Genomic DNA, 57,671 nt, shown 5'->3' with positions numbered 1-57,671 from the left:
GAGCATTACCGCCCCATAGCGGAACTGATGATCCTGACGGGAATGATCCCTTCGGAGATGGCCGGGATACGGAAAGAGGATATTGAAGGGGAATTCATCAGCCTCAACAAGTCCTATGTCCTGGGCGAAGAGAAGAAGAGCATGAAGACGGCTTTCAGAAAGCGGCAAATCTTCATTACCAAGGCAATCAGAACAAGGCTCGACATTCTCAAAGACCGGACAAGCTCCCCGTACCTGGTCACGACACCGAGGGGAACCAGGCTGAACAGCACCGACTTTGCCAAGGTCTGGAAAAAGGGAGTGGAGCAAGCCGGAATAGCTCCCATGACGTCCTATTCAGCACGGCATTCCTTCGCCGCCTGGAGTCTGACCATTGGGATCAATCCGCTGCGGCTGTTCGGTCTTATGGGGCATGCGTCAAAGCAGATGGTGTTTGAGGTCTACGGAAACTACGTGGAGGGATTGGAGGATGATGCGGAGGATATCTTCCATTACTTCGGCCAGGACTTCATCACGCCCCGGAAAAGCAAATCCCCGGTTCCGTTTAGGGACAGTACCGGGGACAGTTTTAAAGTTTCAGCTGCATCCTACTGAAACTACTTAGCTTTTTTGGAGCGGGAAACGGGATTCGAACCCGCGACCTTCAGCTTGGGAAGCTGACACTCTACCACTGAGTTATTCCCGCTCAATGGAATGTTACTTTTAGCCCATCGACGCAGGGTTTGTCAACTGATTTTTCCGGAGAAATTCCTCCGCCTCTCCCTTGCTGTTGACCACCCCGCGGCTCTCCGCATCCCGCAGACGGGCCACGGCGGCACCGACGTGCGGACCCGGGCCGGTGCCGAGGAGGATCATGATAGCGGCACCGGTGAGGTAGAGGTCATCCCCTTCCGCGTCATAGTCGTGGCAGTAATACCCCACGAACCGGCGAGCGACATCATGCGTAACGACACCGTCAGCAAGGGCGAGGAGCACCAACTCCAGCCCCACCGGGCTCTCGTCACGAAACAGGCGGTACATGGCACGGGAAGTCTGCAATTCCGACGGCAACAGCAGGCCGACAGGAAATTCGGCACGACAAAGTTGCTGGAGCACGAGCCGGGAGCGATTGCCGAGCCGCAACTTCTCCGCTAGGACCGCCACCTCCTCCGCCTCGACTGGACCAATGAACGCGGACATCTTGAGGAGGGCGCGCAAGGTTATGCCATCCTCAGCCTGACGTTCCAAATGTGCCACTACCCGGTCGTGCTCGGCGGGGAAACACCGCTCCACTTCCCCCTCCAGCTGCTCTATCTTCCCCACCCGGCCAAAGGAGGTCTCGATCCCTCCCGAGCAATAGCCAGCGCCCACAATCCGGGAGAGCAGTCCGGTCGCGGCCAGCTGGCGGATAAAGGGAAGACTCGACGACACGTCCAGGATACGGAACAGTTCGTCCCGCACCCGTTCCGCTGCCACATTCCCGAGAAGGGGAACATTGGCAGGAATTTCGTCCCAGGTAGATTCGGCCAGGGTGAAGCCAAGGGTGGCCGCAAACCGGAACGCCCGCACGAGCCTCACCGGGTCGTCGGCAAAGGCGCGCGGTGAACAGGTCCGGACGATCCCCCGTTGCAGGTCGTCCCTCCCCCCCAGCGGGTCGACGATCCCATTCCCGGCAGACGTCAGCGACACCGCCAGGGCGTTGATAGTGAAATCGCGCAGTAGCAGGTCCTTCTCGATTGACCCTCCCTGGAGCGGCACGAAGTCGTAGCTCACCCGATCCCCACCCCGCCCCAGCACCACCCGCCCGTGCCGGCGCTCCTGGTCCAGCCAGAAAAAAGTTCCGCCGGCTGCGGCGGCAAAGCGGCGCGGCAGTTCGACACATTCGCCGTCGAGGGCAAAATCCAGGTCCTGGCTGGGCCGACCCAGCAGGAGGTCCCGCACCCCTCCCCCGACCAGATAGATTCCCATCCGGCAATCTGTCGCCAACCGGGCCAACAGGCGGATGTCGTCACGGCTAAGCAGCGTAATGAGTTTGCCTTCTTCCATGGTGCAAGCTTACCCCGCACGGTATCGTCAGGCAACAAAAAAGCCCGCGATAGCGGGCTGTGATTAGTGGATAAAGCATTTTTAGGGCCGGATCAATTAAAGAACGGCAGTTTCAACAGCTGGGGCAACTCGTCAATCCGATAATCGGCATCCCGCAACTCCGCAAGGTCGCCATAACCATAGGTACAGCCGACAGTGACCACCCCGGCACCCCGGCCGGCCGCCACGTCGTTGATGCTGTCACCCACCATGATCGCAGTAGCGGGCGAAGTTCTGAAATCACGGAGCAGTTTGAGGAGCGGTTCCGGTGACGGCTTGCGGAAGGGGAGGGAATCGGCGCCGAGCACCGCGGCAAAATAGCCCTCGAGACCCAGAACCTTGAGGAGGCCTCGACAGAGAGCAACGTTCTTGTTGGAGATGACCGTGAGAGGAAGTCCTATTCCGTGCAGCACCTCCAGCGTCTCCCGCACGCCGGGATAGAGACGACTCCGGTCCGACAGGTGCTCCCCGTTATACGTCAGGAAAGCGTCAATCCCCCGCTCCACCTCGGCCTCCGTCCCGTTTACCAGTGCTCGCTCTACCAGCCGGCGCGCCCCCTGCCCCACCAGCTGCCGCACCGATTCAGACGTCAACGTGGGTCGCCCCAGCAAACTGAGCATGTGGTTGGTAGCATCGGTCAGGTCATCGAGGGAATCCACCAGCGTCCCGTCCAGGTCGAAGATTATGAGTTTGATTGTCATTGTTATGGACTCAATGAGTATTCTAGGAGCTTCGATGTGTGAGGGTGTCGATTTTTCGCCAGGTCAAGAAAAACAAACGACCGCGCGGAGGCGTAGCATCGCTACGTCGCACAAGCGGTCGTGAAGTTTGACGCAGAGATGGCGGAAAAGCGGCGCCCGAACTACTCCCACTCGATGGTTGCTGGGGGTTTGCTGGATATATCATACACCACCCGGTTAACTCCCTTCACCTCGTTGATGATCCGGCCGCTGATGCGGGCCATGTCTTCATAGGGGAGCGGGTACCAACCGGCGGTCATGAAATCCTTCGTCTCCACCGCCCGGAGGGCGATGACGTATTCGTAGGTGCGGCCGTCACCCATCACGCCAACGCTCTTCACCGGCAGGAAGACGGCAAATGCCTGGCTGATCTTTTCATAGTGATCGGCGGCGTAGAGCTCCTCGATGTAGATGGCATCGGCCCGGCGCAGGATGTCGGCGTACTCCTTCTTCACCTCGCCGAGGATCCGCACCCCCAGCCCGGGACCGGGGAAAGGATGGCGCCAGACCATCTGGTGCGGCAGCCCCAGTTCCTCGCCGATGGCGCGCACCTCGTCCTTGAACAGCTCCCGCAGGGGCTCCAGGAGCTTGAGCTTCATGTGGTCGGGAAGCCCTCCCACGTTATGGTGGCTTTTTATGTTGTGCGCCTTGCCGGTCTTGGCGCCGGCCGACTCGATAACGTCGGGGTAGATGGTCCCCTGGGCGAGCCACCGGGCATCCTCGATCCGGTTCGACTCCTCCTCGAATATTTCGACGAACAGGTTGCCGATGATCTTCCGCTTTTTCTCCGGATCGGGCTCACCAGCAAGGGCCGTCAGGAAGCGGTCCTCGGCATCAACCCGGATTACCTTGACCCCCAGGTTCTGGGCGAAGGTTGCCATCACCTGGTCCCCCTCAGAGAGGCGGAGCAGGCCGTTGTCCACGAAGACGCAGGTAAGCTGGTCGCCGATGGCACGGTGAATGAGGGCAGCCGCCACTGAGGAGTCCACCCCGCCGGAAAGGCCGAGAATCACCCGTTCAGTTCCGACCTGGGAGCGAATCCGCTCGACGGCGTCCTCGATGATCTGGCCGGGGGTCCAGCGACCGGTGCAGCCGCAGACCTTCCGGACGAAGGTGTCGATAAGAATCTCGCCGCGGGGGGTGTGATTGACCTCGGGATGGAACTGCACCCCATAGAGATTACGGGCAACATCCTGGATAGCGCAGACCGGTGCGTTGGCCGTCTCCGCTACAATCTGGAAACCGGCCGGGACTTTGGCCACGTGGTCGCCATGGCTCATCCAGACCGGGCTTTTTCCCTCGACGAAAAAACGCTCGAAGAGCGGCCCCGGCTGGCCCGATGCGAGCAGGTCGGCATGGCCGAACTCACGCTTGCCGGCGGGGACCACCTCGCCGCCGAAATGACGGCTCATCAGCTGCATCCCATAGCAGATCCCGAGCACCGGTACCCCCAGCTCGAAAAGCTCCTCGGCCACCGCCGGTGCCCCCGGCTCGTAGACCGACTTGGGCCCGCCGGAGAGGATGATCCCCTTGGGGGCAAAAGTTCGGATCGCCGCCAGGTCCATGTCGAAGGGGTGCAACTCGCAGTAGACATGGGCCTCCCGCACCCGCCGGGCAATGAGCTGGGTGTACTGGGAACCGAAGTCGAGGATGAGTATCTTTTCGCTATGGATGTCCATGCCTACTTCTCTCCCCCGACCTGGTAGTTGGGGGATTCCTTGGTGATGGTGACGTCATGGACGTGGGATTCCTTGAGGCCGGCGCCGGTAATCTTGATGAAGCGCCCCTTCTTTTGCAGATCCACAAGGCTGTGGCTGCCGGTGTACCCCATGCCAGCCCGGAGCCCACCGATCAGCTGGTGGATATTGGCCGACAACGGGCCGCGCAGCGGCACCATCCCCTCAACCCCTTCCGGAACCAGCTTGACATCGCTCTCCACGTCGCTCTGGAAATAGCGGTCCTTGCTTCCCTCTTTCATGGCGCCGATGGAGCCCATGCCGCGGTAGCTCTTGTAGGCGCGCCCCTGGTAAAGGATGGTGTCGCCGGGAGACTCCTCCGTGCCGGCAAAGAGTGAGCCGATCATGATCACGTCGGCACCGGCAGCGATCGCCTTGGGAAGATCGCCGGAAAACTTAATACCGCCATCGGCGATGATCGAGACATCGTACTTGCGGGCGATCCGGGCACAGTCCATGATGGCGGTGATCTGGGGAACGCCTACCCCCGCGACGACGCGGGTGGTGCAGATGGAGCCCGGGCCGATGCCGACCTTGATGGCATCGGCACCTGCCTTGATGAGCGCCTCGGCAGCCGCCGCGGTTGCGATATTGCCGGCAATAAGTTCGACTCCCGGGAAGTTCTGCTTAATGGTGCGGACCCCGTCGATGACCCCCTGGGAATGGCCATGGGCGGTGTCGATAACGATCACGTCGACCCCCGCCTTTATCAGGGCATCGACCCGTGCCTCCATGTCCACCGTCGGCCCGACCGCACCACCGACCCGCAGACGCCCCAGGGAGTCCTTGCAGGCATTGGGATATTTGCGGACCTTCTCGATATCCTTGATGGTGATCAGCCCCTTGAGAAACTTGTCATTGTCCACAACGAGGAGTTTTTCCACCCGGGTGTGCTTGAGATGCTCCTTTGCCTCCTCCAGGGTGGTCCCTACCGGCACGGTAACCAGGTTGCGCTTGGTCATGCATGCGGAGATGAGTTGTTCCAGATCGGTTTCGAAGCGGAGGTCCCGGTTGGTCAGGATGCCGACCAGCTTGCCGTTGCTCTTCGTGATAGGGACGCCGGAGATCCGGTACTTGGCCATCATGTCGAGGGCTTCATGGATCTTCTGGTTGGGACGCATGGTGATGGGATCGACGATCATCCCTGACTCGCTCTTCTTGACCTTGTCCACCTCAAGTGCCTGGTCGGCGATTGAGAGGTTCTTGTGGATGATGCCAAGCCCTCCCTCCCGGGCCATGGAGATGGCGGTGCGGGCTTCGGTAACCGTATCCATGGCAGCGCTGATGAGGGGAATGTTGAGGGGAATGTTGCGGGTGAGGCGGGTGGAAAGATCGACATCGCGGGGCAATATCTGGGAATGGGCGGGAACGAGGAGGACGTCGTCAAACGTCAGGCCTTCCAGGATACGTTCATCCAGCATCGCAGACTCCTTTGTTATGGTTCGAATTTAACCTTAGAGGCTAATACAGGCAGTTGGGCAAGTCAAGTTAAATGGGGCTAAAGCTGGGATACGGGAACCCGGAATCCGAGACCGGTAAAAACAGCATCTGAACCGGCACAGAACCGACTACGAAGGGACGAAGGCGGCCTTGTCCTTGATCCGGTAAAGGGTGGCGGTGATCAGTTTCACCGCATGCTCCAGGTCGGTGAGGGAAAGGACCTCCACCGGCGTGTGCATGTAGCGGAGGGGGATCTTCACCAAGGCGGTGGCCACCCCGCCGCGGGATATCTGCATGACATTGGCATCAGTGCCGGTTGCCCGGGGGATGCCGGTGAACTGCACCGGTATCTTCTCCCGTGCAGCGGTATCTGCCAGGAGTTCGAACAGGGCCGGATTGATGTTGGCTCCCCGGGGGAGGATCGGTCCCTTCCCCAGCGCCACGTCACCGTTGTGCTTCCGGTCCACGTCCGGTTGATCGGTACAGAAATCCACCTCGACGCAAATTCCGAGATCGGGTTTGACGTTGTAGGCGCTCGTGGTACCACCGCGTAGCCCCACTTCCTCCTGCACCGACGATACCCCCACCAGTTCCACCGGCAGTTTTTTCGTAGCGGCCGCCACCTGACGTAGCACCTCCGCCACGACGAAACTTCCCGCCTTGTCGTCGAAGCCGCGGGAGGTCACCCGGTCGCCGTGCAACCGCTCCAGCCCGCCGGCAAAGGTCACCGGGTCGCCGACCCGGACCAGCGCCTCGGCTTCCTTGCGGGAAGCGGCTCCGATATCGATGTACTGGCTCTCCAGCTTCACCACCGTCTCCCGGTCCTTGGGGTCCATGAGATGGATCGGCTTCTTGCCGATCACCCCCGGCACCATCCCCTTCGCCGTATGGATGTTGACTCGTTGTCCCGGCGTAAGGTGGGCATCCACCCCGCCGATGGCGCCGAAATAGAGAAAGCCGTTGTCGTCCAGATACTTCACCTGCAGGCCTATCTCGTCCGAATGGCCGACCAGCATCACCCTGGGGCGCTCCGTGCCGCTCGCCGCAATGGTGCCATAGACGTTGCCGAGCACATCCTGGGTCACCGCGGCGAAACTGCTCACATAGGCCCGGAACACCCGCTGGGCAGGCTGTTCGTAACCGGAGGGGCTGGGGGCGGCCAGCAGGTCCTGAAGAAAGGTGTAGGATTCTTTGCGCATGGGGACTCCTGTGAACTGCGAGGTAAAGGAAACAAGTAGAGATAAAGGTGGATGCACCTTCTGCCCTGTTGCCTACATGGGATATTTCCCCATTACCGCGGGGTCGAGGTTTTCCAGGAAATCCGCGAAACGGCTGGCGGCGGTTTCCTGTGCCATCTCGTCCTCGCCATCGGTGAGACGGGATGCCTGCTGCACGACTTCATCGGCAACATGCACCGGCAGCTTGTACTTGAGGGAGGTCAGGAGCGCCTCGCTGGGGCGCACCTCAACCCGGACCTCCTCACCGTCACACTGGAAACAGACCGACGCGCGGTAGATGTGGTCCTGCACCCCTTCAATTGTCACCTGGCATACCTGCATGCCGAGTTTTTCCAACAGCCCCGCGAGCAAATCGCCACCACTCCGCTGACTGACCAGATCACGACCGACAAGCTCGGCGGCCATGGCAACCGCCTCATTGGAGTTGAGCCAGATGGGGACCGTGTTCCGGTCGCGGCTGTCCTTCAGGATGACCACAGGCCGGTGGGCCAGGGAATCGAGGGTGAAACCGTGGATCGTCATTTCATGGTACATGGGAACCTCTAAAATCTGGAATCCTGGACTCGGGACTTGGGACCCGAAAAAGCAAACCCGTAATAATGGTCAATGATGCAGTAGTTCCCCTAAAAGGGAGTTCTGGTATGCCCGGGTTATGGTAACCGGGACAAGGGAGCCGATCAGATTCTCGCCACCGGCAAAGTTGACAATCCGGTTACCGGAACTGCGCCCGTACAGCTGGTCCCCCCGCTTGCTGACCCCCTCCACGAGAACCTCCTGGTCGCTCCCCACCAGGCTGCGGTTCAGTTCCAGGGTCATGGTCCGCTGGAGGTTCTGGAGTCGTTGCAAACGCTCCTGTTTGACTTCGCGGGGTACTTCGTCGGCAAATTCGGCCGCCTTGGTGCCGGGGCGAACCGAATAGAGGAAAGAGAAGAGGTCGGCATAGCGCACCTCCTCCATGAGCGAGAGGGTCTGCTCGAAATCGGCGTCAGTTTCACCGGGAAAGCCAACGATCATATCGCCGGTGATATGAATGTCGGGACGGGCGTTCCGCAGGGCTGCAATTTTTGCGAGGTACTCCGCACGGCTGTATCCACGATCCATTCGGGCCAGAACCCCGTCGCTCCCCGCTTGGGCCGGCAGGTGAATATGACTGCAGAGCGTTGGGAGTTCGGCAAAACAGGCGATGAGAGTGGGTGAAATGTCCTTGGGATGGGAGGTGGTGAAGCGGATCCGCTCGATGCCGTCGATGACGGCCACTCTCCGGAGCAGTCCGGCGAAATCCAGCTCCCCTTGGCTTTTCAGACCATAGGAATTAACGTTCTGGCCGAGGAGGGTCACCTCCTTCACTCCCCTGTCGGCCATGGCGGCTATCTCGCCCAGAATGTCCGTAGAGCGACGGCTGATCTCCCGTCCCCGGACATGGGGGACGATGCAGTAAGCGCAGAAGTTGTCACACCCCTGCATGACCGTGACGAAGCGGGTGACACCCCCTTCCGTCTCGTCCGCCGGAAAGAGGTTGAGGCGGGTCTCCGTGTCGATGAACGCTACCTCAGCCTGGCGCTGTCCCGCTTCGGCACCCCGTACCAGGGCGGGAAGCTGATGGAGGTTGTGCGTCCCGAACACGAGGTCGAGATGGGGAACTTTCGCCAGCAGCCGTTCCCCTTCCTGCTGGGCGACACAGCCACCGACCCCGAGGATGAGGCGGCGGTTCTGCCGTTTCAACCCCTTGTAGTTATTGAGGATGTTATAGACCTTCTGTTCCGCCTTGGCCCTGACGCTGCAGGTATTGAGGATGATAAGGTCCGCCTGGGAAGATTCGGTGGTGGGATTATAGCCGAGCCCCTTTAGAAGCGTGACGATCTTTTCCGAATCGCTCACGTTCATCTGACAGCCGAAGGTTTCCACGTATACCAGCTTGCCTTGTTTCACACTGCTCCCTAGCTGCATAATCGGTGAATTCTACGCAATTACCCCCTCCGCCGTCAACTGATTTCCCATAATGTATACGTGCGTCATCCTGCCAAATAGCTACATCAAATGCGCCAAATAGCTGGAATCACAAGATAACATTGTTTTAAAACCATTTGTTTGACATTAACACACTGATTTCAAACAAACTATGCTTCTTGGGCGCGACATTTGCATATTCGCATTTCTGTATATGTTGGTAATCCAGCCTGAGGACTTTCTAAATTTAGTCATTAATTTAGGCTTACAACATACACAACATCATTCCACCAAAGGGGGTCGATAAAAACTAGCTGTATCGTATTAACAACATCTAATACCACAAAGCACCACATATTCTGGAAAAGGAGACCGTATGCGTAAATTTGTGCGAACGATTGTAACGGGCGCTACCATGGCAAGCCTTGTGCTTCCCCTTGCCGCCCACGCAGCAGACCAGGACGTACAGCAAAAGCTCGACGCCCTGACCAAGGAAGTTGAAGCACTGAAGCAGCAGACCAAAAGAACCGAAGATAAGTCCCTTGGCAAATGGCTTTCCATCGGCGGCGACTACCGCTTCCGACTCGACAGCATCCGTGGCGAAACCAAGGCATACACCGACGTGAACAAGACCTTTTCCTTCGCCCAGGCCCAGATGAATACGGGATTTCTGAACAACCCGGTGGCTTTCGGTCCCCAGGTAGCAGCATTTTCCCAGTTTGCCAGCAGCATGGGCCAGGTAACCAGCTATAATGCTGCACGGCAGTTCCTGGCGAACAACCAGGCAATGCTGATGGGGCTGCAAAATTTCGCCCAGCAGGTACCAGCCTATAAACCGAAGAATGACACCCTCTACACCAACCGGCTCGGCCTCGACCTCCATGCCAAGGCAACCAAGGACGTGACGGTTAACGTCCGGCTCGTCGCCTACAAGACCTTCGGTTCCCAGGATGACTCGGCCGTCACCAACGGCGGCAACACCCCGTTCTTCGCCGACCGGGTCGGCGTATTCGACGGGACCTTGGGGCATATCCCCTCCAGCAGCCTCCTCGATGTGGACCGCGCCTATGCGACATGGTCTAACATCGCCGACCAGCCGATCTGGTTCTCCGTCGGCCGCCGCCCCTCCACCAACGGAGCTCCCTCCAACCTGCGGCTGAACAACGAGCGTCCCGGCAACGGTGGCACCCCGGCCCTCCTCGTCGACTACGCCTTTGACGGCATGACCCTCGGTTATGCTCCCGACATCGAGGCTCTTCCCGGCGCCTACGCCAAGGTCTGCTACGGCCGTGCCTTCGACAGCGGCTTTTCTTCCCCTACCAACAGCCTGCGCGACACGGACATGCTCGGCGTGGCCGTTATTCCGGTCGACACCGACCCCCTCCGCGTCTGGATGCAGTGGAACCATGCCTTCAACGTCTTTGATTTCCCGGTCATGAACAATACCGCCTTCGGTAACACCAATGTCAAGGCCAACCTGGGCGCAATCGACTGGTACGGCATCGGCGCCATGAGCACCCTGAAAAATGTCGGCCCCGGCAGCATGAACTTCTTCGGCGACATCGGCTACAACGTCATCAAGCCAAATGACAACGTATCGGCTCAAGCAGGTTTCCAGGGTCTCATGACCGGTGGATTCCTCAACCCTGAAGCTCCCCATCGGAAAGACGGCTGGGCCGTCTACGTCGGCACCCGCTACGACTTCGCCCCCACCGCCACCAAGCTCGGCTTCGAGTTCAACCATGGCTCGAAAAACTGGATGCCCTTCGATCCGGCCGCCGATGACATCCTGACGTCCAAGCTGGGAACCCGCGGCAACGTCTACGAAGGGTACCTGATCCAGGAACTGAAGCTGAAGCCGATCTCCTCCTACCTGAGCAAGGTGTTCTTCCGCCTTGGCTACCAGTACTACGACTTCGAGTACACCGGCAGCAACAACTGGGTTGGCGCACCGGTCAAGATGTCGGAAGTTACTGCGAACAGCATGATGCTTTTGACCCCGCTGAAAAACGCACAGAATGTCTATGCAACCTTTGAAGTGAAGTTTTAATCCCAGCAGCGAGGGGGCTTAATGCCCCCTCGCATTAAAACCAGTAGTAAATAATTGTTTCCGTCAAAACAACGGGTAAACTTATACGAAGACGGAACGTCACTGCAAACAAGGAGATCAGCAATGAAAAAGTCAGTCGCCGTATTGCTTGTCGTCGCATTCGTAGCCCTCAGCGTCCTGTCGCTCAGCAGAGTCGCCAGTGCCGAAGAAATCAAGATGGTAGGTGTCATCACCAAGATCGACATCGCCGGCAAGGACGCCAAGACTGCAACCGCCACCCTCAAAGACAACAAAACCGAAAAACTGGTGGTGATTACCATCAACGACGACTTGACCCTCGACAAGTTCAAGGACCACCGCATCGTCGAAGGGGATGAGATCAGGTGCAAGTACGAAGTCATCGATGGCAAGAACGTCAGCAAACTGTTCCGAAAAACAGCCGGGTGCTAATGCCCAACACGCATTAAATTCGATCCGTTGAATTGCAGTGACCTTTAAGCGCTGCAATTTTTTTCCGACCATTAATTCGTTTATATGAATATATTATATACAATGATTTTACGAATTATTAACAAAGCTTAACTACCGTAAAAAAGGAGCAGACATCATGAAACAGATGGTGACGATCACCTCGACGCTGCTGGCACTCCTCTGTGCAGCCGGCGTATGGGGAGCGGAACATCCGGGCAAGAGCGAGATCGAGAAAAACGGTTACAAAGGGCCGGCTACCTGCGAAGAGTGTCATCCCGGCACGGCCAAGACATTCCTCGACACGGTGCACTGGAAACATGCCTCCAAGGTGGACAATGTGTCTAACCTGGATTCCAAAAAGGAATACGGCATGAAGAACCGTATCTATACCATGTGCAACGGTAACGACATCGTCAACAACCTGAAGGAGATCCCCAAGAACGCCGAGGGGAAATCCAAGTTTACCGGCTGCAACACCTGCCACCCGGGCAACCATGTGAGCGATGTGGGGAGCACCGGTCCCGAGGCGCAAAACGCTATTGACTGCCTGGTCTGCCATTCAACCGATTACGACTTCCGGCAACGAAAACCGTTCAAGAACGCGCAGGGGCAGGTAGTCATGGGTCAGGACCGGAGCACCAAGGCGGCGCTTGCCATCGCCAAGCCGACGGTAAAAAACTGCATGGTTTGCCATGAGGCAGCCGGCGGCGGCGTACTGGTGAAACGTGGCTTTGTCTTCACCAAGGAAACAGACGCCCATGCCGCAAAGGGGATGGTCTGCGTGGACTGTCACAAGGCTAAAAACCACAAAATCCCGACCGGCTTCGACCCGAACAACTGGGCCAATGACGGAGTTCGCGTTGCCTGTACCGACTGCCATGGTGACAAACCGCACAAAGGCCTTTCTGCTGTCTACAACAACCATACTGCCAAGATCGCCTGCCAGACCTGCCATATCCCGCGGACAGGTGGAGCCGTAGCGAAGGACTTCACCGTATGGGAGAAAGGCGGCGACGGTTTCTACGAACCTACCACGCTGAAGCAAGAGGCAAACGCAACCGTACCGGTATACGCCTGGTACAACAAGACCGTTCGCAACGACCAGCATTTTATCGGACCCAACGGAAGCCGCAAGGACGGCAAGAGCAAGATATATCCGTTCAAGATCTTTCTTGGGAAAGCATTTTACGACCAGAAGACCGGCAAGCTCCTCTCCATGGACTTTGCCCCTCCCATGGCAAACGGCAATACCCGTGCCGGGGTTGAATCCGCTGCGCGGACCCTCGGCATGAAAGATCCCGCTGCCGTTGCGAAAAATGCAGTTCCCGGCTGGCAGACCATCTATTTCGGCAGCAACCACCTGGTCACCAAATCAAAGGCCCTGAACTGCGTCAACTGCCACGGCGTCAACGGTGTATTCAATTTCAGGGATCTGGGGTATTCGGACGCTGAAATCAAAAAACTTACCAACCCGGAGCTATACTTCAAACAATTGATAGAGAAGCAAAAAGAAGAGTGGTAACAAGCACCTTCGTTGGATGCAATGTGGGCGAACCTCCGGTTCGCCCTTTTTTTTGTCTCGTGACACAAATCCATGGCAGAAGATACTGTGTATCCGGTTAATTACATCAGTGCATTCTCCGGCGAAATGTGCGTAAACCCGTCTCGATTGTACACCACAACTTTAAGTCACAATTCCCTCTTTATTTCCTATCAATAAGGGATTAGACTTAATGAGTTGAATTGTTACAGCATCAAGCAACTTCAAGAAGGGGAAGACATGCTGAAAAACCTTTCACTCGGAACAAAACTCATCGGGGCGTTCTTCCTGATGGCCGCAATTGTTGCTTTCACCGGTAGTTTCGGGATCCGGACCATTGACAGGGTCGGCACCGAGGTAAACGCCATCATGAAGAGCTCTGCCGCCCAGGAAAAGCAGGTTCTGCAGATGGAGATGAACCAGAAAGCCTGCCGGGTAAACCTGGTGGAAGCGGCCCTGGTTCGGACGGAAAGAGCCGATTTTGACAAATATGCGGAGAATTACCGAAAGAAGAATGATCTATTCAAAAAGAACGTAGCCGTAATCCTGAACGGGGACAAGAAACTGGGGGTTCCTCCGGCAAAGAAGGGAAGCATGATCGAGAAGCAGGCCCAGGGGGTACTGACGAGCTGGGCCGAGTTTGAAAAAGTTGCAGAGCAGACCCTGGCGCATAAGGCATCTCTCTTGAAAGGACTTACCCCGGGAGTGGTGGACCAGGCAGCAAAGAATGCCCTGGCGGACGACAAACTTAACAACCTGGCCCGAAAACAAATAATGGAATCGAGTGAAAATGCCAAACTCGACATCGACGACTTGGCAGATACTGTTGACAGCCAGAGAATACAGACCGACAAGGAATCCGCAAAAATCAAGCGAAACGCCACCATGACCTTCGTGGCAGTCATCGCCCTTTCGATGGGGATAGCAATCCTGCTCGGCATGCTGATTACACGGAGTATCACAAGGCGAATCAGTCTGATCGTCAACGCCCTACATCGCGGGGCGGAGGGGGATCTTACCGCCCGGGTGTTGGTCGATTCCGGCGACGAGATGGCAAAACTGTGCATCGACTACAACACCATGGCGGACCGGTTGTCGGCCATAGTGGCACAGACAATGACTACCCTTCGAAAGTTGAGCCAGATAGCAGCCGATATGCGATCCGCTTCCCAGCAAGTCGTTGGCGCGGCTGAAATGCAGTCCGGCGGTGTCACGCAGACTTCCTCCGCTGTGATTGAAATAAGTGCCACCATCAAAGAAGTAGGAACCAATGTAGACAATCTCTCTCTTTCGGCATCGGCAATGTCGTCATCAACCCTGGAAATGGCGGCAAGCGTCGAAGAGGTGGCACTTAACGCTGAAATCCTGGATGCAGCAGTGGAAGAGGTTAGCTCCTCCATCACACAGATGACGGCATCTATTCGGCAGATCGGTGCCAATACAGCCGTCCTGATGGATGAAGCCACAAGTACAGCCTGCTCCATCGAGCAGATGAACGTTTCCATTCGTGAAGTAGAAAAGAACGCCATGGAAACCGCCTCCATCTCCCAGGCCGTACGCAAAGACGCTGAACGCGGTCAGGTCGCGGTGGACGCAACTATTGCCGGCATCACGGATATCCGACGGGCCTCCCGCATCACGACGGATGCCATCGAGTCGCTATCAACCCGTGCCCGGGACATCGGCGCCATCCTCTCCGTAATAGATTCCGTCGCCGACCAGACCAACCTGCTGGCTCTCAATGCCGCTATCATCGCCGCACAGGCAGGCGAGCACGGCAAAGGGTTCGCGGTGGTAGCCGACGAGATTAAAGAACTGGCTGAGCAGACAAGCAACTCCACCCGTGAAATATCCCAGGTCATCAAGGCCGTCCAGGAAGAAAGCCAGCGGGCCGTCTCCGCCATCAAGGACGCGGAACAGAGCATCAGCAAGGGAGAGCAGCTTTCACTGAAATCCGGCGAGGCATTGGGCCAGATTGTCAGCGGCGTTGAACGAACGTCAGATCAGATGGACTCCATAGCTCGCGCTACCGAAGAGCAGGCGAAAGGGAGCCAGATGATACGGGAGGCTATGGAACGGATTTCGGAAATGGTCGGCCAGATAGCCGTTGCAACACGGCAGCAGTCAACGGCGAGCGACATGATATCGGGGGCATCGGAACGAATGAAAGTGCTCACCGGTCAGGTACGGCTGTCCACCAGGGAACAGAGCAAGGGAGGTAATTTCATCGCCCACTCCGCCGAAGACATAACCGACATGGTCCAGCAGATCAAGAATGCCACCGAAGAACAGAGTCGGGGGAGCGCACAGATCGTCGAAGCGGTGGGAAATATTCAGCAATCGGCAGCCATCAACCTTCAGGCCAGCAAGGTAATGGATGAAGCGGTGGCAAGCCTGACGGGGCAGATGGAGCTCATGCAGAAAGAAATGGGGAAATTCAAGGTAACGACATCAAATGAACAGCAGTGAAAGCACCCGCAGAGACGAAATGTGGGCGGACCGTCCGCCCTTTTTTTCTACTCCCCCCCATTGATTTTACCTTGACAGCACTCTGGCATAGTGCTATAAGTTTTCTTTCTAAAAAACATTAACTCATGACGACATAGCAAATGGAGGTGCAGTTTGGCAAACCACAAGTCGGCCATCAAGAGAAACAAGCAGAACGAGAAGAAAAACGAGAGAAACAAGCATGTCCGCTCCACCCTGCGGACTTTCATAAAGCGGGTACGCGAAGCCGCCGAACTCAAGGACACTGCCGCCGCCAAGGAAGCACTGACCGCCGCCATTCCGGTAATCGATTCGGCTGTCACCAAAGGGGTTATCCAGCGCAATACCGCTTCCCGCAACGTTTCGCGCCTCACAAAACTCGTCAATACACTCGGTTGATCGGCGTACCGAGCAACCGCATTATGGCATAAAAAAAGGCCTCCGTATCGGAGGCCTTTTTTTATCTTCCCGCCACCCTTCGAGCCTCCCGCTTCGGGACGCCGTACGCCATGCAGACCTGCAACACCAGGCGCTCCATCAGTAGTGCCGGCTTCCCGCCGCTCGATTTCAACGCCAGGTCGGTCTCCAGCAGCAGCCCGAAAATTTCCCGCAGTTCCTTCCCGGAAAAGTTACGCGCTTGCGCCAAAATCCCCTTGAGAAAGTAGGGATTGATCCCCGCTACCCGGCTGATCTCCTGCTGCGGAGTATTACGGTTGACGAGTTCCAGTACTTTCCAGAGCTGGCGAAAATGGCGACTGATCATGCCGAGCAGGCGTATCGGCTCTTCGCCGTCCCGCAGGATGGTGTTGAGATTACGCAGCGCCCGCTCCAGGTTTTTCTCTCCCAGTGCATCGGTCAGCTCGAATACGCTGTCCACCCGCGTGTCGGAAACCACCCCCTTGACGTCGGCAAGGGATATGGTAGGTCGGTCACCAACATAGGTGGCAACCTTGTCCAACTGCATGGAGAGTTCCTGGAGATTCGCACCGGTAAGGTAGACGAGAAACTCCGCGGCCGCTGGCTCGACTCTCTTGCCGTGCTGAGCCGCCTCCTCCCGGACAAATGGCGACAGCTGGTTTTCATAGGGGCGCTTGAACTCCACCAGAGCCCCATGCTTCTTCAATTCGACAGAGAGCTTCTTCCGCTGGTCAATCTTCTCCCCCTGCAGGATGAGACAGGTGGAAGGAGATGGATTCTGCACATAGCCGGCCAGTATCTCCTGGGCGACTGCGGGGAGATCCTGGGCACGTTTGACCAACACCACCCGCCGCTCGGCAAACATGGGGAGAGTCTGGGCATTTTCCACGACTTCCCCTCCTTTGCACTCGTTACCGTAGAGAACGGTCAGGTTGAAGTCCCGGAAACCGGGGTCTACTACCAGTGCCAGCAGGTGCTTCACCGCTCGCTCCACCAGAAACGGCTCATCACCGTACAGGTAATAGAGGGGAGCTATTTCCCCCTTATCCAGTGCCCTGGAAAATTCATCCGGTTTCATCTGTGAAATAGAGTACTCCTCAATCCCGCCTAAAATGCCCCATTCATCTGCTGATAGAACTCTTCGGCAAGACGTCTGCAGGTTGCCCTGAGGGCTTCTTCCTGGGCGCTCTGCTGCAGTGCAAGATCGGCAACGGCCGGATAATCCTGGAAGAGGGAAAGACTCCCTTTCCAGATAATCCGCTGGCTTTTCCGTTCCCTCAACGTTGCTTCCGCGGTGAGAGTTAGCCTCTTCAGAGCGGCAGTATCCGTTGCTGAATATGCTACCTGTCCCGTTGTGTACCCGATTACCGCCCCTTCCACCACCAGTTCGGCCTTCTCTTCAGCGGAGACGACCAGTCCCCCGCTTCGTTGGGCAAACTCCTCCATCATCTGTCGGGTCAGGACCGCCTCCACCTGGGGGCGGTAAATCCTGTTGGCAAACAGGGGTATGAAAACGGTTTTCCCCACAAGGGGAGACGAACTCCCCGGCCGGTTGGACAGTTGGTAGCCACAGCCGACCATGGGCAAACAGCCCGCTAACAGCAGCAGACAAATGACGTAACGAACCATGACGACCTCTGACCGACGCTCAAGCAAACGCCAGATTCACGAAACACCCCTGCATCTGAGTGCTGGAAGATAGGTTTCATCCAACGACGATATTGATAAGCTTGCCGGGAACGTAGATCGCCTTGCGCACCTGCTTCCCCTCGAGCCATGACTTCACCCTTTCGTCGGCGAAGGCGGCCTCTTTGACCACATCCTCGGCGGCGCCGGCAGGCACGGTGACCTTGCCGCGGAGTTTGCCGTTCACCTGGATGACGATGAGAAGCTCCTCGTCCACGGTGGCGGTCTCGTCCCACGTGGGCCAACCGGTCGCCTCGACCCCACCCTCGTGGCCGATGGCCTCCCAGAGTTCCTCCGTCACATGGGGGACGAAGGGAGAAAGCAGGAGCACGACACTTTCTATCCCCTCCCTGAGGACGGCAGCATTCTCCGGGGCATTCTTCGGCTCGAAGGCATAGATGGCATTCACCAGTTCCATGACCGCTGCAATGGCAGTATTGAAGTGGAACCGCTCATCCAGATCGTCGGTTACCTTCCTGATGGTCTTGTGTACCGTTCGACGCAGACTCCGGGCATCATCGGAGAGCGCAGTCGAATCGACGGCGCCGCTGTTTTTAATGAAGGGAAGCGCCTCGACCACAAGCTTCCAGACACGGTTGATGAACCGGTAGCTCCCGTCAACTCCCTGGTCGCTCCAGTCCAGATCCTTCTCAGGCGGCGCAGCAAAGAGGGAAAAGAGCCGGGCGGTGTCGGCACCGTACCGGTCGATGAGCGCGTTGGGATCGACCACGTTCCCCTTGGACTTGCTCATCTTGGCACCGTCCTTGATCACCATCCCCTGGGTGAGGAGATTGGTAAACGGTTCGTCAACGTCGACGTATCCCAGGTCGCGCAGGACCTTGGTGAAGAAACGGGCGTACAGCAGGTGCAACACCGCATGCTCGATCCCGCCTATGTACTGGTCGACGGACATCCAGTACTGGGCACGGGACTTGTCTATTGGACCGGCGTTGAAATCGGGACAACAATAGCGCAGAAAATACCAGGATGACTGGACAAAGGTATCCATAGTATCGGTCTCACGGCGGGCCGGCTTGCCACAGAGGGGACAGGCCACGTTGGCGAACGAGTCGATCTTCGCCAAAGGGCTCCCCCCCTCCCCGGTGAACGCGACGTCCATGGGAAGGACTACCGGCAGGTCCTTCTCCGGGACGGGTACCACTCCGCAGGAATCGCAGTAGATCACCGGAATCGGGTTCCCCCAGTAACGCTGACGGGATATCCCCCAGTCCCGCAAGCGGAAGTTGACGGTCTTCGTGCCAACCCCTTCACGGTCGAGATGTTCCGCGATCTTTTCCTTCGCCTCGTCGCTGCGCATTCCATCGAAGGGGCCGGAATTGACCATGGTCCCAACCTCTGTGTAGGCGCACGCCATGGTGGCGGGATCAAGCGCCTCCCCGTCAGGCTGGATCACGATCCGAAGCGGTAGATCGTACTTTTTCGCAAACTCGAAATCGCGCTGGTCGTGTGTCGGCACCGCCATGACCGCGCCGGTACCGTACTCCTGAAGGACGAAGTTGGCGAGATAGATGGGCATCTTTGCTTTGGTGACCGGGTTAATGCAGTAGGAGCCGGTAAAGACCCCCTCCTTCTCCAGGTCGTCGGCGGTTCGCCGTATCTTGTCGGTCTTTTTCACCTTGTCGACAAACGCCTCAACCTCGGCCCTGCGATCGGGGGTGGTGAGTTCCAGGGCCATGGGGTGCTCGGGGGCCAGGGACATGAAGGTGGCACCGTAGAGGGTGTCCTGGCGGGTGGTATAGACCCTGATCTTACCGGTCTTCCCTTCGAGGGGAAAATCGATCTCGCAGCCGTAGCTCTTGCCGATCCAGTTGCGCTGCATGACCAGCACCCGCTCCGGCCACCCGGGAAGCTTGTCGGTATACTCCAGCAGTTCCTCCGCATAGTCGGTTATCCGGAAGAACCACTGCTCCAGTTCTTTCTGCACGACGCTGCTGTCGCAACGCCAGCACCCCCCATCCTCCACCTGCTCGTTGGCGAGCACAGTCTCGCATTTCGGACACCAGTTGACGTACGACGTCTTCTTGTAGGCAAGTCCCCGCTCAAACATCTGGAGGAAAATTCGCTGTTCCCACGCGTAATATTCCACGTCACAGGTTGCCAACTCACGGTCCCAGTCGTAAGAGAGCCCCATCTTCTTCAGCTGGCCGCGCATGTACGCGATATTTTCGTAGGTCCAGGTTGCGGGATGGCTACGGTTCTGGATGGCGGCGTTTTCAGCCGGCATGCCGAAGGCGTCCCAACCCATGGGATGGAGAACATTGAACCCCTTCATCCTCTTGAAACGGGCAACCACGTCACCGATGGAGTAATTGCGTACGTGCCCCATATGGATGCGACCGGAGGGATAGGGAAACATCTCGAGCAGGTAATACTTCTGCTTGCCCTCGTCTTCCGTTACCTTGAAACTTTTTCTGGTTTCCCAGTGCTGTTGCCACGTTTCCTCGACATTTTTTGGAACATATTTCTCTTCCACGTATACCCTCCCGATAAATCAGCAGGGCGGCCTGTGGGCCGCCCTGTTTCCGAAATTACGTCCTGTTTTCCCAGCCCTTAGTTCTCGGGTACAAACCGCCGTTGGTGGCACCGGTCGCAGCTGCTCTGGTCCTTGACGCTGAAAGCCATGCTGAAACCGTGACAGGACCCGCACGATTTGCCCTCTTCCATCTGTTTCATGGTGACGGGCCGGCGCTCAACCCCCGTCGGGATAAGTTTCTTGTGGCAGTCTGCACAGGTGTACCCACGGCTCATGTGGACCTTGTGGCTGAAAAGGGCATTGCCGACCGTGCCTGGTATTTCGTAGCGTACCGCCTTGGTCACCGTATGGCACTTTGCGCAGTTTTCGCTGGAGACAAACGCCGATTTCCCGTCGTGACAGGCTCCGCACGACTTCCCCTTCTCCATGTCAGGCATGGTTGCACGGCGAGTCGCCAATCCCGGACTGAAAATCTTGTCGTGACAGTCATTGCAGCGGTACGCGGCAATATGGAACTTGTGGCTGAAGAGCGCTCCCGACTCCTTGAACCTGACCTCCTTTACCGGGTGGCATTTCTCACAGTTTTCCTTGACGCTGAAGGCGGTCTTGGCATCATGACAGGCCCCGCACGACCTTCCCTGCTCCATGTCGACCATCTTGTATCGTTTCGCAGCCTTGCCGGTTGCGAAGATACTGTTGTGGCAGTCGGTGCATTTGTACATTCCGGTATGGAACTTGTGGCTGAAAAGAGTCGCTCCCGTCTCCGGCACCTTGAAGGTCACCTCGATGGTGGTCTTGTGGCACCTGTTACAGTCCCCCTTGACGGAAAAGCCGGTATTCCCGTCATGGCAGGCCCCGCAGGACGTCCCCTTCTCCATTTCCCCCATGGTATGGCGCGTGTTGTCCGGGCCCGCCTTGAACAGCTTATTGTGGCAGTCGGCGCACCTGTACATTTCCAGGTGCTTGGTGTGGCTGAAAACGGCATCGTCAGTGAACGTGATCTCCTTCACCGGGTGGCACTTGCCGCAGTTGCCCGCGACCGTAAAGGCGGTCTTTCCGTCATGGCATGCGCCGCACGACTGCCCTTTTTCCATCTCCGCCATGGAATAGTGCCGGCTCTCGCTGCCGGTGCGGAATACCTTGTTGTGGCAGTCGCCACATGCGTACATACCCTTATGAAAGTCGTGACTGAAAGTCACCTTGCCCGCATCCTTGATGTCGAACGTTATCTCCTTGGTCGAGGTGTGGCACTTGTTGCAGCTTCCCGCCACGGAAAAGGCGATATTGCTGTCGTGACAGGCACCGCATGACCGGGATTTTTCCATATCAGCCATGGTGAAGCGTTTCGAACCGGCGCCTCCGACGAAAATACCGCTGTGGCAGTCCGCGCAGCGATAGATGGTCAGATGGAATTTGTGACTGAAGAGGGCGTCCGACGCCTTGAAGGAAACCTCCTTCACCCCCTGGTGGCACTTTCCGCAGTCCCCCTGCACCGAGAAACCGGTCTTGCCGTCATGACAGGCGCCGCACGACCGCCCGTTCGCCATCTCCTGCATGGTGTACCGCTTGCTGTTGGGACCGGCAACGAACAGCTTGCTGTGGCAGTCGCCGCATCCGTACATTGCCAAGTGGACCTTGTGGCTGAACTGGGCATCGGCCGAGAACGGGATATCCTTTACCGCATGGCATTTCGTGCAGTTTTCCTTGACCGTAAACGCGGACTTTCCGTCGTGGCAAGTACCACAGGAGGCACCCCGCTCCATCTGGGCCATGGAAACATGGGGATTGCCGGGGCCAGGTTTGAACAGCTTGTTATGGCACTCCCCGCAACTGTACATCCCCAGGTGGAAATTGTGACTGAATACCACCGCCCCGAAATCGGGAATCTCGATGGGAACGTCCTTTACCCGATGACAACGTATGCAGTCGGCCAAGGCAAAGGCCTTCTTTTTGTCATGGCATGCGCCGCATGACTTTCCCTTTTCCATTTCAGCCATGGTGACGGATGGATTTTTCTTCACCACGTTGTAGAGGGTATTATGACAGGCCGTACAACTTTTCCCCAGCCGGGCCAGATGCACATCGTGGTTGAACTCCACCGTGCCGGCGGTTTCGGTCTTGAACGTGACGACCTTGTATTCCTTGGCGTAGAGGAACACGGGGAGAGCGCAGAGCAGTACCAGCAGAATGAATAAACGCCTCACAAAATTCTCCTTCATCCTTCTCAGGCGATCTTGAGCAACGCCTTGGCCACATCCAGAATGCGGGTGGGCTGTATCGGCTTGGTAATATAATCATTGGCTCCCAGTGCCAGTGCCCGCTCCCGGTCCTCCTGTGCACCTTCCGTGGTAATTACCACGATGGGAGTCTCCCTGTAGCCGGCATCATTGCGGACCAGGCTGACCAGTTTGAGGCCATCCATGATCGGCATATTGATATCGGTGAAGATCAGGTCGAATTTCTCGGCGGAAAGCTTTTTCAGCCCGTCCACCCCGTCGCTGGCCTCAACGATGCGGATTCCCCGCAAACGCTTCAGGGCAAAGGAAATCAGCTGCCGCATGGTGGGCGAATCCTCGACGATCAAGACATTATATTCTGACATAGGTTATCCCCTCCAAAAAATAAATGGCGCTATCTGGTCAGGAGATCAAGAAATCCCTGGATTGTCGACAGCTTGCGTTCTGAATCGGAGTAGAGTCGGGAGCTGAAGATCGCCGTGGCGGCGTGCCCCGCCAGCAGCGTGAAGAGTTCGTAATCCACCTGGGCGAATTTGCTCTTCTGCTGCAGAAGTTTGTAAATAACGAGGGCACCGATTACATGCTCCTTTATCTTGAGAGGGATGCAGACCATGGGAGACGCCATGTCGGACACGTAGGAGCTGACATCCTCCACGAAATAGCTCTCGCCGCTCTTGGCCACCTCTCCAATGACACCGGTCCCGAACTTTACCGACGGCACATCTTCCCGCTCCAGCCCCTCGGTGGCAACTGCCTGCAACTCGTTGGTCTTTTCATCCAGAAGCATGATCGCGAACTCTTCCGCGCCGATCAGGTTAATGACGATCTCGGTGATGATCTGCAGCACTTCTTTAAAATCGAGGGTGGAGTGGAGCTGATAACTGGCAATGTAGAGATTGGCCAGGTTGTTGTTTTCCTGCTCGATCTCCACGTAACGGGTTGCGAAGTCCTCGTTTTCCTCCTCCACCTCCCGTATGCGCCCGAGGATCTCTTCCTTTTCCTGTTCCAGTTCCTTGATGCGCGCCGTCAGCTTACGACTCTCGTCAGAAGACTCGGTTCGCCCTTCCGTGGCACGGCTTGACTCCTCCAGCTGCAACACACGGTAGCGGAGCCGCTCGTTCTCGCGCATCAGCTCGCCGGTAAACTCCGCTCCCTTTTTGAAGACCTGTAAAAACTCTTCAGCCTTGCTGTGAAGTCCCTTGTCATCTTCTGTCGCCATACGTCACCCCTGTGTGTAGTAGGTTTGTCAATCTATCCCGGGCACGAGACCGCATCTGACCATGATTTCCCGTGCCATCCGGTCAAGCGGGGCAACCCCATCCACCACTCCCGTGGCAATGGCCTCCCGCGGCATGCCGAACACTACCGACGACTCCTCCGCCTCTGCCAGCACCTGCCCTCCGGCCGCCTTGATCGCCCGTACGCCCCGGCTGCCGTCATTTCCCATGCCGGTCAGGACTACCGCCAGCAGACGATCGCCGTAGATCCCGGCAAGGGAATCGAACATGACATCCACGGAAGGGACATAGCGGTCCTGCGCCGAAGGCTTGGCAAGTCGTGCCACGATATCGTCGTTTTTCAGCTTCTGAAATACCAGATTGAGGCCACCGGGCGCAACCAGAACCCGTCCCGGCTTGACCTGGTCACCATCGGCCGCTTCCTTGATCTCAAGGGCCGACCCGCGATTCAGCCGTTCGGCAAAAGCCTTGGTGAACCCGGCCGGCATATGCTGGGATATCAGGATCGCCACGGGATGGGGGGAGGCAAACGCGGAAAGTATGGTCTGCAGAGCCGGCGGTCCCCCCGTCGATGCGCCGATGGCAATGACGTCCCTGAGAGGTTGTCCCACCCGCAACGGTGGGGGGGGGACAACCTTCTTTTTCCTCCGGGCCGGGACCTCGGCGACGTTGACCGCTTCACGGCGCTTGATCCCTGCCATGTTGAGATTGAATACGTTACAGACCTTCTCGTGGAGGTCCTCCCGTATTTTCAGGAGCTGGTCTGAAATAGCAGTCGTCGGCTTGGCTATGAAATCGACGGCTCCTAGCTCAAGAGCCTTGAACACCCGCTCATCCTCGCTCCGGGCACTGATGACGATTACCGGTGTAGGACAGGTATTCATGACGATCCGCAGCAAGGTAAAGCCGTCCATCTTCGGCATTTCCAGGTCCAGGGTGACGAGATCGGGCCGCAGGTCCAGAATGCGGCGGATCCCTTCTTCCCCATCCGCGGCATACCCGACGACCTGCACGTCTTCCATCCCCTCGAGCATCTTGGTTATGGTGCGGCGGTTGTAGGCGGAATCGTCGATGACCACCACCCTGATCACGGGCATGGGAAACCTCCGCTGCCGGCAAGCGGCTTCTGGTAGACCATGTCGTTCTGGAGGTGACGCAGGGAAAAGGCGGTGGAGATGTTCATGAGCGACTCGGAATGGCCGAGCAGGAGGAATCCCCCTTCTTCGAGCGATTTGTGGAAAGAATCGATTACCCGTTTCTTGGCCACCTGGTCAAAGTAGATGATGACGTTGCGACAGAAGATGACATCCATTTTCCCGAGCATGGCCAACCGGCCCATATCGAACAGATTCAGGTGACTGATGGTTACCAGTTCCTTGACCTGGTCCGCAACCCGATAAGCGCCGTCCTGTTCGACAAAGAAACGTCTGATGTACTGTTCGTCGGTGGTCCGGAAGGAAGAGCGACCGTAGACCGCCTTGCGCGCCTGCTGGAGGACCTTGTGACAAATGTCGGTGCCGATGATCTCAATACGCCAGTCATGGCACGCCCCCATTTCCAGAAGCAGCATCGCAATGGTATAGGGCTCCTCGCCGCTGGAACAACCGGCACTCCATATCCGGAGGGAACGGTCTCCCCTCTTCTCTTTTGACTTCTTCAGTTCCGGCAGTATCTCGTCGGTAAAGGCTTTGAGCTGGAATATCTCCCGGAAAAAATAGGTTTCGTTGGTCGTCAGGACGTCCATGATGTCGGACAATTCCTGGTCTTTTTTCCGGTTGTACTTCAGAAAGTGATAGTAATCCTTGTACCCGGCCAGTTGGTGGAGCACAAGCCGCCTGGCCAGACGTTTTTCCAGAAGGTACTTGGAATCGTTGTCGAAGAAAAGCCCGCAATGGGCATAGATGACATCGCGAATCAGGCGAAAATCCTCTTCCGCCATCGGAATATCCGGTTCCACAGAAAACATTATTTGAACCTGCCCATGATATCCTGTATCTGGCCTTTGACGAGGTCGTCCGTCTCGATCTCCAGCGCCTTCTCCAGATACGGCAACGCTTGTTCGCCCAGCCTGGCCGCGAGGGTCCTGATGAAGGTGCTGCGCACGTCCCAATGGGGATGGGCCAATATCTTTTCACTGCTTGCCAGCAGAATTGACTCGTCACTTCCGGCAAGGATTTCTATGGCGGACTTGACCACTTCCTCATCGGGATCGTCCAGCGTCCGGCGCACCTGCTTCAGGGCAGCATCCCCCCCAATGAACGACAGCGCTTCAAGGGCGGAGATCATGATCAGGCCGTCGGCCCCATCCATGGCTTCCATGACCGCGCCCAATGCCCGTTCGCCGCCGATTTTACCCAGGCTCTTCAACACGGTGCACTTCACCCAGGGGTCCTCATCCCGGAGGGTAAGGAGAAGGGGTTCCAGGCACTCCGCACCACCCAGTTCTCCCAAAGCGCCGGCAGCGGCGATCCGCACATCCGGCTCCTCATCCATCAGCGCCTTGACGAAATGGCTGGCACTTTCCGGCAGTCGCAGGCTGGCAAGGGCGGTGACAGCATTCCGGCGAACCAGCATATCTTCATCCTTCATGAGGAGAGCGAGCCGATCGGCCTCACGAAGGGCCGCATAGAGGATCACCGCGTCACGACGCCGTTCAGACGACTCGGTAACGGCCATTTTCTGGGCAATCGCCAGCACCGACGCCCTATCATCCTCTGCCAGCCGGGCAAGAGCATCGATTGCCCCTTCCCGAACCTCGGGTTCCGAGTCGTCCAGAAGACCGGCTATAGTCCCTACCATTTCCGTCAACCCTGTCTTGCCACACGCAAGGACTGCCGCCCGGCGCAGCACCGGATTACCGCTCCCCATTCCCTCCACGAGGATGGCGGCACACCCCTTATAACGGAGCTCGCCACACACGTAGGCGATGAAACAGCGCTCCTCGTCCCCGGCATGGGCAAACTCCCTGACAAGAAGGGCAGTCCCCGCTTCCCCCATGCAGGTAAATGCCTGGATACAGTTCCGGCGAAGCCGGTCGTCGCGGCATGCCTGCAGAAGGGGGCCGACTGCGCGTTCATCCCCGATCAGACCGAAAAGCATGACCAACGCCTCTTTAAGAGGTTTTTCCGCCGTTTCGAATGACGCCAGCAACCCATCGACAAAGGGAGACCCCGTCAGTTCCCGCAACTGATCATCGAGTCGCCGTTTCGTTTCGTCGTTCAGCCGGCCTCTTACTTTGAAGATCGCCAGAGCGGCCGCTTCCCGCGCATTGCGGACCTTTTCCTTGAGTCCTTCCACCAGAAGAGGGGTCGCCTCCGCGTCTCCAACGGCGCCAAGACAGTCAAAGACCGCCTTCTTCAGGAGATTGGTTTCCACGAGAGGAGAAATGACTCCCATCGGCAGAGGCCTGCCGATCTTCCCCAAGGCCTCCAGTATGGTGTAGCTCAGCCAGATGTCTTGTTTCCCCAAGGCCTGGACCAGGGGGGAAACCGCCCGCGGATCGCCTATCTTCCCCAGGTTCTCCGCGGCGGCAGCACTCACGTTGGGGTCGCCGTCGTCAAGGGCGCTTATGAGCAGGGGAACCGGGGTGGCGTCACCGATGCTCCCCATAATGTCGATGACGAATTTGCGCACATCGTGGTCGTCGTCGTTTATGTGGCGCGACAGGCAAGGGACGGCAAGACGGCCGAGACGTTCCAGGGTCTCCACCGCCGAATTGCGCAGGCCGGCGTTGTCGTGGGACCTGAGCATGAGCACCAGCTCTTCCATCACCCCATCGTCGGGTGTCGACCCCAGGAGCAGATCCACCGCCTCCTTGCGGACCCTCCAGCTGGAATCGCCGAGCGCAAGAAAAATGCCGCTCCTGATTTCCGCCAGCGGGCGGCCGGCCATCCCCATGACCGCCTGCCTGCGCACCTCCTCGTCGGAGGAGCGGAGCTGCTCGGTCAGCGTATCGCTATTCGTCGTCCCTGTCTCCATGGTCACAGACCCAGTTCCTGTTTTTTCTTGGCAATCAGCTCCTCAAAGGCATCCTTCAGATAGCTGGTCCCGGAACGCACCTCCGTGGGGACACGCCGTTCATAGAGGGATGTCCCTTCCCGGATATCATCGGCCAGAAGTTGATACAGCGTCCCCTTGCGAACCCCCTCCTCCACCCGTGCCTGGTTGTAGAGAACGATGTCCGACACAATGATACGCGCCAGGCGCTTTGCCTTTACATGGGCCTCGGCAAGTTCCGGCGAGCTCTCCGCGGCCGGAACGGATGTCTCCTGTTCTTCGTCCTGCCTGAGCTCCTGACGAGTGGCTTCCTGGGCGGCTATTTCCTGGTGGGAGAGCTCCTCGGGGGAGGCGTGCCCCTCTTCCTCGGCAGGTACGGACTTGGCTGGCAGCGCATCAGCCGGCACCTGGCCCGCTACGAGCCGGTACACCATCGCCGCCAGCGAATCGGGGATATGATGCTTTTCTATGTAGTCGTCCGCACCATAGAGGGACTTGGGAGAACGTTTATACCGCGTCTTGTCGTAGATGGAGGCGATCAGGATAATTTTCACGGTAGCGAGTGCGGGATTCTTCCGGACCGCATCGCACACTTCGAACCCATACATGGACGGAAGTGCCACATCGAGCAGCACAACGGCGGGAACCATCTGTTCGATGGCAGCCAGGGTCTCGCGACCGTCGTTATAGACAAACACGTCGAAGGGCTCAGGAGCGAGAACCCGTTGGACTGCTGCGCAGAAGGAGGCGCTCTCGTGGGCCACCACTACCTTCACCCTGTCGCTTGCCGGTGCGGAAACCGCAGCGACCGGCGGAACGGCCTGCTTCACCGCAGGCGGCGCAGCTTGGGGAGGAGCGGGTTGGGGCATGGATGCAGGGCTCGCAGGAGAAGCACCTTTCCGGACCACGCGAAATATCGCCCGGCACTTGCTGCACCGCAGCTTTATGCCTTCCGCTCCGACCTTTCCGTCATCGAGGCTGAAGCGCGTTTTACAACTCGGACAAACGATCAACATAAGAATAACAATCCTTTCACCGCAATACTCTCAGTAGCCCTTCTTCGCAACACCCAGCAGTCCGAGTTCATCGACCTCCCGGGGGCTGATGATGCGGTCCAGATTGAGGAGCATGACCATGCTTTCCTTCACCAGGCAGACTCCCACCAGATAGGCGGCGTCAATGCCGGTGGCCACCTGGGGCGGTGGTTTGATATCCTTGACCGGCACCGTGATCACCTCCGTCACTTCGTCGACCACTAGACCGAGCAACTGGCCGGCGGCCTTTACGATCAGCAGCCGTGTGCTCTGGTCGTTTGGCCGTTTGGGGAAGTCGAACCTGCTCCGGAGGTCCACGACCGGTATGACTGCTCCACGAAGATTTATAACCCCTTCGATAAAGCTGGGGGCCTTGGGGAGGGTTGTCATCTTCAGCGGCCGGATGATCTCTTTGATACGCATGATGTCGGCCGCATAGATATCATCACCGAGCCGGAAACAGGCAACCTGGATTTCTTGGATATCACTGGTCATGGCACATTGCATCCTCACGCAGCGCATGCTGGTACGTGGAACAGGAGCGAAACCACGGCCCCCGAGTCCGGCAACCGTCAGCTACTTGTTCAGGAGCCCTTCGATGGTCTCGATAACTTTTGCAGACTTGAACGGCTTGGTGATATAGGCATCAGCCCCCATCTCCATGCCGCGGGCGTAATCCTGGCTGTTTTTCTTGGCAGTCAGCATGACCACTGGAATCCCCTTCGTCGCCGGGTCTTCCTTGATGTGGCGACAGACCTCGAAGCCGTCGAGTTCCGGCAGCATGATGTCGAGAATAACCAGGTCCGGCGGGTTGGCGGCTATTTCTTCGAGGGCGGACCTGCCATCCATGACACCCGTTACGTTGTACCCTTTTGAGGAAAGAAGAATGCTTTCCAGCTTCAGAAGGCTTTCCTCGTCCTCAACAACAAGTATCCTGTTTTTTTGCATGACGGCTCCTTTCGTAACCACTCAGTGTAGCGCAATATCGAGAATTTTCTCCATATTCAGAAGAATGAGCATCTGCCCGCCGAATCGCCCCAAGCCGTTGACAAACTCCCGATCTATGCCATCGAGAACTGCGGGAGGGGGCTCGATGCTCCCGGTTTCGATCCGTACCACCTGCACCACTTCGTCCACCATGAGTCCGCTGAACTCATCCTGCCGCTTCACGACGATGATGCGGCGCTTGCCGGTCTCTTCCAGCGGCGGGAAGCCGAGACGCTGACGCATGTCATACACCGGGATGATGATGCCGCGCAGAGACAGTATGCCGGTGACGAACCGGGGTACCCGGGGAACTTCCGTTACCTCGCGGGGCTTGATGATCTCCTTGATCTCCATGATGTTAACGGCATAATTCTCTTCCGCCACCCTGAAACAGAGGAACTCCTGGAACTCTCCTGTCTCGGCAGCCGTGGTGGTCATGAACACCGCGTCTTCGTCACACCCCGCAGTTTCGCGCCCCGCCAGCAACTGGGCCAAGGGATCGAACTGTCGTGACACCTTTTCTGCCAGCGGCGCAGGGGGAGCGGGTTTCTCCTCACCGGCAAACAGTTCTTCGATCTGCTCCGCGAATGTTTCCGTTTCCGGCTGAGACGTCCCGCTCTCGACTTCGTCGTAAACAGCCTCTGCTTCAGGCTCCACTTCGGAATGGGCCACGGCAGGTTGTGGTTCGACGGGGGGGACCACTCCCCGCTCCTGCGCTTTTTTTCTGATATCCGCTAGGTTCATGCTCTTCCCCGTACCGATCAGATCACCAGTTCAGCGGTCATGTCCTCGATGATGGAGCCATCGATTATCGCCGCATCACGGCCGAACCCTTCCAGAAGGGCATTGGTGGCAATAATGTTGATGCGTCGGGGAACGCCGCCCGACAGTTCGAAAAGTCTCTGGACCGCATCGGGAGTGAAGATCCCCGGACTGCCGCCCGCCACTTCAACCCGGAAATCCAGATATTCCAGGGTTTCCTCCAGGTCGAGCGGACGCAGGTGGTAATTCATGGCTATCCGCTGCCGGAACGGTTCATACACCGGCGCACTGAGGATTTTCCGCAGTTCCGGTTGCCCCATCAGAACGATACTGAGGAGGTTCCGGTCATCCAGCTGAAAATTGGTCAGGAGCCGAATTTCGTCGAAAATTTCCCGGTCCGGAATCAACTGAGCCTCGTCGATGACGATTACCGGCAGACAGCCCTGGTTGTGAAAGCGGTACAACGCCCCGGTTATCTCCCCCAGGAGATCATCCTTGCCGACCGCCGGCGTCTCGATCCCCAGATCCCGAGCAATGATCCGCAGCAGCTCAAGGGCAGTAAGGCGGGGGTTGAAGACGAAACAGAACCGGTACCCGTCACCCATCTCATCCATGAGGGCACGGGAAATGGTGGTCTTCCCGCAACCGATCTCGCCGGTCAGGAGGGCCATCTCCCGCTCTTCCAGCACGTACTGCAAGCGCGCCAGCGCTTCCCGATGGCCGTTGCTCAGATAGAGAAAGCGGGGGTCGGGAGTCTTGCTGAACGGTTTTTCCCGGAAACCGTAATAGTCCTTGTACATCGCCCCGTCTCTCCCGGATGACGCCAGCCGACTTCAGGGAGAAATACCGGTCCCTGGTCCCCAGCGCCCAATACCCGCCGTTAAGCGCTTCCCCTCATTGCCTCGTTGATGATACCCCCCACGTCGAGCACGAGAATCGTGCGCTGGTCCCCCAGGTCGGCGGCACCGGAAATCCCCTTGAATCCCCGGAAGGTTTCCCCCATGGACTTGATGACGATGTCCTGCTGCCCGATGAGGTCGTCCACCACGATGCCGAGGCGTTTTTCCGCCACACCGACCACCACCACGTAGAAACTCTCCAGAAGAACGGACATCCCCGTGGTCTCGAAAAACCTGTCGAGCCTGAGGAGGGGCAGGGTAACCTCCCGCAGATGAATGACCTCTTTCTTCTCCACGGTGAGAATATCCCTATCCTCCACCATGATGGTTTCCAGCACCGACGTTATGGGAATGGCGTAGGTGCGCCCTGCGGAGGAGATGATGAGCGCCTTGATGATGGCAAGGGTGATGGGGAGCGTGATGGTCATCCTGCTCCCGCTCCCCAGCGTGCTATCCACATCCACCATGCCGGAAACGGCGGCGATGTTGTTCTTCACCACATCCATGCCGACGCCGCGGCCGGAAATCTCGCTCACCGTGTCACTGGTGGAAAATCCGGGCAGAAAGATGAGGTCGATTGCCTCGCGGTCGGACAAGACCTCCGCCGGACCGATCAGCCCCTTCTCCCGGGCCTTTTTCTTCACCCGCTCCACATCGATCCCCCGGCCGTCGTCCTCCACCTCGATCACGACGTGGTTCCCCTTCTGGAACGAGGAAAGGCGGATAACCCCCTTTTCGTCCTTGCCGAGCTTGAGGCGATCTTCGGGGGGCTCTATCCCGTGATCTATGGCATTACGGATGATGTGCATCATCGGGTCGGAGATATCCTCCACAATCAGCTTGTCCAGTTCCGTATCCGCACCGAACGTTTTCAACTCCACCTTTTTCCCCTGCTCGCGGGACACCTTCCGGACGATGCGGGACATCTTCTCGAAGAGCTGACCGACGGGAATCATCCGTATCTCCATGACCCCCTTCTGCAACTCGGTGAGCTTGCGCTCCAGCACCTTCGTGGATTTGCCAAGCTCGCTCGCCATGGCGGAATGACCGTCCCGCCGCAGGTTGTCGACAAACTGACTGATGCTCGAATGGGAAAGGACCAGTTCGCCGACGATATTCATCAACTCGTCCAGCTTGCCGATATCCACCCGCACCGTGCGGCTGAAACTCTTGGCGGTCACGGCGGTATCGACAGCAGCAGCCGTCTCCCCGCCGTCCAGGACAGCAACAGAAGTCTCCGCTTCGGCTCTCTCCTCCCCTCCTCCGCCGAGATGGGTAATGATCACGTTGTCCTTGTCCACCAGGGCCGTGACCGCGGCAGTATCAAGTTCGGAACCGAAGAGAATCTCGAAATCAATGCCGGCATCCAGACCGCCGCCGGCACTTGGCAGGGTGCTAATAACCTCGCCCCCCTGCTTGAGCGTGTCGGTCAACTCTCCCAGGTCCTGATCGAAGGTCATCAGGCTGAATGAGGCATGGATGGAATAGATGCCACGCCCCTTCTTGACGTTTTCCAGGAGACGATGCTCCTCGTATTCCGTCAGGGCACCGAGGATTTTTTCCGAAATTCCGAGCCCAGCCAGGGGAGAGACGGTCTCTGTCGTGGGGGGCGTGCTGAGACAGGAGTTGATCCGGGAAACAGCCCGTTCTATCCCCTGGGTGTCGCTGACACCGGTTCCGGCACCGCGGACCATGGTGCCGAGCAGTTCCATGGAGTCGAACAGCACACTGACCGTGGCCTGGTTGAGTGCCGCCTTGCCGAGCCGCAGGGAATCCAGGAGGTTTTCCAGGTTGTGCGCCAGGTCCGCAATGTCAGTGAAGCCGAACATGCCGGCCAGCCCCTTGAGGGAATGGGCGCCTCGGAAGATGGAATTGACGAGGTCCGGATTACAGTCCCCCGTGTCGGCGCAATCGCTCAGGCCAACCAGATCGAGGCTCAACTGGTCGATAATCTCTTCCGCTTCGGCGAGAAAATCCTTGACCGCCTTCCCCAGATTGTCGTTATTACCGCTCATGTGCGCTCTCTGTGGGTAATGGATGAGTTGCTATCTTCACGGAGTGCTCTCCACGTCTTCATCCAAGATATTTACTAACCAGCTCAAGCAGTCTGGTCGGGTCGAAAGGCTTCACCAGATATTCATTGGCTCCCAGAGCCAGCCCCTTTTCCAGGTCTTTCTCGCTACTCTCCGTCGAAACGATGAACAGAGGGATATGCTGGTAGTTGGGGTTGTTCCGCACGTAGCTAATCAATTCGAGGCCGTTGATGTCGGGCATGTTGATGTCGGTTATTATCAGGTCCACCTTTTCCCGGGGAAGCAGGCGGAGTGCCTCGAACCCGCTGGACGCCTCGACGATTTCGTAATCGTCGACGGACCCGATGGTAGAGGCCAACAGGGAGCGCATGGTGGGGGAATCTTCGGTTATGAGTATCTTTTTCACAGTCCCTCCGGACTTTTATCTTGCAGCCGCCGCTGCAGGAGCACCTTTTCCATGGCCATTCCCGCCTGGGACAGGAAGATCTCCAGGGAATCCGTATCTCCAACCGGCTTCTGCTCCGGCAGATTGTCGCCATACAGAACGGCAACGACCTTCCCTTCGCTGACAATGGGACCGGCAAATATTTCCGCAGGATATTCGCCGCCAAGACACTCTATGAGGTAGCGGTTCCAGCGCCCTTCGTCCGGCTTCACCTTGAGGGGCTGCTGGGATTCGATGACCCTGGCGAACAGCGATTCCTCATCCCGGGGGATACGCATGGTGCGCACCCTGGAGTCGGCAAGCCCTTCGCGGTCCTGGATGCCGAACTGGCCAAGCCCGACAACCTCATCCCTCTTGACGATGAAAACAACCGCCCTGTTCATGAACTCCGATGCAAAGCGGAGCACCAGAAGGATGATCCCCCCACCGAGGGAGGGGTTATTGAGCTCTTCGAGCATCCCCCGGAGCAGGGAGATACCGGTGCTCTGCTCCACCTGGCCGCGCCCCGGGCCGAACTCTTCTCCCATCTCCAGTCGGAGTTCATCGGCAATGTTGACCTTGTCGCTCCACTCCGCAGGCGCCTCTCCCGCCTCCACCCGGCGCAACTCCTGCCTCAGACGACCGGCGAAACCCTGGACCGTGCCGGGATCGCCGAGTTCGGTCTTGCGGGGTTTCATGGCAAAGGCATACCCCATGTCCCGGACTTTCCGTTCCGCGTCGCTGTTGCTATAGTCAGCAACCACCAGCACCGGAAGCTCGGGGAAATTGGTATGGACCAGGTCCAGGAGTTCCAGACCCCCCAGGATGCCCGAACCATCCATCCGGGGCATGATCAGGTCGACGAGGAGCGTGGGGCGGATGTCCTCCCGGTAGAGGGTGTCGATTTTGATCAGGGCGTCCTCGCTCCCCTCAAAATCGAAAACTTCGTAACCGCACTCCTGGAGAGACGAAACCATGATCTCGCGGGTCGTCGTGTCATCATCAACCAGCACCAGCTGCCGTGCCGCCACGGGTTCCGCGAACTCCGGCACTTCAACCGCCTCCGCCGGTAAATCAGCGGCCGGGGCCGCCGCCTCGACGACGGGGACGGATGACGCCTGGATGAGGTCAAAGGCAAGGTCGACGCTTTCTTCCGGTCTGGCCTGCGGAGAGGCCTCCACCGGCATCTCGTCGATGACTTCACCGCGGTGGCGGCGCTCGTCGATGATGCGAGACCCTTCCATGGCAAGGAACTGGGGGTTGAGCCCCTGATCGAGCATGAACTGCACCGGATCGAGGTGGGTATTGTCGATGGGTGCAATGTTGTCCTGCAGTTCGAAATCGAAGGTCCCTTCCGCCCAGGCAAAGAGCGAATAGACCACGTTTTCGATCTGCTCCCGCACCACCTGCTCGATGGCGTCGGTGGTAACACCATAGTGCTTGATGAGAATCGTCCCAAGGCGCTCCCGGAACCCCTCGGTCTCCTGAATGGCAAGCGACTTCTTGAGGGTCGGCAGGTCGATGACCCCCTTCTGGACGAGGACCTCACCGAGATTTTGATGGAATGCGCTGGAACTGGCACGAATGACCTGGCCACTGCGAAAGAAAATCTTCCCCTCACGACTGCGGCTGTGAAGGGTAAGCAACCCCGACTTGCGACTCAGGCTGACTATCTGAAGGATCTCTCCGAGACCCAGATCTTCAAGATTTCCGACAAGGCTCATACGGGTATCATTCTGGTCGTGGAGACGTGGGATAAAATGCCGCTAATCATACCCCATTCGCACTGCCAAGTAAAGCACTTTAGGTCACCACGGGGGTTGGGAACCCCCTCTCCGGAAGAGCCCCACGCTACCGGCCGACCAGGCCGTTCAGCGGCGCTCCCGCCCCTTGAACATGAGCCGCAACGGTGTGCCGGTGAAGCCGAAGGCCTCCCGGATCTGGTTCATCAGATACCGTTCGTAGGAAAAATGAATCCCCTCGGGGCGGTTGGTAAAGATGACAAAGGAGGGGGGGCGAGTCCCGACCTGGGTTGCGAAGTAGAACTTCACCCGCCGCCCCTGGAAAAGGGGGGCATGATGGGCGGCGGTCGCCGCACTGAAGACCCGGTTCAGTTCGGAGGTGGTGACCCGCTTGGCGAACTGGGCCATGACGTTGTCCACCTCTTCCATGATCCTGCCGAGCCGCTGCCCCGTCTTGGCCGAAACGAAGACGATCGGCACGAAGGGAAGGAATTTGAACTCGGTGCGAATCCGGTCCACGAACTTGCCGAGGGTGGCATTGTCCTTCTCCAGGGTATCCCACTTGTTGACGACGAAGATGCACCCCCGCCCCGCCTCGTAGGCATACCCGGCGATCTTGCTGTCCTGTTCCGTGACCCCATCCTCTGCGTCAATCACGATGAGCACCACATCCGCCCGCTCGATGCTCCGGAGCGAATCCATGACGCTGTACTTCTCGATCTTCTCGGTGGTCTTCCCCTTGCGTCGGATCCCGGCGGTATCGATGAGCAGAAACCGCTTCTTGTGCCAGGTGAACGGGGTGTCCACCGCATCCCTGGTGGTACCGGCGACAGGATTGGCCACCACCCGTTCAAAACCGAGCAACCGGTTAACCAGGGACGATTTTCCCACGTTGGGGCGCCCGACCACGGCGATTCGTGTCAACTCCTCGTCCTGCGCCTCCGAGCGGTCGACCGGCAAGGCCGCACAGACCTCCGTCATCAGGTCGCCGACTCCCCGGTTGTGCTCAGCGGACACGGGATAGAGCGTCTCGACGCCGAGGGCATAGAAGTCGCCGATACCACTCTCAAGCTTGTCGCCGTCGATTTTGTTGACCAGGTGGAATACCGGCTTGTCGACCCGGCGAAGCATCTCCACCACCTCCCGGTCAGCAGGAGTGAGCCCGCTCCGGCCATCCATGACGAACAGGATCAGATCCGCCTCGTCCATGGCAAGCTGGGACTGCTCCCGCATCTGTTGGAGGAGCCGGTCGTCGGTCTCCGGCTCGAAGCCTCCCGTGTCTACGAGGATGAACGGCACGTCGTAGCGGTTAACCTCGGCATAGTTGCGATCCCGGGTCACTCCCGGCATGTCGTCCACCATCGCCTTGCGACGGCCGACCAGACGGTTGAACAGGGTCGATTTCCCCACATTGGGACGCCCTACTATGGCAATTATAGGTTTCATGTACCTTCCTTTATTTGAAAATCATTCGACGCAGGGGACATATGGGTCGAATATTCGGTTGACGTAAGACTTTGTGCCTTGGCGCCTTTGCGTCAAGGGGTAGGAGAAAACAGCAGAATCATTCGTAGCCGAACTCCTTGAGCATCCTGGGGCTCTCGCTCCAGTCCTTCCGCACCCGGACGAACAGTTCGAGGAACACCTTCGTGTCCAGCAGCCGTTCGATCTCCTGCCGGGCCTGCATGCCAATCTTCTTCAGCATCTCCCCCCTGCGACCGATGATGATTCCCTTCTGGGAATCCCGCTCCACGTTGATGGTGGCTGCGATGGAGATGAGCCCGCCGTCTTCCCGCTCCTTGAAGCTGTCCACCACCACGGCAGTGGCGTAGGGGACCTCGTCACGAGTGAGACGAAACACCTTTTCCCGGATGATCTCCGCCACGATGAAGCGCTCCGGCACGTCGGTCAGGATATCGTCAGGGAAATACGGGGGACCTTCCGGCAGGCAGCCCCCCACCAGTTCCACCAGCCGCTCGACGCCGTCGCCGGTACCGGCCGACACCGGTACGATCTCCCGGAACGGATAGAGTTTCGCATAGGCGGCGATCAGCTCCAGGAGCCGCGCCTTCTCCACCAGATCGATCTTGTTGATGACGAGCAGCACCGGTGCATCCGCTTTTGCCAAGGTCTCCAGCAGCAGCCCCTCTTGGGCGGCCGGGCTGACGTTCGCCTCCACGAGAAACATGATGGCATCGACTCCCTGGACTGCGGTGAGCGCCGTATCCACCATGTAGCGATTGAGACGGGAACGGGCCTGGTGTATCCCCGGCGTGTCGATGAAGACGACCTGGGCGCCAGGCAGGTTGTGAATCCCCTGGATGCGGTTCCGCGTGGTCTGTGGCTTGTCCGAGGTAATGACGATCTTGTCACCCAGGATGCGGTTTAAAAGAGTCGACTTCCCCACGTTGGGACGACCGATGATGGAAACGAATCCGGAATGGAATTGTTCAGTTGGCACGTAGCTATTCTCCTTAATCTCAGAACTTATCCGCAAATATGCTTTCCATCCTTGCATTCCGTCTTCACGGCATCTTTGCCCGGCTTTCAATCGCAAAATCCTCGACGTAGACCCGGCTACGCCGGTGGTTTTGCTCAATCAAGCCGGTCAAATCTGCCATAAATCCGGACGCAATCCCTGATAAAGTTATTTACGGACAAGTTCTTAATCCGTGTGAGTTGAGTATCCCGTGGAGCGAATGTGCCCGAGTTCCAGCCGCTGTGGGCGACATGGAGCAAAGCCGGCCGATCGGCCGGCGCGAAATGAGCCGTACAGCGGCGGTGCGAGGGGACTCTGAGCGCAACGGGACGCTCGGCACCGCGGATTCACTCACTATGTAAGCAGGTTTCCCCGGCGGCAGATGACGCCGGCCTCCACCCGCAGCTCCAGCGGGGACAGGTCGGGATCGGGAACGATCGACGCCACGTCTATCCCCTCGCGACGAAAGGTTTCGACGTTACAGCGACGCTGTCCCGCCACATCCGCCACCCGTGAGGGGGCGCAGAAGATGGTCACCTTGCTCCCCCGGGGCAGGTCGGCCGTCAGTTTCCGGGAGAGATCGAGGCAGAGTTCCCCCTCCACCAGTTGCCGAAACGCCGGGTGGTAGGGGCCGGCCACCACGCTTCCTTCGCTCTCCAGTTCAGCGGTGGACTGCAGGCCGATCCGCACCACAGGGACACCTGCCACGAGCGCGGTATGGAGGAGCTTTTTGCACAGGCTCACCGCTTCGGCAAGGGAGAGCGGAACGTACTCTCCCGCCCGATGGAATTCCGCCAGCCGCGTACCTGCAATTACCAGGGTCGGGTAGATCCGGAGGAAATCGGGAGCAAGGTCGAGCACCCGACGAAGCGATGCCAGGCTCGTGGCCGGCGTATCACCGGGGAGCCCCGGCATAAGCTGGGCCCCCAGAGTCAGTCCTTCATCCTTTACCAGCCGGCAGGCGGTCACTACCTGGGCAGCGGTATGCCCCCGCCCCGCCTTTTCCAGGACTGCGTCATCCATGGACTGGATGCCGATCTCGACGGTATCAACCCCCATCCCCCGCAACCATAAAAGGTTGCCGCCGTCAATCGCGTCGGGACGCGTCGAAATGCGGATGCCGCTCACCTCGCCCCGTTCCCGCAAAGGCTGCAACGGCGCGAGCAGGCACTCCTGATCGACGAGGGAAAGGGCCGTGAAACTGCCGCCGAAAAAAGCCACCTCGACGGATCTCTCTCCCGCAGTACCCCGGTAGGCGGCGACTCTGGCCCGAATGGCCTCTCCATCCGGAAGTTCCCCGTCGTCACCGGCAATCCGCATCTGGTTGCAGAAGACACACTGGTGAGGGCACCCCCGGTGGGAGATGAAAAAAGGGACGATGATCGGCCTCATCGACTGCCGTCATCCTCCGCGAGACGGAGCAGAGCAGCCCGTGCAGCGGCCTGGGCCGCTTCCTTCTTGCTCCTGCCGCTGCCGGTTCCCATAACCTCGCCCTCCACCATGGCCGCAACGGTAAAGGAGCGCTCGTGATCGGGTCCCTCGGAACCGGTTACGGCGTAACGCGGCGTCTGTCCCCACCTGGCCTGGGCCAGCTCCTGAAATTCGGTCTTGTAATCCTTCCCACCCTGGGCACACCCCTTGCCGGCCAGAAGAGGACCAAAATGGCACCTGACCAGCCTGCGTGCAGCGCGCATCCCTCCGTCGAGGTAGACCGCCGCCAGGAGGGCCTCATAGGCATCGGCCAGCAATGACCGCTTCTCACGCCCGCCACTTCGGTCCTCACCCCGTCCCAGCAGCAGGTATTTCCCGAGCCCGATCGACACGGCAATGCCAGCCAGGCTCTCCTCGTCCACCAGGGAGGACCTCACCCTGGTGAGTTCCCCTTCCCGGCTTTCGGGAAGGCGCTCCAGGAGGAGGGCACTCAGGAAGAAATCGAGGACCGTGTCGCCGAAAAACTCCAGCCGTTCGTTGTCGCGCAGGGTCCGGTCAGCAGCCTCGTTGAGGTAGGAACGATGGGTCAGGGCCTCATACAGCAGGCGCCGATCCTTGAAGGTGTAGTCGATGGAGACTTCCAATTCTGCCAGCAGCCCATTGTCCCGCATGTCCATAAAACCGCCGTATGACCTGTCGGGGGAACGCCCCCGCGGATGAATCACAATTGAACGACTATAGCTAAAGATGCAGATTTTATCAATAGATATGCCGCTTTGGCCGGATTTTTATCTTGATTAATTCCCGCCCCTCTCCTATAATTTTTTATTTTTCAACCTTGAGGTGCTGCATGGCCTGCTTCATCACATTTGAAGGGATCGAGGGGTGCGGCAAAACCACCCAGATGAAGATCCTGGCAAAGCGCCTGGAAACCCTCGGCACCGGCGTAACCACGACACGGGAGCCGGGGGGGTGTACCATTGCCGACAAGATTCGGGGAATCCTCCTTGATGCGGAGAACAGCGCCCTGGTCCCGCTGGCTGAACTCCTCCTCTACGCCGCGGCGCGTGCCCAGCATGTGGCCGAAGTCGTCACACCGGCCCTGGCCGCCGGGCGGGTGGTGCTCTGCGACCGCTTCACCGATGCCACCCTCGCCTACCAGGGGTACGGACGGGAGCTCGACCGGAAGACCATCGACCGGCTCAATGAGCTGGCGACGGCAGGGATTCGCCCCGACCTGACCGTCCTCCTCGACTGCCCGATAGAGGTGGGGCTTGAGCGGGCCATGACCCGGATCAACAGTACCGACGGCGCCAGGGAAGAGCGGTTCGAACTGGAGGCCAGGGAATTCCATCGCCGGGTGCGCGACGGCTACTTACAGCTGGCGGCCCGCGAGCCGAAACGTTTCGTGGTCATCAACGGTGCTGCCGGGGTCGAGGAAACCGCCGCCGCCATAGAAACGGCCGTCCTCGCCAGATTGTCCGGGAGGGGATAATGCCCTACGCCTCCATCATCGGGCAGGACCGCAGCATCGCCATTCTCCGTCGGGCTCAGGCCGGCGGAAAGCTGGCCCATGCCTACCTGTTCGACGGCATCGAGGGGTGCGGCAAGCGGAAGACCGCCCTGGCACTCGTCCAGTCGATCTTCTGCACCGAGAGAGAAGGATGTGGCCGATGCGCAGCCTGTCGCAAAGTGGCGGCGCTCCAGCACCCCGACCTGCACCTGGTTGAACCGGACGGAGCGTTCATCAAGATCGACCAGATCAGAGAACTGCAGCGTGAACTGGCCTTTCGTCCCTTCGAGGCCCCCAAGAAGGCCTGCATCATCGACAGCGCGGACCGGCTCAACCCGGCTGCCGGCAATGCCCTGCTGAAGACCCTTGAGGAACCTCCCGGCAACGCTCTTCTCATCCTGATCACGGCTAATCCGGGAGGGATGCTGCCGACGATCCTCTCCCGCTGCCAGCGGCTCCAGTTCCAGGCGATACCCCAGCCTGCCATCGAAGCGTACCTGGTCGCCCAAGGAACGCCGGCCGAAACTGCCGGCATTGCCGCAGCACTGGCCGGGGGAAGCATCGGGAAGGCGTTGGACGTCAGCAGCGAAACGGTCCTGCAGGAGCGGCAGACACTGCTCCAAAGGCTTCTCTCCCTTTCCCTGGGGGATATATCACCCCTGTTCGCCGCAGCGGAGGAATTGGCCGCGGACAAGGAGAAGGCCCAGGAGATGCTGGAGCTCGTCACCACGTTCCTGCGCGACATGCTCCTCCTCCGGCAAGGCAGCGGGGACCTCTCCAACCGGGACCTGCTCCCCCTGCTGGAAAAGGGAGCGTCCCGCTTCACATCGGCCAGCCTCATGGGGCTCATCGAGCAGGTCGCGGCAACCCGCCGCGCACTATTTCGCAACGTCAACACCCGCCTGGCGCTGGAGGTCATGTTCATGCGCCTGGCCGAGGCGTGACACTTTACGCTGTGAGAGGTACGTGCAGCACATAGATGAACAACAATGAAAAAGCAGCGGGGAGCGATCCCCTGGAGGAACTTTGATAAAAATCGCCAAAATCCAGTTTTACACTGCCGGCAAGCTCTATGACTTCAACGCCGGCAACCTCGATCTCAAGCCGGGGGACAGGGTAATCGTCGAAACCGAGCGGGGCAAGAGTATCGCTACCGTCGTGGTGGGGCCCCGGGAATTCGAGAAGGGTGCTGCCCCCGAAGGGCTCAAGAACATCACGCGCAAGGCGCTCCCCGAAGACCTGGAGGCAGCGGCCCGCAACGCGATCAAGGAGAAGGAGGCCCATGCCCTCTGCCTCGCCAAGATCAATGAGCGCGGCATGGACATGAAGCTCGTGCGGGTCGAGTATCTCTTCGACGGCAGCAAGGCGATCTTCTACTTTACCGCCGACGGCCGGGTCGATTTCCGCGAGTTGGTCAAGGACCTGGCCCACGCCTTCCACACCCGCATCGAGATGCGCCAGATCGGGGTGCGCGACGAGGCCAAAATGGTTGGTGGCATCGGCATCTGCGGGCGGGAACTGTGCTGCTCCTCCTTTCTGCGTGAATTTGAGCCGGTGTCGGTGAAGATGGCCAAGGAACAGAATCTCGCCCTCAACCCGACCAAGATATCCGGCCAGTGTGGCCGGCTGCTCTGTTGCCTCTCCTACGAATACGAGACTTACTGCACCCTAAAAAGATGTCTCCCCAAGTGCGGCAAACGGGTCAAGCACGGCAACGTGGAAGGGGAAGTGGTCAAACTGGGGGTGCTGGACGGCACCGTGACGGTCAGGACCGACGATCATGTTCAAGTGGTGTTGAAGGGTGAAGAGATCAAGCCGGAGAACATAACGGACCGCCCGAAGAAACCGTTGCGTGAACAAGGGAAGGAAGGGCAGCCGGACACCAAGGAGAGTCACGGCAGCGGTCGCGAGCGCCGCGGCGACCGCCGGTCGGACAACCGGGACAAGAACAAAAAGGAGAAACGATGAGCCGGACATTTTACGTCACCACTCCCATCTACTATGTCAACGATGTCCCCCACATCGGCCATGCCTACACCACTCTGGCCGCCGACGTCCTGGCACGTTACAAGAAACTCCAGGGATACGAGGTCTTTTTCCTGACCGGCACCGACGAACATGGCCAGAAAGTGGAAAAGGCCGCCAACGCCGCCGGGGAGACCCCGCTGGAACTGGCAGACCGGGTAGTCAAGCGGTTTCAGTCGCTCTGGGAGAAGCTGGACGTATCCTACAGCGATTTCATCCGCACCACCCAGGAACGGCACAAATCGGGGGTAACCCACCTGTTTGAAAAGGTGCTCGCCCAGGGAGACATCTACCTGGGGGAGTATGAGGACTGGTACTGCACCCCCTGCGAGACCTTCTGGACCGAGACCCAGCTCATCGACTTCAAATGCCCCGACTGCAACCGTCCCACGGAGAAGCTGAAGGAGGAATCCTACTTCTTCCGGATGAGCAAGTACCAGGAGCAACTCCTGGCCCACATAGAGGCAAACCCCGACTTCATCCAGCCCAAATCCCGGCGCAACGAGATCCTCTCCTTCGTCCGGGAGGGGCTGCGTGACCTCTCCGTCTCCCGCACCTCCTTCTCCTGGGGGATTCCGGTGCCGGGGAACGAGAAACACATCATCTACGTCTGGTTTGATGCCCTCACCAACTATATAACCGCCCTCGGCTACCCGGACGAAGCGGGGAACTACGGCACGTTCTGGCCGGTTGACGTGCACCTCATCGGCAAGGACATCCTCCGCTTCCACGCCGTCTACTGGCCCACCTTCCTCATGGCAGCCGGCCTCCCCCTGCCGAAGAAGGTCTTTGCCCATGGCTGGTGGACCGTGGAGGGGCAGAAGATGAGCAAGAGCCTCCAGAACGTGGTGGAGCCGAACATGCTCATCGACCGTTACGGAGTGGATGCCGTGCGCTACTTCCTCCTCCGCGAGGTCCCCTTCGGTCTGGACGGCGATTTCTCCCACACAGCCCTCGTCAACCGGATCAACTCCGACCTGGCCAACGACCTGGGGAACCTGCTCAACCGCTCCACCGCCATGGTCAACAAGTACTTCGACGGTATCGTCCGGGAACCGGGGGCGTTGACGGAGCAGGACGAGGCCTACCGTGCCAGAACCGAGACGATGGTGAAGCAGGTGGACACCTGCATGGACGAACTCGCCTTCAGCAAGGCACTGCAGCAGATATGGGAGGTCATCTCGGCGGGGAACAAGTACATCGACGCCACCGCCCCCTGGACCTTGGCCAAGGACCCGGCCCAGAAGGAGCGGCTCGCCACGGTCATGTACTGCCTGCTGGAATCCCAACGGATCGTCCACACCCTGCTGACGGCCTTCATGCCCCGAACCGCCGCCAAGGCCCTCGCCTACCTCAACGGGGAGCAGAAGCCGACCGAGGCCGACCTGCAGTGGGGGGGACTCAAAGCCGGCACCGTCATCACCAAGGCCGAGGCGCTCTTCCCGCGGATCGAAGAGAAGGCGGAATAACGGCGGGAGACATCACAAAGAGCGGTAACGCAAAAGGCCGGGGAAACCATCCCCGGCCTTTTGCTATCATAAAAAAAGAATCTGGGACACGGAATAATCGGGATACCTGCGGACTCAGGCCACAACCTCAACCAACCTTCCGGCAGTCATCCGACTTTATCAGATGGTATCCGCTTTTTCCGTGTTCGATTGCCGTTTCGAGGGTTATGAATACGGAGTTTTATCCCTCTTCCGTCCCTTTAGCCGCTTCGGCGTTACATCGCTCGACCACGTCCCTGAGCCAGGCGATCTCATCAGGGAGGAACTGCTTCGCGTAGGGGGTGCCCACATTCAGCGCCCAGTGCAGTGGCGGCTGCGTCGTGGCTGCGAGTACGTGTCCCGGGACCTTGACGCTCTTCACCTTGTCGTGCGCCCAGGCATGGAGGCGCTCTTCGCTGTCGAAGAGCATCAGGTAATCGTTCCCCTCTGACTCGATCACCAGCGGCAGCACCTGCCCGTCCGCATCCCCTGCGCCTGTTTCGCTCGCCTCCTCCTCGTCCAGGGTCGGGACGAAAAACGTGCCATTGAGGAAGAGATCGTAAAATTTCGATTGGTTCTTGGCGTCGCTCATATCCTGGCGCAGTACCTCCAGTGCCTGGTCCAGTTCGGTCATGGTAAGTCCTTTCGTTGTTGGGCAAGTCACCTGCCGCGGCAATAAAAAACCACAGGAAGGGTCCCTGTGGTGCAGAAACTGACACAAAATAACATCTTGTATCGTCGCCGACAATGGTTATTTGTTGCCTGATAGGGAGCCGCGCTGCGTTCACCCAGCTACAAGATCTCCACCTCGCTCACCCGTACAATCAGCATGTCCTGGCGGAACCGGCCTGCCAGCTTCTTTCGGTAGTCCCGCCACCAGTCGCGGTCGAGCACTTCCGTCATCACCTCGTAGATGACGATATCGTCCCGCACCGTCATGGTGGGGGTTTCCTTCCAGATCCCCTCGGCCGGCGACCGGACATAGGTGGTAATGCCGCCAAACTTCTCCGCAAGCACGTCCCGCACCCGCGTGTACTCATTCCGGGGGAACGGCATGCCGCTGTTATCGTAGAGGGGCAACAGAATCTGCACGAGATGCATAAGGTTCGCTCCGCTTAATTCCGAACGGGAGTGTGTCAGGGCCAGCGGCATTAACAAGGCGCCGCCACGTAAGCCTGGCCAAGAGCTATAGATCAGAGGTTGAAGCTTGCCGGCCGCAGTTCGCCGGAGCCGAACAGGAAGAAGAAACGGAACAGGCAGTATTTGTAGAATTCGGAAAAGAGGAGGCGGAAGCTGCCGCCGTGACTCCACCAGGCTTCCTTCAGGTTTTTGCTGTCCACCGGATGGGGATAGATGGCGACTTCCCTGGGAAGGACGCTGCGGAAGATGAGGGTGGCCCGTTTCATGTGGTAACGTGAGGTGATGAGTTTTATGGAATGGACCTGGTGCCGGACGACCAGCTCACGGGCGTAGATGGCATTTTCCAGGGTATTGCGGGAGACCTTCTCCAGTATAACCCCCTCGCCGCCGCGGGTACCAGCCTGCTCCCGGAACAACTCCCCCTTGCGCACCGCCGGATCGACCCCGACGAGAAAGAGCCAGCGCGCCTGGTTGTCGCGATAGAGCCGGATCCCCTCTTCGACCCGCCCACGTCCCCCCGTGAGCACTACGATGGCGTCGGGCTTGACCTCCTGCGGACTAAGGGAAAAGGTCTTGTAGGCAAAATCGACGAACAGGACCGCCAGAATCACCAGCGTGATAATGAGGAGCGAGAAAATCCCCTTGATGAACGTCATTGCGGCTCAGTTCCTTTTCGAGAAAATTACCGGTCGATTCGTACTTTTTTCTTGCGCACGGGACAACATTCTGCTATTAATTGACGCTTAGTTCATTCGGAGGTACGATCCATGTCCAAAATATGCGAAATCTGTGGTAAAGGCCCCAGCTTCGGTAATAACGTCAGCCACGCCAACAACAAGACCCGCCGCACCTGGCATCCGAACCTGCAGAAGATCAAGGCCATCAGGAACGGCAGCATCAAGAGCATCAAGGTCTGCACCCGCTGCATCCGTTCCGGTCACGTGGTCAAAGCGCTTTAAAACCGGTTCAGCGTTCAAGATTCAAGGTTATAACCACCTGAAGCCGCAACGCCCTGAGCGTTAGCGGCTTTTTGTCTGTAAACTTTGAACGTAGAACCTTGAACCGTCAGTTTGCCAGCGCGATAACCTCAATCTCCACCCCGACGCCCCGCGGCAAACCCTTCACTTCCACCGTGGAGCGGGCCGGCGGCTCCGCACCAAATCTCCTGCCGTAAATCTCGTTAACCACGGCGAAGTTGGCCAGGTCGGTGAGGAAGATGGTGCTCTTCACCACATCGTCGAAACCGAGCCCTGCCGCGGCCAGTACCGCCCCGATGTTCTCCATTACCAGCTCGGTCTGGACCGTGATACCCCCCTCCCGAATAACACCGGTTGCCGGGTCAAGCGGAATCTGGCCGGACAGAAAAAGAAATCCCCCCGCCTTAACGGCCTGGGAATACGGTCCAATCGCCTGCGGCGCCTTCTCAGTAGCAATTACCATCTTGGTCATGTTCCCCTCCTTGCCGTTGTTTCCGGAAAAGCCAATTATTGATTCGATCTGTGGCCTCACCCTGCGGGCAGCCTTCGCTGTCCAATTCCTTTAGAATTGTCGCAAGTCAAGGGGCTGCGCAGGGCAACGCAGAGATTGCGGAAAAGTGGCGTCACCCTTCAGTGTTTGATGCGCTCCGCCTTGATGACCCCCTCCACCTTCATGATGCTCGTCAGCACCCGCTTCAGGTGGTCCAGGTCCGTTACCTCCACCTCGAACAGGTTCACCCCCCGCTTGTCAACGGTGCTTTGAATTGAGGCGCTGGTGATGTTGGATTCACTGTTAGCGATGGCCTGGGAAATCCCTGCGAGAATGCCCTTCTGGTCGTAGCAGAAGACCCTGATCTTGACCGGCAGGGCGGACCGTTTGGCCTTCTCCCAGGCGACGTCGATGCGCCGCTCCGGGTCGCTCTCCAGGGCCAGTTGACAGTCGGCGGTATGCACTGTCACCCCCCGCCCGCGGGTGATGAAGCCGACGATGTCGTCGCCGGGAACCGGGTTGCAGCACTTGCCGAAACGGACCAGCACGTCCTCCACTCCGCTGATGCTGATGGCGCTGGACGATTTGCGGGTCAGCTTGTCGAAGACCTTGCCGAGTCGGGTTTCCTTGCGTTCCTGGTGCTGTTCCAGCCGTTCCGCCGGAATCAGCTTGCCGAGCACCTGGTTTATGGAGAGCTTGCCATAGCCGACGGCGGCCATCAGGTCGTCTTCATGGACGAAACCGAACTCCCCCGCCACCTTCTTCAGCTCGCCGGTCTTGAGGAGCTTGCCGTAGTTGAGGGAATAGCGGCGGAACTCCTTTTCGGCGATCTCGTGGCCGAGGGAGATGCTCCGCTTCCGTTCCTCGGTCTTGATCCATCCCCGGATCTTGTTCCGGGCCCGGGAACTCCTGACGATCTTCAGCCAGTCCTTGCTCGGGGTGTGATGGGGGGAGGTGACGACCTCGATGATGTCGCCGGTCTTCAATTCGTATTTGAGGGGGACGAGCTTGCCGTTCACCTTGGCCCCGACACAGCGGTGCCCCACGTCGGTATGGACGCTGTAGGCAAAATCGATGGGGGTGGATCCCTTGGGGAAACCCTTCACATCACCCTTGGGGGTGAAGACGTAGACCTCCTCGGGGAACAGTTCCACCTTGACCGTGTCCATGAACTCCCGAGAGTCCTGGAGCTCCTGCTGCCACTCCAGGAGCTGACGGAGCCAGGCGAAACGTTTGATATCCTTCTCGTCGTACCCCTTCCCTTCCTTGTACTTCCAGTGGGCCGCAATCCCTGCCTCGGCGACCCGATGCATCTCCGCGGTCCGGATCTGCACCTCCATCCGCTCGCCGAACGGACCGATCACCGTGGTATGGAGGGACTGGTACATGTTTCCCTTCGGCATAGCGATGTAGTCCTTGAAACGGCCGGGAACCGGCTTCCAGGTGGAGTGGATAATGCCGAGGACTTCGTAGCACTCCCGGATGTCATCCACCTGGATGCGGATGGCGATCAGGTCGTAGATCTGGTCGATATCGACGTTGCGGTTCTCCATCTTGCGGAAGATGGAATAAAGGTGCTTGCTCCGCCCCGACACCTCCCCCTTGATCTCGTGTTCAGCCAGTTTCGCAGCGATGATGTCCCTGACTTCCTGGACGAAGGTCTCCCGCTCCTTTTTCTTCTTCGTCACCTTGGAGGCCAGATCGTAGTAGACCTGGGGGTCCTGGTAGCGGAAGGAGAGGTCTTCCAGCTCGCTCTTGATCCAGGAGATGCCGAGCCGGTTGGCAATGGGGGCGTAGATGTCCATCGTCTCCCGGGCGATGCTCCGCTGCTTGGGTTCCGGCTGGTACTGGAGGGTGCGCATGTTGTGAAGGCGGTCGGCAAGCTTGACGAGGATAACCCGGATGTCGTTGGCCATGGCGAGGAGCATCTTGCGGAAATTCTCCGCCTGGCTCTCTTCCTTGGTCTTGAAGTGGATCTTGCTGATCTTGGTGACCCCATCCACCAGGCTGGCTACCTCTTCGCCGAAATTGGCCACCAGCTCTTCGTGGGTAGTAAGGGTGTCTTCGATGGTGTCGTGGAGAAGCCCAGTCACGACGGTCGGCACATCCAGCTTCAGGTCGGCCAGGATCGCAGCAACTTCCATGGGGTGGACGAGGTACGGCTCCCCCGAAAGGCGCGTCTGCCCCTGGTGGACCTTGGCACAGAAGACGTAGGCCTTCCTCACCAGATCCAGATCGGCGGAGGGGTTATAGGCGGTCACCTTGTCGAGAATGTCGTTAAGCCTGATCATGGGGCAAACCTGGGTGGATCAGAAAAGCAGGGAAATTGAATAACAAACAAAAACGATTGAACACAGATTAACGCGGACAAAATCGGATTAACGCCAATACAAAATAAACGGGAATCAGTTGACGTTCTTCGGGTCAACCCTGGAAAGGTTTTGAATCTGCGTAAATTCGCTACACGCAGATGTGGTCTGCGTTCGGATGTTTGCTGTGCTAGAGACAAAAAAAGGGCGGAAGCGTTTAAGCTCCAGCCCCGTTATGCCGCGAAAATTAACGGCTCTTTCGAGAGGTTATTTCAAAACTGACTTTCCCGGCGGCAATTTCCCGCAGGGCGAGGACGACGTTCTTGTTGCTGCGGTTATCGATGAGGGGCTTGGCACCCTTGTACAGCTGCTTTACCCGCTTTGACGCCAGCATCACCAGCAGGAACCGGTTATCTACCTTCTCCAGACAATCTTCAACAGTTACCCTTGCCATTATTACTCCTTTCTTAAAAGCCGGAACCCGTTATCCGGGACCCGTAATCCGTAATCCATCCTAGTCCCTAGTCCCCGGTCCCTGAACATCAAACATTTCAGAAACGGCTTCCAGCACACGGGAGGTCCGGCACCGTTCCGCCAGCAGGACCGACTTGAACTCCTCTACTGCCGTGCTGAACACGTCGTTGACTATGATGTAATCGTACCAGCGAGACTCGCGGATTTCCGCCGCCGCCCCCTGCAGGCGTCGCGCGATCACCTCTTCGCTGTCCGCGTTGCGGCAGTCGAGGCGGCGACGCAGTTCATTGTAGCTGGGAGGCATAATGAAGATGAAGACCCCACCCCGATAGCGCTCTTTCAGCTGCCGGGCCCCCTGGCAGTCAATGTCGAGGATGACATCAACACCGTTCCGGCGGTACTCTTCCAAGGTCTTGATGGCGGTACCGTACAGGTTGCCGTGCACTTCGGCCCATTCGGCAAATTCACCTTCCACCACCATCCTCCGGAACTCCTCGGTGGAGACGAAAAAGTAGTCAATTCCGTGGACCTCGCCGGGGCGGGGGGAGCGCGTCGTGTAGCTGACAGAATGCCGCAGGTTCGGGAAAATGTCAATGACTTCCTTGCACAGCGTGGTTTTGCCGGCGCCCGACGGTGCGGAAATTATATAGAGAACGCCTTCACGTTTCATGAATAACCCCGGTGACCAGGGACCAGGTATCCGGGACCGGTAAAATTCTTACCGATCCCCGGTTCCCGGTCTCCGATTTACTCGATGTTCTGGATCTGCTCCCGTATCTTTTCAAGTTCCGCCTTCAATTCCACAACCAGCGGGGTTATTTCCACATCCCCCCCTTTGGAACCGATGGTGTTCACTTCCCGGTTCATCTCCTGGAGGAGAAAGTCCAACTTCCGCCCCACCGGTTCCGCCAGCTGCAACGCCCGGTCGAACTGCAGAAGATGGCTGTTGAAGCGTACCAGTTCCTCCGTGACATCACTCCGGTCGGCCATGATGGCAATTTCCTGGGCAAGCCGTCCCTCGTCGAGAGAGGTATCGGCCAGGAGCTGGGCCACCCGCTCCTTCAGGCGTGCCGCACTCTCGGCCACCGCCACCGGCGCGCGTCCTCCTATCCTGCTTATCAGGGCCGTCAGGCTCTCCCGCCGGCTCCGCAGATCGGCGAGGAGCGCATCCCCTTCCCGCGACCGCATCTCCTCCAGTGCCCCCACCGCCTGTTCAACCGCGGCCAGCAGTTCCACCTGGAGTGTTTCGGCAGGGGTCTCGCTCTCCCCCGTGGTCAGCACGTCCCGTTGACCGGCAACCAACTGCAGACTGACCGGCTCGGTCAGCCCCAGGGTGTCACGCAACTCACCCAGCGCCTCGAAATAGGCCAGGGCCAGGGGCAGGTTGGCCGTCGGCCGGGCCGCGGCATCCAGCACCCCTTCCCGCTGCACGAATACCTCGATCTTCCCCCGCTTGAGCCGCTCGCCGATGCATTTCTTCACCTCGTTCTCGAAGGGCATAAGCCCCCGCGGCAGCTTGACGGATATCTCTCCGTACCGGTGATTGACCGACCGGATCTCCACGCTTATCCGGCCGTGGGGTGCAATGACCTCCCCCTTGCCGTAACCGGTCATGCTCTTTATCATGGTTCCTCCCATCGAAATTCTGGACATACCAGCCTACGACATCGATTATCCAGCCGCAGGGGCCATTTTCACGCCATAATAGGCCCGATACCACGCCACAAACTGTCCAACCCCCTCTTCGATGCCGGTTGCCGGCTTGAACCCAACATCCCGCATCAGGTCGTCAACGTCGGCACAGGTGGCAGGGACATCCCCCGCCTGCATGGGAAGCAGATTTTTCACCGCTTTTTTCCCGAGACATTCCTCAAGTACCTCGATGAAATACAGGAGTTCCACAGGCCGGTTGTTGCCGATGTTGTAAATCCGGTACGGGGCATAGCTCGTCCCGGGATCGGGCCGGGCGCCGTTCCAGGACGGATCGGGAGAGGGAATCCTGTCCATGACCCGCACCACACCCTCGACAACATCGTCGATATAGGTAAAATCCCGCTGCATCCTGCCGTTGTTGAAGACATCGATCGGCTGACCGGCCAGGATCGCCTTGGTGAAGGAGAAGTAGGCCATGTCCGGCCGCCCCCAAGGTCCATAAACGGTGAAGAAGCGAAGCCCGGTGGTCGGCAGGCCATAGAGGCTCGCGTAGGAGTGGGCCATCAGTTCGTTGGCCTTTTTGGTGGCGGCATAGAGGGAGACGGGGTGGTCCACATTATGATGGACGGAGAAGGGAGTGCTGGTGTTGGCGCCATAGACAGAGCTGGAGGAAGCAAAGACGAGGTGCCGGACCTGGTGGTTACGGCATCCTTCCAAGACGTTGAGAAAGCCTACCAGGTTGCTGTCGACGTAGGCATGGGGATTGGTGAGGGAATGCCGGACCCCGGCCTGGGCGGCAAGATGAACGACCACCTGGAAACCTCCCTCTGCGAAGAGGCGCTCCATGGCTGCGCGGTCCACGAGGTCGGCCATGATGAACCGAAAACGGGGGTTCTCTTCCAACAGCCGCAGCCGGGCGGTCTTGAGCGTCACGTCGTAATAGTCGTTGAGGTTGTCCAGGCCGGCCACGTCATGGCCATGCGCCAGTAACTGCTTCGCCAGGTGGAAGCCGATAAAACCTGCTGCGCCGGTGACCAGGACCTTTCCCATTCTATCTGCCCGCCTCGCTGAGGTACCACTCGTAGGTGGCGCGTATCCCTTCACGGAGTTCCAGTCGATGACGCCAGCCGAGATCGTGCAGACGAGAAACGTCCGACAGTTTGCGGGGAGTGCCATCCGGCTTGCTCGCATCGAAGGCCAGGTCGCCGCTGAAACCGACGATCTCCTTGATCAGGAGCGCCAGATCCCCGATGCTGATTTCTTCGCCACTGCCGATGTTGACGAACCCGGGTGAGGTATGCGGGGCAAGGAGTGAAGCGATTACCTCGTCGGGGCGAGTCATGAGGAAGACGCAGGCGTCGGCCACGTCGTCAACGTGCACGAATTCCCGCAGCGGTGCCCCGGTCCCCCAGACCACCACCCTGTCCGCGCCGGCGACCTTGGCATCGTGAAACTTCCGCAAGAGGGCCGGAAGAACATGGGAGGTTTCCAGGTCGAAATTGTCGCGGGGGCCATAGAGGTTGGTCGGCATGGCGGAGATGAAAGAGGTACCGTACTGACGATTGTATGACTTGCACATGGTGATGCCGGCGATCTTGGCGACGGCATAGGCGTCGTTGGTCGGCTCCAGGGGGCCGGTGAGGAGATACTCCTCCTTGATCGGCTGGGGGGCAAGCTTTGGATAGATGCAGGTGCTGCCGAGAAAGAGGAGCTTCCTGGCACTGTTTCGCCAGGCCTGGTGGATGACATTCGTCTGGATCATCAGGTTGTCGTAGATGAACTCCGCCGGGTAGCTGTTGTTGGCAACGATCCCTCCCACCTTGGCGGCAGCGAGGAAGACATACTCCGGCCGCTCGTCCTCAAAAAACCGGGCCACACCCCCCTGGTCCCTCAGGTCGAGTTCGCTGCTCGTCCGGAGAATGAGATTGGTAAAGCCGTCCCGTTGCAGCCTCTGTACTATCGCAGAGCCAACAAGGCCGCGATGACCTGCCACGTAGATGCGCGCAGACTTATCCATTTGCCCTCTTGTCCCTTTCCGCCAGGGAGAGGTCCGCATCCACCATCATATTCACCAGGGCGCCGAAGTCGACCTTCGGCTCCCAGCCAAGCTTTGTTTTCGCCTTGGTCGGGTCTCCCAGGAGGAGATCCACTTCGGCGGGGCGGAAGTATTTCGGGTCGATCTCGATGAGCACCCGGCCTGTCCTCGCGTCCACCCCCTTCTCCTGGACACCATGCCCCTGCCACTCGATGGGCATGTCGAGCCGGGCAAAAACGCGCTCGGCGAACTCGCGGACCGACCAAGTCTCGCCGGTCGCCACCACGTAGTCGTCCGGCTCAGGCTGCTGCAGCATGAGCCACATCGCCTCCACGTAATCACCGGCAAACCCCCAGTCCCGCTTGGCGTCCAGGTTCCCCAGATACAGCCGGTCCTGCAGACCTACCTTGATCCGGCCAGCCGCACGGGTGATCTTGCGGGTGACAAAGGTCTCCCCACGTCGCGGCGACTCGTGATTGAAGAGGATGCCGTTGCAGGCAAACATGTTGTAACTTTCCCGGTAGTTCATGGTGATGTAGAAGGCGTACGCCTTGGCACAGGCGTAAGGGGAACGGGGGTAGAACGGGGTAGTTTCTCTCTGGGGGGTTTCCACCACCTTGCCGTAGAGTTCGGAGGAGGAGGCCTGATAGAATTTCGTATTGATCTCGGTCTCTCTGATCGCCTCCAGTATCCGCACCGCACCGAGGGCATCCACCTCCCCCGTGTACTCGGGGACATCAAAGGAGACCCGCACGTGGCTCTGGGCCCCCAGGTTGTAGATCTCGTCCGGCCGCACGTCCCGTAGGATTTTGTTGAGGGAGCTGGCGTCGTTCAGGTCGCCGTAGTGGAGAAACAGCCGGACACCCGCCTCATGGGGGTCGTGATAGATGTGGTTGATCCGGCCGGTATTGAAGGAGGACGAGCGGCGGATGATGCCGTGCACCTCGTACCCTTTCTGGATAAGCAGTTCCGCCAGGTACGAACCGTCCTGGCCGGTAATGCCGGTGATCAGTGCTTTTTTCATGCTCAATCCCTTCTGTGCCGGTTCATTTCCATAGCGCTCGTGCAGGCAGGGCCGCAGCTATTTTTAAGTGGTGTACTATACCCCATGAGCTCCATTTATTCAACGCAATTCAGCCCATACAGACACTAACCATACGTCTTCAGACAATAGATTATATCAGGATTAATGCGAAAACGAATCGGATAGTCGAAAAAAGGATCAGGGGGATTGGGCGGGCGTGGCGGTCAGCAGTCGTTCGATTTCCTTCAGCAGTGCGGCAACCCGGATGCTTTCCCGGCAGGACTGGTCGTCGTCGCATTTCGTGCGGAAACATTTGGTGCAGTGGCGGGGCGCCTGCACGATTCCGTGCCCCTTTCCCCTCGGCCCGCTCCTCCTGCCGTCCGAAGCCCGGTAGAAGGAAACTGTCGGCGTTCCGACCGCGGCAGCCAGGTGCACCGGCCCCGTATCCCCTCCGACCACCAGGTCCACTTTCTTCAGCAGGGCAACCAGCCCTTTCAGGGAATAGCGCTCGATGACGCGCGCGCCATTCCCGATCGCCGCGGCCAGTCGAGTCACTACCTGCCGCTCCTCCTCGTTTCCCCAGGAAAAGAGGATCGAGGAGGCGGGGAATTTTTCGAGGACCGCCCGCCCCAACTCGATCCAGCCGCTTTCCGTCCAGAACTTGGTCTGCCACGTGGTCCCGTAATGGAATAGGAGCACTAGCCCGTCATCCAGGGTTGCAAGGAGCGCATCCGCCGCACCGTCATCCTCGGGGGAGGTGACGATGTCAGTCGTCAGCGCCAAGCCGGCGAAATCCTTGGCGAAGGGGATGCTGACCAGCCGCAGGTACTGGTCGGTCACATGGTGGTCCGTGGGCCGGATCGGCACTTGGCGCGTCGTGAAGAAGAGATTGACCCTTTCCTGGAGAACATCGGAGGAGAAACCGATAATGTTCTCCGCGCCACTCAACCAGTCTATCAGACCGCTCTTCAGGTTCCCCTGGATGTCGAACACCAGGTCGTACGCTCTCTCTCGCAGAGCGGCTCTGAGTTGGCCGATCTCGTGCCGCGTCTGTTTCGCCAGCGGCTGCTTGCGCCAGACCTTGGTCCGGACAGGATGCAGCCGGGCAATGAGCGGGTTGTCGGCGAGTATCTCCTGGAACTGCTCCTCCACCACCCAGTCAATCTCAATCCCGGGCGACACCCGGTGCAGGTAGTCAAGGACCGGCAGGGCATGGATAATGTCGCCCAAGGCGCTCATTTTTATAATCAGGACACGCATGGGAATATTCTATCCAGTGGTTCAATTTCGTGCGGGAACCGCCGTTACGACACCCGTAGCGATTCCATCAATTCGGCCGTTGTCGCGACCAGTTCATCGGGGGAATAATCCGTCAGTTTCTCGAACGTATAATCGCTCCTCATCATGACGACCACCAACCCGTCGCCGGTTCGTTTCTTGTCCTGCTTCATCGCTGCCAGGATGGCATCGCTCCCGAAATACTCCTTGCGAAGCGGAATCGACAGACTCTTCCTGAGGAGAACATCGGCCAGGTGGCTGGCGAGTGACGGGGCGAGCAGACCGCGCTGCACCGCGGCGATATTCGCGAACAGCATGCCGATGACCACCGCCTGTCCGTGGGGGATGGCGTAACTGCTGACCGTCTCCAGGGCATGGCCGAAACAGTGCCCGAAGTTGAGGAGATTGCGCCGACCGGTGTCGAATTCGTCCCCCTCCATGTAGCTGAGCTTGATGGAGAGGGATGTCCGTGTGGCCTGCAGCAGGGCGTCCGGGTTCCGTTCCAGCACCGCCGGCAGGCTCCCTGCGAGAGCCGCGGCCGTCTTCTCTCCCCCCATCAGGTGGAGTTTGACCACCTCCCCCAGACCACTGAGAAAATCGGCTTCTTCGAGGGTCTGGAGAAAGGGTGAATGGATGTGCACTTCGGCAGGAGGATAGAAGGTGCCGATCAGATTCTTGAACCGCTTGTAGTTAAGCGATGTTTTGCTGCCGATACAGCTATCGGCCTGGGCCAGCAGGGTTGTAGGGACGAATACCCAGTTGAGGCCGCGATACAGGGTGGAAGCGACGAATCCTGTCACGTCCTGGACGATTCCCCCCCCGAGAGAGATGAGCGTCATGTTTTTCTTGGCAGCCCGGTCCATCAGCCGATCGTAGATCTCCATGACGCTGTCCAGCCCCTTCCGCTCCTCGCTAACCGAAAACACCATCCGCTCACCTTCGGGAATACAGCTGAGGCAACCGCCACCGTAATGCCGCCAGACATTTTCATCAATGACAAACAGACGCTCGGGAAACCGCGAAAACTCCTGGATAAATCGCGCGCTGTCCTGAAAATGGACCGAGTAGTCCCGTACATTGGAATGAATGGTGATTACTGACACGTGAACCCCCCGTCCACAAATATGGTCTGGCCGACGATAAAGCTGTTGCGGGACGAACAGAGAAACGCCACGACCTCGGCAATCTCCTTGGGTTCCGCAAGGCGGCCAGCGGGGATGTTCTCGGTTATCTTGCGCAGCTCATCCTCCGAATTATTCTGGCGCGTCAACTCGGTAGCCACGAAGCCCGGCGCCACCGCATTGACCATCACCCCCGATCCGGCCAGTTCCACGGCTGCCGCGCGAGTCATGCCGTTGATCCCCGACTTGGTGGTTGCGTAGACAAACCGGCGGGGCTTACAGACTCCGCTCCAGATGGAGCTTATGTTGACGATACGGCCGTACCCCCGCTCTGCCATGCCGGGAGAAAGTGCCCGGAGCAGAACCATGGGAGCGATCAGGTTGACCTGCAGGGTCCCGGCCAGGTCGGCGTCACTGAACTCACCGGCCGCAGCCAGGGGGTTGATCCCCGCATTGTTCACCAGAATATCGACCCTCTCCCCCAAGCCCGCGCAATACCGTTCGATCGATTCGGTCGATGCGAGATCCATCTCCTGCCGGTTTGGTACCAGTACAGTCGCCCCCTGGGATCTG

53 protein-coding genes and 1 tRNA gene (2 of these 54 only partly in view) are annotated in these 57,671 nt (G+C 58.6%); 11 read left to right on the top strand and 43 right to left on the bottom strand.

The window, feature by feature from the left end; genetic code table 11:
• Nucleotides 1-594 carry the final stretch of an Arm DNA-binding domain-containing protein gene (locus LDN04_RS10490; RefSeq protein WP_223909887.1) on the top strand. 708 nt of this gene lie to the left of the window's left edge, so only the last 594 of its 1,302 coding nucleotides appear in the window; its start codon lies beyond the left edge, outside the window; it ends in the stop codon at nt 592-594.
• Between the two features lie 16 nt (nt 595-610).
• Here the strand turns inward: LDN04_RS10490 and LDN04_RS10485 are convergent.
• The 8 genes from LDN04_RS10485 to miaB form a co-directional block, all read right to left on the bottom strand.
• Nucleotides 611-685, bottom strand: a tRNA-Gly gene (locus LDN04_RS10485).
• Between the two features lie 17 nt (nt 686-702).
• Complete coding sequence (locus tag LDN04_RS10480) at nt 703-2,025, bottom strand: CCA tRNA nucleotidyltransferase (protein ID WP_223909884.1); 1,323 nt, start codon at nt 2,023-2,025, stop codon at nt 703-705.
• Nucleotides 2,026-2,117: 92 nt separating this feature from the next.
• Complete coding sequence (locus LDN04_RS10475) at nt 2,118-2,765, bottom strand: HAD family hydrolase (RefSeq protein WP_308464659.1); 648 nt, start codon at nt 2,763-2,765, stop codon at nt 2,118-2,120.
• Between the two features lie 161 nt (nt 2,766-2,926).
• Nucleotides 2,927-4,483, bottom strand: coding sequence for a glutamine-hydrolyzing GMP synthase (gene guaA / locus LDN04_RS10470; RefSeq protein ID WP_223909880.1), 1,557 nt, complete (start codon nt 4,481-4,483; stop codon nt 2,927-2,929).
• 2 nt (nt 4,484-4,485) lie between these two features.
• Nucleotides 4,486-5,961: an IMP dehydrogenase gene (gene guaB / locus LDN04_RS10465; protein WP_223909877.1), complete on the bottom strand. Its 1,476-nt coding sequence runs from the start codon at nt 5,959-5,961 to the stop codon at nt 4,486-4,488.
• A 147-nt stretch (nt 5,962-6,108) separates the two neighbouring features.
• Nucleotides 6,109-7,179 (bottom strand): M42 family metallopeptidase, encoded by a 1,071-nt coding sequence (locus LDN04_RS10460; RefSeq protein WP_223909874.1) that lies wholly within the window; start codon nt 7,177-7,179, stop codon nt 6,109-6,111.
• Between the two features lie 72 nt (nt 7,180-7,251).
• Nucleotides 7,252-7,752, bottom strand: coding sequence for a bifunctional nuclease family protein (locus LDN04_RS10455; protein WP_223909871.1), 501 nt, complete (start codon nt 7,750-7,752; stop codon nt 7,252-7,254).
• Between the two features lie 69 nt (nt 7,753-7,821).
• Complete coding sequence (gene miaB / locus LDN04_RS10450) at nt 7,822-9,147, bottom strand: tRNA (N6-isopentenyl adenosine(37)-C2)-methylthiotransferase MiaB (RefSeq protein ID WP_223909868.1); 1,326 nt, start codon at nt 9,145-9,147, stop codon at nt 7,822-7,824.
• 394 nt (nt 9,148-9,541) lie between these two features.
• Between miaB and LDN04_RS10445 the strand changes: the two genes are divergently transcribed.
• From LDN04_RS10445 to rpsT, 5 genes are all read left to right on the top strand, one after another.
• Complete coding sequence (locus LDN04_RS10445; RefSeq protein WP_223909864.1) at nt 9,542-11,215, top strand: DUF3373 domain-containing protein; 1,674 nt, start codon at nt 9,542-9,544, stop codon at nt 11,213-11,215.
• 123 nt (nt 11,216-11,338) lie between these two features.
• Complete coding sequence (locus LDN04_RS10440; RefSeq protein ID WP_223909862.1) at nt 11,339-11,665, top strand: hypothetical protein; 327 nt, start codon at nt 11,339-11,341, stop codon at nt 11,663-11,665.
• 166 nt (nt 11,666-11,831) lie between these two features.
• Entirely contained in the window at nt 11,832-13,208 is a 1,377-nt protein-coding gene (locus LDN04_RS10435) for a multiheme c-type cytochrome (protein WP_223913374.1), read from the top strand.
• A 258-nt stretch (nt 13,209-13,466) separates the two neighbouring features.
• Nucleotides 13,467-15,695, top strand: a complete 2,229-nt coding sequence (locus tag LDN04_RS10430; RefSeq protein ID WP_223909859.1) for a methyl-accepting chemotaxis protein — start codon at nt 13,467-13,469, stop codon at nt 15,693-15,695.
• Nucleotides 15,696-15,848: 153 nt separating this feature from the next.
• Nucleotides 15,849-16,112 carry a 30S ribosomal protein S20 gene (rpsT, locus tag LDN04_RS10425; protein ID WP_214176174.1) on the top strand — a complete coding sequence of 88 codons (264 nt, stop codon included), beginning with the start codon at nt 15,849-15,851 and terminating at the stop codon, nt 16,110-16,112.
• A gap of 61 nt (nt 16,113-16,173) precedes the next feature.
• Here rpsT and holA read toward each other — a convergent pair whose 3' ends face one another.
• The 21 genes from holA to rnc all read right to left on the bottom strand — a co-directional run bounded on the left by holA (nt 16,174) and on the right by rnc (nt 40,249).
• The gene (holA, locus tag LDN04_RS10420) at nt 16,174-17,208 is read right to left on the bottom strand and encodes a DNA polymerase III subunit delta (RefSeq protein ID WP_223909856.1); all 1,035 of its coding nucleotides are present in this window, start codon (nt 17,206-17,208) and stop codon (nt 16,174-16,176) included.
• Between the two features lie 29 nt (nt 17,209-17,237).
• Nucleotides 17,238-17,759, bottom strand: a complete 522-nt coding sequence (gene lptE, locus LDN04_RS10415; protein ID WP_223909854.1) for an LptE family protein — start codon at nt 17,757-17,759, stop codon at nt 17,238-17,240.
• Nucleotides 17,760-17,835: 76 nt separating this feature from the next.
• Nucleotides 17,836-20,310, bottom strand: coding sequence for a leucine--tRNA ligase (leuS, locus tag LDN04_RS10410; RefSeq protein ID WP_223909851.1), 2,475 nt, complete (start codon nt 20,308-20,310; stop codon nt 17,836-17,838).
• A gap of 77 nt (nt 20,311-20,387) precedes the next feature.
• On the bottom strand, nt 20,388-22,514 hold the full coding sequence (locus LDN04_RS10405; protein WP_223909848.1) for a cytochrome c3 family protein: 2,127 nt from the start codon (nt 22,512-22,514) through the stop codon (nt 20,388-20,390).
• Nucleotides 22,515-22,534: 20 nt separating this feature from the next.
• Complete coding sequence (locus tag LDN04_RS10400) at nt 22,535-22,912, bottom strand: response regulator (RefSeq protein WP_223909845.1); 378 nt, start codon at nt 22,910-22,912, stop codon at nt 22,535-22,537.
• A gap of 29 nt (nt 22,913-22,941) precedes the next feature.
• Nucleotides 22,942-23,766 carry a GAF domain-containing protein gene (locus tag LDN04_RS10395; RefSeq protein WP_223909842.1) on the bottom strand — a complete coding sequence of 275 codons (825 nt, stop codon included), beginning with the start codon at nt 23,764-23,766 and terminating at the stop codon, nt 22,942-22,944.
• Between the two features lie 27 nt (nt 23,767-23,793).
• The gene (locus LDN04_RS10390; protein WP_223909839.1) at nt 23,794-24,882 is read right to left on the bottom strand and encodes a chemotaxis response regulator protein-glutamate methylesterase; all 1,089 of its coding nucleotides are present in this window, start codon (nt 24,880-24,882) and stop codon (nt 23,794-23,796) included.
• Nucleotides 24,873-25,751, bottom strand: a complete 879-nt coding sequence (locus LDN04_RS10385; protein WP_223909836.1) for a protein-glutamate O-methyltransferase CheR — start codon at nt 25,749-25,751, stop codon at nt 24,873-24,875. The genes LDN04_RS10390 and LDN04_RS10385 overlap by 10 nt, the downstream gene beginning before the upstream one ends.
• On the bottom strand, nt 25,751-27,763 hold the full coding sequence (locus LDN04_RS10380; RefSeq protein WP_223909833.1) for a HEAT repeat domain-containing protein: 2,013 nt from the start codon (nt 27,761-27,763) through the stop codon (nt 25,751-25,753). Before LDN04_RS10380 ends, LDN04_RS10385 begins: the two co-directional genes overlap by 1 nt.
• Before the next feature lie 2 nt (nt 27,764-27,765).
• On the bottom strand, nt 27,766-28,797 hold the full coding sequence (locus LDN04_RS10375) for a zinc-ribbon domain-containing protein (RefSeq protein WP_223909830.1): 1,032 nt from the start codon (nt 28,795-28,797) through the stop codon (nt 27,766-27,768).
• 30 nt (nt 28,798-28,827) lie between these two features.
• Nucleotides 28,828-29,310 (bottom strand): chemotaxis protein CheW, encoded by a 483-nt coding sequence (locus LDN04_RS10370; protein ID WP_223909826.1) that lies wholly within the window; start codon nt 29,308-29,310, stop codon nt 28,828-28,830.
• 81 nt (nt 29,311-29,391) lie between these two features.
• The gene (locus LDN04_RS10365) at nt 29,392-29,763 is read right to left on the bottom strand and encodes a response regulator transcription factor (RefSeq protein WP_223909823.1); all 372 of its coding nucleotides are present in this window, start codon (nt 29,761-29,763) and stop codon (nt 29,392-29,394) included.
• A 21-nt stretch (nt 29,764-29,784) separates the two neighbouring features.
• A complete protein-coding gene (locus LDN04_RS10360; protein WP_223909821.1) occupies nt 29,785-30,546 on the bottom strand; it encodes a chemotaxis protein CheW in 762 nt (253 codons plus the stop codon).
• 17 nt (nt 30,547-30,563) lie between these two features.
• A complete protein-coding gene (locus LDN04_RS10355; protein WP_223909818.1) occupies nt 30,564-31,364 on the bottom strand; it encodes an ExeA family protein in 801 nt (266 codons plus the stop codon).
• Nucleotides 31,365-31,444: 80 nt separating this feature from the next.
• Nucleotides 31,445-33,478, bottom strand: a complete 2,034-nt coding sequence (locus LDN04_RS10350) for a chemotaxis protein CheA (protein ID WP_223909815.1) — start codon at nt 33,476-33,478, stop codon at nt 31,445-31,447.
• Between the two features lie 58 nt (nt 33,479-33,536).
• The gene (locus tag LDN04_RS10345; RefSeq protein ID WP_223909812.1) at nt 33,537-33,902 is read right to left on the bottom strand and encodes a response regulator; all 366 of its coding nucleotides are present in this window, start codon (nt 33,900-33,902) and stop codon (nt 33,537-33,539) included.
• Nucleotides 33,899-35,644, bottom strand: a complete 1,746-nt coding sequence (locus LDN04_RS10340) for a DUF4388 domain-containing protein (RefSeq protein ID WP_223909809.1) — start codon at nt 35,642-35,644, stop codon at nt 33,899-33,901. Before LDN04_RS10340 ends, LDN04_RS10345 begins: the two co-directional genes overlap by 4 nt.
• Nucleotides 35,645-35,791: 147 nt before the next feature.
• Nucleotides 35,792-37,108: a ribosome biogenesis GTPase Der gene (der, locus tag LDN04_RS10335; RefSeq protein ID WP_223909806.1), complete on the bottom strand. Its 1,317-nt coding sequence runs from the start codon at nt 37,106-37,108 to the stop codon at nt 35,792-35,794.
• A gap of 118 nt (nt 37,109-37,226) precedes the next feature.
• Entirely contained in the window at nt 37,227-38,123 is an 897-nt protein-coding gene (gene era, locus LDN04_RS10330) for a GTPase Era (RefSeq protein ID WP_223909795.1), read from the bottom strand.
• A 372-nt stretch (nt 38,124-38,495) separates the two neighbouring features.
• Nucleotides 38,496-39,533, bottom strand: coding sequence for an elongator complex protein 3 (locus LDN04_RS10325; protein ID WP_223909791.1), 1,038 nt, complete (start codon nt 39,531-39,533; stop codon nt 38,496-38,498).
• The gene (rnc, locus tag LDN04_RS10320) at nt 39,530-40,249 is read right to left on the bottom strand and encodes a ribonuclease III (RefSeq protein ID WP_223909785.1); all 720 of its coding nucleotides are present in this window, start codon (nt 40,247-40,249) and stop codon (nt 39,530-39,532) included. The genes LDN04_RS10325 and rnc overlap by 4 nt, the downstream gene beginning before the upstream one ends.
• 173 nt (nt 40,250-40,422) lie before the next feature.
• Between rnc and tmk the strand changes: the two genes are divergently transcribed.
• From tmk to metG, 4 genes are all read left to right on the top strand, one after another.
• Nucleotides 40,423-41,067: a dTMP kinase gene (gene tmk, locus LDN04_RS10315; protein WP_223909777.1), complete on the top strand. Its 645-nt coding sequence runs from the start codon at nt 40,423-40,425 to the stop codon at nt 41,065-41,067.
• Nucleotides 41,067-42,029: a DNA polymerase III subunit delta' gene (holB, locus tag LDN04_RS10310; protein WP_223909774.1), complete on the top strand. Its 963-nt coding sequence runs from the start codon at nt 41,067-41,069 to the stop codon at nt 42,027-42,029. The genes tmk and holB overlap by 1 nt, the downstream gene beginning before the upstream one ends.
• Nucleotides 42,030-42,111: 82 nt before the next feature.
• A complete protein-coding gene (locus LDN04_RS10305) occupies nt 42,112-43,053 on the top strand; it encodes a stage 0 sporulation family protein (protein ID WP_223909770.1) in 942 nt (313 codons plus the stop codon).
• Complete coding sequence (gene metG / locus LDN04_RS10300) at nt 43,050-44,579, top strand: methionine--tRNA ligase (RefSeq protein WP_223909767.1); 1,530 nt, start codon at nt 43,050-43,052, stop codon at nt 44,577-44,579. The genes LDN04_RS10305 and metG overlap by 4 nt, the downstream gene beginning before the upstream one ends.
• Nucleotides 44,580-44,799: 220 nt before the next feature.
• Here the strand turns inward: metG and LDN04_RS10295 are convergent, their stop codons facing one another.
• The 3 genes from LDN04_RS10295 to LDN04_RS10285 all read right to left on the bottom strand — a co-directional run bounded on the left by LDN04_RS10295 (nt 44,800) and on the right by LDN04_RS10285 (nt 46,393).
• Nucleotides 44,800-45,231 (bottom strand): SseB family protein, encoded by a 432-nt coding sequence (locus LDN04_RS10295; protein WP_223909764.1) that lies wholly within the window; start codon nt 45,229-45,231, stop codon nt 44,800-44,802.
• Between the two features lie 158 nt (nt 45,232-45,389).
• Nucleotides 45,390-45,698: a hypothetical protein gene (locus LDN04_RS10290; protein ID WP_223909761.1), complete on the bottom strand. Its 309-nt coding sequence runs from the start codon at nt 45,696-45,698 to the stop codon at nt 45,390-45,392.
• Nucleotides 45,699-45,790: 92 nt separating this feature from the next.
• Complete coding sequence (locus LDN04_RS10285) at nt 45,791-46,393, bottom strand: YdcF family protein (protein WP_223909759.1); 603 nt, start codon at nt 46,391-46,393, stop codon at nt 45,791-45,793.
• Between the two features lie 111 nt (nt 46,394-46,504).
• Here LDN04_RS10285 and rpmB point away from each other — a divergent pair, with 111 nt between their 5' ends.
• Nucleotides 46,505-46,696 (top strand): 50S ribosomal protein L28, encoded by a 192-nt coding sequence (rpmB, locus tag LDN04_RS10280; protein WP_223909756.1) that lies wholly within the window; start codon nt 46,505-46,507, stop codon nt 46,694-46,696.
• A gap of 106 nt (nt 46,697-46,802) precedes the next feature.
• Here the strand turns inward: rpmB and LDN04_RS10275 are convergent, their stop codons facing one another.
• The 11 genes from LDN04_RS10275 to LDN04_RS10225 form a co-directional block, all read right to left on the bottom strand.
• Nucleotides 46,803-47,186 (bottom strand): RidA family protein, encoded by a 384-nt coding sequence (locus LDN04_RS10275; protein ID WP_223909753.1) that lies wholly within the window; start codon nt 47,184-47,186, stop codon nt 46,803-46,805.
• A gap of 158 nt (nt 47,187-47,344) precedes the next feature.
• Nucleotides 47,345-49,495: a bifunctional (p)ppGpp synthetase/guanosine-3',5'-bis(diphosphate) 3'-pyrophosphohydrolase gene (locus LDN04_RS10270; protein ID WP_223909750.1), complete on the bottom strand. Its 2,151-nt coding sequence runs from the start codon at nt 49,493-49,495 to the stop codon at nt 47,345-47,347.
• A gap of 265 nt (nt 49,496-49,760) precedes the next feature.
• Nucleotides 49,761-49,967: a DNA-directed RNA polymerase subunit omega gene (gene rpoZ, locus LDN04_RS10265; protein ID WP_223909747.1), complete on the bottom strand. Its 207-nt coding sequence runs from the start codon at nt 49,965-49,967 to the stop codon at nt 49,761-49,763.
• A gap of 60 nt (nt 49,968-50,027) precedes the next feature.
• Nucleotides 50,028-50,657, bottom strand: coding sequence for a guanylate kinase (gmk, locus tag LDN04_RS10260; RefSeq protein WP_223909744.1), 630 nt, complete (start codon nt 50,655-50,657; stop codon nt 50,028-50,030).
• A gap of 77 nt (nt 50,658-50,734) precedes the next feature.
• A complete protein-coding gene (locus LDN04_RS10255; protein ID WP_223909741.1) occupies nt 50,735-51,613 on the bottom strand; it encodes a YicC/YloC family endoribonuclease in 879 nt (292 codons plus the stop codon).
• Between the two features lie 45 nt (nt 51,614-51,658).
• Nucleotides 51,659-52,690, bottom strand: a complete 1,032-nt coding sequence (locus tag LDN04_RS10250) for an NAD-dependent epimerase (RefSeq protein ID WP_223909735.1) — start codon at nt 52,688-52,690, stop codon at nt 51,659-51,661.
• A 1-nt stretch (nt 52,691) separates the two neighbouring features.
• A complete protein-coding gene (locus LDN04_RS10245; protein WP_223909733.1) occupies nt 52,692-53,657 on the bottom strand; it encodes a GDP-L-fucose synthase in 966 nt (321 codons plus the stop codon).
• Nucleotides 53,650-54,699 (bottom strand): GDP-mannose 4,6-dehydratase, encoded by a 1,050-nt coding sequence (gmd, locus tag LDN04_RS10240; RefSeq protein ID WP_223909731.1) that lies wholly within the window; start codon nt 54,697-54,699, stop codon nt 53,650-53,652. The genes LDN04_RS10245 and gmd overlap by 8 nt, the downstream gene beginning before the upstream one ends.
• Nucleotides 54,700-54,897: 198 nt before the next feature.
• Nucleotides 54,898-55,959, bottom strand: a complete 1,062-nt coding sequence (gene waaC, locus LDN04_RS10235) for a lipopolysaccharide heptosyltransferase I (RefSeq protein WP_223909729.1) — start codon at nt 55,957-55,959, stop codon at nt 54,898-54,900.
• A 44-nt stretch (nt 55,960-56,003) separates the two neighbouring features.
• Nucleotides 56,004-57,080 carry an AroB-related putative sugar phosphate phospholyase (cyclizing) gene (locus LDN04_RS10230; protein ID WP_223909726.1) on the bottom strand — a complete coding sequence of 359 codons (1,077 nt, stop codon included), beginning with the start codon at nt 57,078-57,080 and terminating at the stop codon, nt 56,004-56,006.
• Nucleotides 57,071-57,671 carry the 3' portion of an SDR family NAD(P)-dependent oxidoreductase gene (locus LDN04_RS10225; protein WP_223909723.1) on the bottom strand. Its footprint extends 68 nt past the window's final position, so 601 of the gene's 669 nt are visible here — the last part of the coding sequence; its start codon lies beyond the right edge, outside the window; it ends in the stop codon at nt 57,071-57,073. Before LDN04_RS10225 ends, LDN04_RS10230 begins: the two co-directional genes overlap by 10 nt.

Origin of the sequence: Geobacter sp. AOG1 (genome assembly GCF_019972315.1) — a bacterium.
GTDB lineage: Bacteria > Desulfobacterota > Desulfuromonadia > Geobacterales > Geobacteraceae > Geomobilimonas.
Note: the sequence above shows the minus strand (reverse complement) of the source record. Positions and strands in the feature narration are given on the sequence as shown.

Excerpts from the sequence above, each read along its gene's own strand:
- LDN04_RS10480 (WP_223909884.1), bottom strand. The coding sequence starts at position 2,025 with ATGGAAGAAGGCAAACTCATTACGCTGCTTAGCCGTGACGACATCCGC.
- LDN04_RS10475 (WP_308464659.1), bottom strand. The coding sequence starts at position 2,765 with ATGACAATCAAACTCATAATCTTCGACCTGGACGGGACGCTGGTGGAT.
- guaA (WP_223909880.1), bottom strand. The coding sequence starts at position 4,483 with ATGGACATCCATAGCGAAAAGATACTCATCCTCGACTTCGGTTCCCAG.
- guaB (WP_223909877.1), bottom strand. The coding sequence starts at position 5,961 with ATGCTGGATGAACGTATCCTGGAAGGCCTGACGTTTGACGACGTCCTC.
- LDN04_RS10460 (WP_223909874.1), bottom strand. The coding sequence starts at position 7,179 with ATGCGCAAAGAATCCTACACCTTTCTTCAGGACCTGCTGGCCGCCCCC.
- LDN04_RS10455 (WP_223909871.1), bottom strand. The coding sequence starts at position 7,752 with ATGTACCATGAAATGACGATCCACGGTTTCACCCTCGATTCCCTGGCC.
- LDN04_RS10445 (WP_223909864.1), top strand. The coding sequence starts at position 9,542 with ATGCGTAAATTTGTGCGAACGATTGTAACGGGCGCTACCATGGCAAGC.
- LDN04_RS10440 (WP_223909862.1), top strand. The coding sequence starts at position 11,339 with ATGAAAAAGTCAGTCGCCGTATTGCTTGTCGTCGCATTCGTAGCCCTC.
- LDN04_RS10435 (WP_223913374.1), top strand. The coding sequence starts at position 11,832 with ATGGTGACGATCACCTCGACGCTGCTGGCACTCCTCTGTGCAGCCGGC.
- LDN04_RS10430 (WP_223909859.1), top strand. The coding sequence starts at position 13,467 with ATGCTGAAAAACCTTTCACTCGGAACAAAACTCATCGGGGCGTTCTTC.
- holA (WP_223909856.1), bottom strand. The coding sequence starts at position 17,208 with ATGAAACCGGATGAATTTTCCAGGGCACTGGATAAGGGGGAAATAGCT.
- lptE (WP_223909854.1), bottom strand. The coding sequence starts at position 17,759 with ATGGTTCGTTACGTCATTTGTCTGCTGCTGTTAGCGGGCTGTTTGCCC.
- LDN04_RS10400 (WP_223909845.1), bottom strand. The coding sequence starts at position 22,912 with ATGTCAGAATATAATGTCTTGATCGTCGAGGATTCGCCCACCATGCGG.
- LDN04_RS10395 (WP_223909842.1), bottom strand. The coding sequence starts at position 23,766 with ATGGCGACAGAAGATGACAAGGGACTTCACAGCAAGGCTGAAGAGTTT.
- LDN04_RS10390 (WP_223909839.1), bottom strand. The coding sequence starts at position 24,882 with ATGCCCGTGATCAGGGTGGTGGTCATCGACGATTCCGCCTACAACCGC.
- LDN04_RS10385 (WP_223909836.1), bottom strand. The coding sequence starts at position 25,751 with ATGTTTTCTGTGGAACCGGATATTCCGATGGCGGAAGAGGATTTTCGC.
- LDN04_RS10380 (WP_223909833.1), bottom strand. The coding sequence starts at position 27,763 with ATGGAGACAGGGACGACGAATAGCGATACGCTGACCGAGCAGCTCCGC.
- LDN04_RS10375 (WP_223909830.1), bottom strand. The coding sequence starts at position 28,797 with ATGTTGATCGTTTGTCCGAGTTGTAAAACGCGCTTCAGCCTCGATGAC.
- LDN04_RS10370 (WP_223909826.1), bottom strand. The coding sequence starts at position 29,310 with ATGACCAGTGATATCCAAGAAATCCAGGTTGCCTGTTTCCGGCTCGGT.
- LDN04_RS10365 (WP_223909823.1), bottom strand. The coding sequence starts at position 29,763 with ATGCAAAAAAACAGGATACTTGTTGTTGAGGACGAGGAAAGCCTTCTG.
- LDN04_RS10360 (WP_223909821.1), bottom strand. The coding sequence starts at position 30,546 with ATGAACCTAGCGGATATCAGAAAAAAAGCGCAGGAGCGGGGAGTGGTC.
- LDN04_RS10355 (WP_223909818.1), bottom strand. The coding sequence starts at position 31,364 with ATGTACAAGGACTATTACGGTTTCCGGGAAAAACCGTTCAGCAAGACT.
- LDN04_RS10350 (WP_223909815.1), bottom strand. The coding sequence starts at position 33,478 with ATGAGCGGTAATAACGACAATCTGGGGAAGGCGGTCAAGGATTTTCTC.
- LDN04_RS10340 (WP_223909809.1), bottom strand. The coding sequence starts at position 35,644 with ATGAGCCTTGTCGGAAATCTTGAAGATCTGGGTCTCGGAGAGATCCTT.
- der (WP_223909806.1), bottom strand. The coding sequence starts at position 37,108 with ATGAAACCTATAATTGCCATAGTAGGGCGTCCCAATGTGGGGAAATCG.
- LDN04_RS10325 (WP_223909791.1), bottom strand. The coding sequence starts at position 39,533 with ATGAGGCCGATCATCGTCCCTTTTTTCATCTCCCACCGGGGGTGCCCT.
- rnc (WP_223909785.1), bottom strand. The coding sequence starts at position 40,249 with ATGGACATGCGGGACAATGGGCTGCTGGCAGAATTGGAAGTCTCCATC.
- tmk (WP_223909777.1), top strand. The coding sequence starts at position 40,423 with ATGGCCTGCTTCATCACATTTGAAGGGATCGAGGGGTGCGGCAAAACC.
- holB (WP_223909774.1), top strand. The coding sequence starts at position 41,067 with ATGCCCTACGCCTCCATCATCGGGCAGGACCGCAGCATCGCCATTCTC.
- metG (WP_223909767.1), top strand. The coding sequence starts at position 43,050 with ATGAGCCGGACATTTTACGTCACCACTCCCATCTACTATGTCAACGAT.
- LDN04_RS10295 (WP_223909764.1), bottom strand. The coding sequence starts at position 45,231 with ATGACCGAACTGGACCAGGCACTGGAGGTACTGCGCCAGGATATGAGC.
- LDN04_RS10290 (WP_223909761.1), bottom strand. The coding sequence starts at position 45,698 with ATGCATCTCGTGCAGATTCTGTTGCCCCTCTACGATAACAGCGGCATG.
- LDN04_RS10285 (WP_223909759.1), bottom strand. The coding sequence starts at position 46,393 with ATGACGTTCATCAAGGGGATTTTCTCGCTCCTCATTATCACGCTGGTG.
- rpmB (WP_223909756.1), top strand. The coding sequence starts at position 46,505 with ATGTCCAAAATATGCGAAATCTGTGGTAAAGGCCCCAGCTTCGGTAAT.
- LDN04_RS10275 (WP_223909753.1), bottom strand. The coding sequence starts at position 47,186 with ATGACCAAGATGGTAATTGCTACTGAGAAGGCGCCGCAGGCGATTGGA.
- LDN04_RS10270 (WP_223909750.1), bottom strand. The coding sequence starts at position 49,495 with ATGATCAGGCTTAACGACATTCTCGACAAGGTGACCGCCTATAACCCC.
- rpoZ (WP_223909747.1), bottom strand. The coding sequence starts at position 49,967 with ATGGCAAGGGTAACTGTTGAAGATTGTCTGGAGAAGGTAGATAACCGG.
- gmk (WP_223909744.1), bottom strand. The coding sequence starts at position 50,657 with ATGAAACGTGAAGGCGTTCTCTATATAATTTCCGCACCGTCGGGCGCC.
- LDN04_RS10255 (WP_223909741.1), bottom strand. The coding sequence starts at position 51,613 with ATGATAAAGAGCATGACCGGTTACGGCAAGGGGGAGGTCATTGCACCC.
- LDN04_RS10250 (WP_223909735.1), bottom strand. The coding sequence starts at position 52,690 with ATGGGAAAGGTCCTGGTCACCGGCGCAGCAGGTTTTATCGGCTTCCAC.
- LDN04_RS10245 (WP_223909733.1), bottom strand. The coding sequence starts at position 53,657 with ATGGATAAGTCTGCGCGCATCTACGTGGCAGGTCATCGCGGCCTTGTT.
- gmd (WP_223909731.1), bottom strand. The coding sequence starts at position 54,699 with ATGAAAAAAGCACTGATCACCGGCATTACCGGCCAGGACGGTTCGTAC.
- waaC (WP_223909729.1), bottom strand. The coding sequence starts at position 55,959 with ATGCGTGTCCTGATTATAAAAATGAGCGCCTTGGGCGACATTATCCAT.